Source organism: Rickettsia gravesii BWI-1 (assembly GCF_000485845.1).
Taxonomy (GTDB): domain Bacteria; phylum Pseudomonadota; class Alphaproteobacteria; order Rickettsiales; family Rickettsiaceae; genus Rickettsia; species Rickettsia rickettsii.
In genome coordinates, this window is record NZ_AWXL01000021.1 from 1 (window position 1) to 55,756 (window position 55,756).

Here is a 55,756-nt window from a genome sequence, read left to right on the forward strand (position 1 = left end):
CCGTTTTACCGCCGGTAAAATTCGCTAATATGGATGCTACAAACAATCAAGAACGACGCAGTTATATATCTAGGACTCTTTATGATATCATGGCTAACATGATGTTTGAGAGTTCAGACTATAAAAATACTGTATTCTCATCTCTTATAGAAGCTGCTAAAATTCATGGATTTAAGAAAAAAATAGTTGATGATTTTGAAAATAATGCGGTTACTTATCGAGATTTAATATTAAAATCTTTTATCCTAGGTGATTTAATCAAAAAGAATAATATCTTTGGCAGAAATTTAGGCTTAATGTTGCCTAATACCACGAATACGTTAATTACTTTTTACGCTATGCAATCTAACGGTTATGTTCCTGCCATAATTAACTGGAGCAGAGGCATAAGTACTATTATTAACTCCTGTAAACTTGCACAAATTAAAGTAGTTTACACTTCAAAACAATTTATTGAGAAAGCAAATTTATATGAGTTAATAACTAACTTATTAGATTTCGGTATTAAAATAATATATTTAGAAGATTTTAAAAATCAGATTGGTACAGCTCTAAAACTAAAAGCAAAAATAGGAAGTTATTGTGCCCAAACTTATTACAATTATTTTTGTCGTAATCGTGATGAAGAAAAACCGGCAGTGATAATTTTTACTTCGGGTACTGAAGGTGAACCTAAAGCCGTATTATTATCTCACAGAAACTTACAAACTAATAGATATCAAATAACTGCTAAAGTACCTTTTAGCCCTGACGATATAGTATTTAATGCGCTACCGCTATTTCATTGTTTTAGTCTTAGTGGTGCAATTATTACAACTTTAAACGGTATTAAGCTGTTTCTATATCCTTCTCCACTAAATTATCGTAGCATTCCTGAAGTTATATACGATATTGGAGCAACTATATTAATTTCTACCGATACTTTTTTAAACGGTTATGCTAATTACGCTCACCCATATGATTTTTACTCATTACGCTATATATTTGCCGGTAGCGAGAAATTAAAAGAATCTACAAGACAATTTTGGCTTAATAAGTACGGCATACGTATTTTTGAAGGATATGGGATTACAGAAGCCTCACCTATTATAGCTTGCAATACCCCTATGCATAATAAAGCAGGCACGGTAGGAAAATTATTACCGAAAATTGATTATAAGCTTGAGAAAGTAGAGGGAATAAATGAAGGGGGACGTTTATTCATCAAGGGTCCTAACATCATGCTTGGTTACTTGGACTTAGAAGGTTACCGTACTTATAAAGAATGGTACGACACAGGCGATATAGTCAAAATCGATTCTGAAGGATATATAACAATTTTAGGACGTTTAAAACGCTTTGCTAAAATAGCAGGGGAAATGATATCTCTTACAAAAATTGAAGAACTTGCAAGCGAAATTGATCCTGATTCCTTGTACGCTGCTATTTCTATTCCCGATAAAACGCACGGAGAAAAGATTATTTTACTTACTACCGGTTCCGATATAAATAGAGAGAACTTTGCAGATACTGTATCTAAAGCTCAAATTTCTTTACTACATTTACCGAAAGTAATTATTACCGATTCAGAAATACCTCTACTTACAAGCGGCAAAATTGATTATCTTGAGATTATGAAAAATGTGGATAGATTCTAACGTCATTGCGAGCGACTGCAAGGAGCGTGACAATCTCAGGAATTGTGCCTGAAATTGCTTCGTCGACGCCTATGGCGTCTTCTCGCAATGACGGAAAAAAACGCCACACACAACAACACTGGTCAAGCCACGGGGCAACATTTATTTTTTCTTTTGACTATTAATAGCAACATTCAAAACTATTTAAACCACTTACCTAATAACTCTTGATTCTCCATAATTTCAGGTAACACCTTCCAATATGATAGAGTTACAAGTTTACCTTTACTTTGATATACAAATGACTCAGAACCGAAAGATTAAAAATATTCATAAGTGCTTAGGTCTGACTTAAAATATAATTCATTGCTCTTAATAATTCCTATCGTAACACCACACTTATATATACCATATCCACCAAACATTGCACGAACGGCTACTGAACCATATGGTTCTAACAATTCTTTGACATATTCAGTAAATTCATTTTTGTTCATAATAATCGCTTTAAATACAACAAACCATAAATAAACGTACCTAATATAATAAACAATGGAGTTAAAGGTAAATCAAAGTAGAAAGAGCTAAATGCGGCACAAAAATTAATAAATAAAGATATAAGAATTGATATTATAATCATCTGGGAGGGGCTATATGCTACAAACCGTGCAATCATTGCAGGAATAAGTAAAATAGCAGTTACCATAAGTACTCCGACAATCTTTATAGCAGAAAATACCGATAATGAGAGAAGAAGTAAAAATATTAGCTCAATAATATTAACCTTTAAGCCTTTTATGACGGCAATATCTCTATTGATAATGATAAGAAGAATTTGATTATAAAAATATACTATAAAGCCTATAATAGTTATTAGCACTATTGCAAGTATCATCAAATCATTAAAAGATATGGATAAAATATCCCCAAACAACAAATTCACTATATTATTCTGCAAAGAAGTAAAATAATTAATAACTAAAGCAACAGCTAGCATAAAGCTAGAAATCAAATTAATAACTGCGTTTTTTTCAGAATTATTTTTAAAAATAAACACAAAAAACGAAAAAAGAATTGCAACTATTATGCCTGAATATATTAATGGAACATGTGCTATAATACTTATGCTAGCCACTAAAAAACTACTATGAGCAAGCCCGTCACCGAAATAAATATATCTCTTCCATAGGGCAATGCAGCCAAGCGGGGCAAATATGCAGCTAATTAAAATTAAGGCTAGTATTATTAAAGTCATCTGAGTATATTATATATGTTTGTTGTATGGCCTCTTGTTATCCCGTGGCTTAACCACGGGATCCACTAAAGTTCTTAGGCTGTACTTATGGAGCCCGTGGTCAAGCCACGGTATGACATTGGAAAGAATCATAGACTATGTCTTCAATCGATAAAAAAGAATTAGAAAAATTTGAGAAAATTTCTCATAATTGGTGGAATAAGGACGGAGAATTCGGTATCTTACACCGAATAAACCCTATTCGCCTTGAATATATAATAGAGAAAATAACTACGCATTACAATAGACACCTTTCCAAACTCGCTTATAGAGAGGAATTTGTAGGAAACAGCACCGCAGCGTACATAGAAGTACGTGAGGATGCGAGCAGCGGATTGACTCATAAATTACCTCTAGAAGTAGAGTTTGAGAAGATGTCTAACGATATTTCTAAATTAGAAATATTAGACATCGGTTGCGGTGGAGGGTTAATTGCAACGCCTTTAGCGGCTCAAGGTTTTAACGTTACAGCCATTGATGCACTGCAAAGTAATATTGAAACGGCAACTGCTTATGCTACGGAAAACGGCGTAAAGATAAATTATTTACAATCTACTATAGAAGAATTAGAAAGTGACAAGCTATATGATGTGGTAATTTGTCTTGAGGTTATTGAACATGTAGAAAACGTACAGCAATTTATACTAAATTTGGTGAAGCATATTAAGCCAAACGGTATGGCAATAATTTCTACGATTAACCGTACTAAAAAAGCTTATATACTTGGAATAATAGTTGCCGAATATATTTTAGGTTGGGTACCAAAAAACACTCATGATTATAGCAAATTCCTAAAACCGTTGGAAATTTATGAAATGCTTACGGATACCGAAATTGAAATTAAAGAACTGAAAGGCTTGGTATATGATCTGGCTAAAAATGAGTGGAAATTAAGCGATGATATAGACGTAAATTATTTTATGTGTTTGGGGAGAAAGAGTATGTGTTATCCTAGCTAACTTGATCAGCCTTGTTGCATGAATACCGAATCGTCATTGAGCGCGACTGTAAGGAGCGTGACAATCCAGAAAAATAATAAAAAAATGCTAATTTTTAGCATTTTTTACTGGATTGCTTCGTCGATTGCTATGCGATTTCCTCGCAATGACGCAAAAACTGATCCATGCAACAAAGCCGACTTGATCGCGGGATCTAGTTAAACATACTAATAATATTAGTATGTTTAGTTGTTTTCTGGATACCGTGGTCAAGCCACGGTATGACACAGTGCTTAGTATATATTTAAAAAAGATAATAAATGACTAATAACGTAATTACTAGATTTGCTCCGTCACCGACGGGGTTTTTACATATAGGTTCGGCAAGAACCGCCCTTTTTAATTATTTGTTCGCAAGGCATCATAACGGTAAGTTCTTGCTTCGCATTGAAGACACTGATAAAGAAAGGTCAACTAAAGAAGCAGTAGAAGCTATATTCTCAGGTCTAAAATGGCTAGGGCTTGATTGGAACGGTGAGGTTATATTCCAGTCTAAACGTAATAATCTTTACAAAGAAGCTGCACTAAAATTACTGCAAAACGGTAAAGCATATTATTGTTTTACTAGCCAAGAAGAAATAGAAAGACAGCGGCAACAAGCTTTAGAAAATAAACAGCATTTTATTTTTAATAGCGAGTGGCGTGACAAAGATCCATCTATCTATCCTACTGATATTAAGCCGGTAATACGTCTAAAAACTCCAAGAGAGGGTAGCATAACAATTCATGACACCTTACAAGGTGAGGTAGTAATTGAAAACTCTCATATAGACGATATGGTACTATTAAGAGCAGACGGCACTGCTACTTACATGCTAGCCGTTGTAGTAGACGATCATGATATGGGTATAACTCATATTATTAGAGGTAATGATCATTTAACCAATGCAGCAAGGCAACTCGCTATTTATCAGGCTTTCGGATATGAAGTACCGAGCATGACTCATATACCGTTAATTCATGGAGCAGATGGAGCAAAATTATCCAAAAGGCATGGAGCATTAGGCGTTGAAGCTTATAAGGATATGGGGTATTTACCGGAAAGTTTGTGTAATTATTTACTGCGTCTTGGATGGAGTCACGGCGATGATGAAATTATCTCAATGACTCAGGCTATAGACTGGTTTAATCTTGATTCACTCGGTAAATCACCTTCTAAGCTTGATTTTGCTAAGATGAATAGCCTTAACGCTCATTACTTAAGAATGCTTGACAATGATAGCTTAACTTCAAAGACTGTAGAGATATTGGAACAAAATTATAATAAACTTCTTCGGAAGCGCGCTTATAGGAAGGAATTTGAAGGAAACACGGAACGCAGCACCGCAGCGTATATAGACATACGTGAGGATGCGAGTACCGGATTGACGTACAAATTACCCCTAGCAGTAGAGTTGCCGAAGAAGTTTAAGGTTAGTGAGCAGGAAATAGGCTATATCAAACAAGCAATGCCAAGCTTGTTAGTTAGAAGCGAAACATTACTAGAACTAACACGCCTTGCTCAAATTTATCTAGTAGATTCGCCTATCATCTACAATCAAGATTCAAAAGAAATTATAGAAAATTGCGATAAGAATTTAATCAAACAAATTATAGAAAACTTAAGCGAACTTGAGCAGTTTGATAAGGAATCCGTACAGAATAAATTTAAAGAAATAGCAGCAGCAAACGACTTAAAGCTGAATGACATTATGAAACCGGTAAGAGCTTTAATAACAGGTATGACTGCATCACCTAGCGTATTTGAGATTGCAGAAATTTTAGGAAAAGAAAATATTTTAAAAAGGTTAAAAATTATATGAAAGATTGTATAAAAAAAATTGCTTTTGTTTTTAGTGGATTATTTATAATAACCGGCACTTTTGTTTTGTATAGCATAGGAAACGTCAACGCATCAACAGCACCAAAAAAGTACGGAGCTTGGACTTTAAATTGTACTCTTAATAATGAGAAAAAACAACTTTGCTTCTTATCACAACAAATTAATAATCTAGAGAAAGATAAAGAAAAGGAAATATTAGCCATTTATCACATAGGTTATTTCAATGGGGAGCAAGAAGCACAGGAATTAAACATAATAGAAATAGTCCCGTCAAATGTTCAAATTCCGGCAGGTACAGTTATTAATAGCGGTGACAAACGAATAGCAGCCGGAAAATATGTAAATTGTACAGTAAACGGCTGTCAGGCTTTAGCTATTATTACAAAAGACGATCTAGACATGATTTTATCAAACGATAATTATATAGAACTAATTACCGCAGACGGCAAACAAGCTAAAATTTCATTTATAAAAGACGGCTTAAAGGAAGGCCTAAAAGCTTTGAGTAGATAGTAACGCAAGAATTTAAGCATTGTTGTGTGGATACTAAACCGTCATTGCGAGCAACTGAAAAGAGCGTGGCAATCTCAAGGTTTTGGTCCGAGATCGCTTTGTCAAAATTTTCAATTTTTCCTCGCAATGACTGACGACTACTTGGGTATCCGCACAACAAAGCTTTGAGTCGCTTAGCGTATAACCACTCGCTATTAAGTTGCTTTAAAGCTTAATTAAGCATCGTGATGATGGTGTCCATGTCCAGGCCCTTCACCGCCTAAACTTGCTTCATATTCAAAAACCCATGATTGATGAAATGCCATGCCGGTATCAGCGACTATCCATCTTTCTAAAAGAACGCGAAATCCTGCTTCTCTTTCCGGAAGAATTATTGAGTGATCCGTAGAAGCAGGTAATGGATGGCTCCAAAATGGTTTTTCTTGGCTTATATTTTCAAAAAATGTCTTAAGCTCATTAAAAGTTAGTCTTTGAGAAAAGTCAGTAGGATGATCAGTGATCGCATATGTATAACCACGTGTTTTATGTGCCATGGTATAATCCCAATGTATATCAAACTTGTCACCGACTTTTACTTTATGAACATGATGGTACTTGTTTCCATCTCTCCAATCAAATGTTTTATCAGATGAAAATTGTTGCATTTCTGCATTAGTATAATTAACAGAATCTCTCTCATCTTCTTTTCCACTGCTAAGAAGATGTCCCTCTTTAATTGTCGGTGCACTTAGAGTATCATCAGGAACATCAACATCACCAGGAAAGGATTTTTGCCTCCTTCCATCTCATTTTGCTGTGAGCTATCCTTTAACAACTTTAATTCTTCGCAAACTCAAGCCATTGTCTTCGGTAAAGTTACTGCCTCATGATATGGGGTAACACCTAAGATATGCGAAAATTTCTTATCGTACTCTGCTTTATTAGGAACTATTTTGTTATCAACTAGTTTTTTAGTCATAATTTACCTTTAATTTAAATCGTATTTCGATATATATAAAAATAGATTGAATAATAATCTATCTTTACAATTAACAATGCTTACTAAATTTTTAATATATTGTAAGAAGTTATAAAAAACTACTAAAGTGAAAAAATATTTGAGAATAAATAAAAAATGCTTTTCTTTTTATTAAGTTTTATTAACTATTTTTATATTTTTACTTAAGATACTAGCTATTATTATAGTAATATATTCAATTTATCATGTTAACAAAAATTAATATTAATGTAATGTAACTGTGTAAAAAAAAATCACAAAAATATAATCCTATTTAAAAATCAAGATATAGTTTAACTTGTGCTTAACCATTGATTATCGATAAATTTAAAAAATAAATATCATGTTTTTCTAAAATCTTATTAATTTTCTTATAAAAATATTTTATACTAATTGTATGCATATACTCTTTTTAAAAGGTTTATGGAAGATATTGATATTTGGCAGAAAAAATTTGAGGTTTGTGATTATAGTAAAAAATTAATTGATCGAATTAAATATTTGAATACTATAGTAGGCTCACCTATATATAACAGAAATTGAAAAAGATCTTTATTATACCCATAAATGTCATGCTTCTCAAATACGTCAATCAGGGGAGCCTTATTATTCTCATCCTATAGAAGTTGCAATCATGCTTGCAGATTTTACAACTCTTGAAGCTCCTAAACTTTACAAATCATATATGATAAATGTTGCCCTTCTTCATGATACTATAGAGGATACAATACTTACACATGCTGATATTAGCAAAATTTTTGATAAGAATATTGCCGATAGCGTAGAACGTTTAACAAGAATTAAGCCGTACGGTAAAATTAGCTCCGGTGAAACACTAAATTTACTAATCCAAGAACAAGGATATGATATCGCACTTATTAAAGTATTTGATCACCTACATAATTTACAAACTATAAATGCTAAATCTACGGACAAGGCTTTAGAAACAGTAAAAGACACTATAGAAAGCTTTTTACTCATAACAGCTTATTTAGAAATACGAACCGTAGAACCACAACTATTAAATGTTTGTACTAATTTTATCAAGCAACATTTCCCTTCAGAACAAAAAGAAATATTTCAAAAAGTCGGTTTACGCAATTTCTTTTTTAAACTTCAAAATAATACAAAATAAAAAAACAAATTAAATTTGTGTCCAAGATAGAAGCCGTCTTGCATCTTGGATATTCATTATTTCAAACTTCTTCCTAAAGGAGTAGGCATATACTTTAAAAAAAAAGAAGTGTATCTCAGCTAAAAACTATTTTTATATTTCCAGTGTGCAGCTTCACCGCTCTCTGCATGATAATGCATCTTATGATCATGTATTTGTATCTCTATTTTATAATTATCCTCAGTTGTGATAATAGTATGCAAAGATTGATAGCCGTTTGGTTTAGGATTAAGAATATAATTTTTAAATTTATCCTTTTCATACTCATAAAGATCATGAACTACTTTTAAAGCTTTATAACATTTCTCTTCATCTATTACCACTATGCTTATCACAAAAATATCTGTTAATTCTTCTAACTTTATACCCTTACGATATAATTTATATAAAATTGATATTGGATGTTTGATCCTACCTGTTATTTGAGCAGCAATATCATGTTTAGATAAATTATGACTTAAATGTTTAATAACCCTTTGAAGCAAAACTACCTCTTTAATTTATACTAATTCAGTTAATAGTTATACTTACGAATAACTAAACACCAATTAAAGCAATAAACTTGATTAAGTTCTATTAATATTTCTAATTAATTTGCTATTTTTAGTAAATATTAATAAAACCCAGCTTTAGTTGATATTAATAGGAAAAATTAAGATTGTGGCGAGCTTCGCACTACCCTACCCTATTATTTTATCTTTTATCCTAAATTCACATTATTTAGATTGCTTTTAGAACCTAATTTTTTAAGTTTTATATATAAAATTTAAATTATCTTATTTTAGTCTTTCTTAACTGTATAAATTATAAGATTTTTTTAAAATAAGAATAGTAATTTTTCTAAAACCTTACTAATTTTAGTTAGCATAGTTTAACCGACCAAAAGCTAGAAACTGTTATTACTAATTTTTTAAATTAAACGAATATATACATTATAGATTAACCTTGCCTATAGCTGCAACAAGAAATCTATTCTTAATAATTAAAAGCGTAAAACCGCTTTAAACCTTTTGATCATCCTATATAAGGCTGTTAACAAAATAACTTTAATTGATAATTAAAGAGATTTTTAAACGAAAATTAATAAGATTTTTACAGTAAAAAATATCCCTATTTCAAAAAAATCTTATAATTTGCAGTTAAAAAGAATTTAATTAGCTTTAAAATTATTTTGTTAACAGTTTCATAGGATAAATACCAAAGGTTGAGCTGTTATAATTAATTAAAAAATATTTACAATCATTTATTGAAATAATTACAAGAAATTCTATATTTTATTTTTTGAGGAAGAGTTTTATTAAAGAGTTTATTTTCAAATTAAGCAAAGAATCGCTTTAAAACCCATTTGTTGCATAAATCAGTTTTTCAGTGTCCTACTGCGACTTAATAATGTGTTGTACGACACGTTGTTAGAATCGTCATTGCGGAGCAGGCATTGCCTGCGTGGACCAGTTTCTTAATTGTCATCCTGCGAGCTTGTAGCTGGATACCGTGGCCAAGCCACGATATGACATTGAACAGGTTTTGCGGTCCACGCAACAATGCCTCCTTACAATAAAGGGAACGAGCAATACAACAAAACGGGTTTATTAGATCTATTGCATAACCTATCTTATAGAGATATAGACTTAGAAATCCATACCGCCCATACCTCCCATACCGCCACGCATTGGCATTGGCTCTTCCTTATCAGAAGGTTCGTCAACAATTAAAGTTTCCGTGGTAATAATTAACGAAGCAACGGAAGCAGCATCTTGAAGTGCAGTACGTACTACTTTAGCCGGATCAATAATTCCTGCTTTAATCATATCGACATATTGCATATCTTGAGCATTAAAGCCATAATTTTTATCCTTATGTTCTAGTAATTTACCAACTACTACGCCACCGTTTTCACCGGCATTTTCAACAATCTGTTTTAGCGGATCTTTTAAAGCTTCTATTACTATTTCAATACCTGCTTGTTGATCCTTATTCTCTACTTTAAGCTTTGTTAAAAGTTGTGATGCATGAAGTAATGTTACACCGCCACCGGCAACAACACCTTCCTCAACTGCCGCTCTTGTAGCAGCAAGTGCATCTTCAACACGATCTTTACGCTCTTTCACTTCAACTTCCGTAGCACCGCCAACCTTTAATACGGCAACACCGCCGGAAAGTTTAGCTAAACGCTCTTGTAGTTTTTCTTTATCATAATCAGAAGTAGTTTCAGCTATTTGAGATTTAATTTGTAATACTCTATCTTCAATATTTTTCTTATCACCGTTACCGTCAACAATTACGGTATTTTCTTTAGAAATTGTTACTCTTTTTGCCGTCCCTAGACTCTTAATACTCACATTTTCAAGCTTCATACCTAAATCTTCAGTAATAAGCTCACCTTTAGTGAGGATAGCAATATCTTCCATCATTGCTTTTCTTCTATCGCCAAAACCAGGAGCTTTTACTGCCGCAACTTTTAAACCACCACGTAATCTATTGACTACAAGCGTTGCAAGAGCTTCGCCCTCAACATCCTCAGCAATAATTAATAGCGGGCGTTGTGATTGTACTACAGCCTCAAGTATAGGTAACATCGGTTGTAAATTTGATAATTTTTTCTCAAATAGTAAGATGAAAGGATTTTCAAGCTCAGCAACCATTTTTTCGGAATTCGTTACAAAATACGGTGATAGATAACCTCTATCAAACATCATACCTTTAACTACTTCAACATCGAAGCTAAAATTCTTTGCTTCTTCAACGGTTATCACGCCTTCTTTACCGACTTCCTCCATTGCCTTAGCAATTTTCTCACCAATTTCCTTATCACCGTTTGAAGAGATAGTACCGACTTGTGCGATTTCCTCTTGGCTATTGATTTTTTTACTGGATTTTTTAATTTCTTCTACTACTGCGTTTACCGCTAAATCCATACCACGCTTTAAATCCATAGGATTATAACCGGCAGCTACTAGCTTATTACCCTCACGAGCCAAAGCTCTAGCAAGTACCGTAGCTGTAGTAGTACCATCACCGGCTACTTCTGCAGCTTTTGTAGCAGCTGATTTTAATAGCTGAGCTCCCGCATTTCTAATTTTATCTTTTAACTCGATCGATTTTGCAACCGTCACACCGTCTTTGGTAATTTTCGGTGAACCGAATGATTGCTCGATAAGTACATTTCTGCCTTTTGGACCTAAAGTAACTTTTACTGCATCTGCAAGTATATCAATGCCTTCTAGCATTTGCTCACGAGCTTTTGAGCCGTGTTTAATAAGTTTTGTTGCCATATTTAATTTCTCCTTAAAACAAATAATTAATTAATAATACCAAATACGTCGCTTTCTTTCATAACGATCAGTTTTGCGCCTTTAATTTCAATTTCGGTGCCTGCCCATTTACCGTATAAAACTTTATCGCCTACTTTTAGCTCTAAAGGATGAATTTCACCTTTTTTATTACGAATACCATTACCTACGGCTACTATTTCACCTTGCATCGGCTTTTCTTTTACAGTATCCGGAATAATAATTCCACCTTTAGTTTTTTCTTCTTGTTCGATAGGCTTTATTGCAATTCTATCATGTAATGGTTTAAAAGACATTTTAACCTCCAATTATTAAATTTTTATAATGTACATACTATATATGTTTTATTTTTGTTAGTTCAAGGGGCAAGAATAAAATTTTTTTTATTATGAGGTCTATTCTTTCTCAAAATCCTCTAAACTAGTGCCGTGTTTAGTTTTACTCCATTTCAAATTCAAAGGGCAGAAAATTATTTCAAATACTGCTTTATATGAAGCTACAGTATGTAATATAAAACAACTAGTCCATAAGATCAAAACTACTATATCCTGAAATTTTACTTTTCCGCTTTTTAAAGAATTTTTTAATAATATACAGAGCTATACCATATAGATATAAAAGCGAAAAAATACTATTAATAAGCCATAAATAATTAATTATAGAATTTTTATTTATAACAATAGAAATATTATAAAGGGTAAACTCCAAAAATTATAAGTAGATAAGCCGATGAAAATATAAATTGTTATTACTTGCAATAAAGTAAACTTTTGGCATTTATCTTTTTGTGCTTTAAATACCAAAAATGTTTGCAAAAAGCCTTGAATCCAACGTGATCTTTGATTTAGCCAATTACCTAAACTATTCGGAGCTTCTTCTAGAGTATAGGAATCACGAATAGCTACTTTATACTTTATAGTTCTGCGAGTAAATTCTTATACCAAGCTCGACATCTTCTGTTACATTATAAGCATCCCATCCGCCAAGCTTATTTAATATATCCGTTTTAAAATGATTACTAGTACCCCCAAGAGATATAGGAAGTTTTAGCAAACTTAATCCTTTCAAGATATATTCAAACCATAAACTATATTATATATTAAACATTTTGGTTAAAATATTCTCATTTTTATTATAAAAATTAAGCTTAGCTTGAAGACAAGCATATTCTAGAGGCAAGTTTTTAAACATTGCTAGAGCTTTAAGTAGCTGTTCAGGTTTATCTTCAGCATCATATACTACTAGATACTCGCCACGTGAATATTCTAGAGCATAATTAAGGGCTTTCGGCTTAGTTCTTGGTAGACTGTTCGGAACAGATATAACATGAAAATAAGACGGTAAATTATATAACACTATTTCTTTAATCATTAGATAATCGTCATCTTCGATGATAATTTTAACGCCTAGCTTATCTTTTGGATAATTAATTAATGAAATATTTTTAATTATTGACCTTAACTTACTTAATTCTTTATATAACGGTACTAAAACTGTATAAACCGGTAAAGCTTTCTCCTCATTTTGAAAAATTTGTGATTCCACCGAATGATTTTTAGTACTACTTGTTTTGTGAAGCGATTCCACCTCTGTCATCCCGCGACTTGATCGCGGTATCCAGTTAAAAATACTAATATTAGTATTTTTAACTGGATACCGTGGTCAAACCACGGTATGATACCGAATACACTTTTTTCAATCCATGCAACCCTACCGAAGGCGATTCTCTTACTGCCCTTATAAATAACAGAGATTTTAAAATATTTTACAAACAATAGCTTATATTATTAGCAACATGAAATAAAACCGGCAGATAAATCAATGTGGCTATAAACACAACGAAAAATATTATTATTTTATTGGTATAATTAATATCTTTAGCAATAATCGGTCCGACTTTAAATTCAAGAGCATATTTTTCTTTAATACTAGTTAAATGGGCGAAATTTTTTTCTAATAATTTATAAAAATAATATTTCTTGATTAGCATTATAGATCTAAAAATATTATTATTACTAAACAATATTTTTAGATCATTTATAGCAGTTATAGTTATTGTATTACCGTGAACATCTTCATATATACAATAACCATTCACTACATAGGCTTGTATATAAGAATAATTATAAATTTTAATATAAGAAATATTGCTTATTAGCGGCAATATTCTATTGTCATATAATATATCAATCATTATCTCATTATCGATAATTGCTTCTTCGATCATAGCTTTTAAACTAGTAGCTTGTTTTTACCTAATAAATTTTTATCTCTGATTATCTGTAATATTATATCTTCATTTACACATCTAACCATGCTGAAAAACTTATACCTGATATTTTATATTTCTTATTTGAAAGACTGCGATCCCAAAAATAACCGATTTGAGCAGTTAACAAGTTTCTATTCTCTTTACCAAAATTAATTATCTTTGCAATTCCTAACTGCTCATAAACTGAACTATCATATACATAGCCGTAATTTTGCCGAGTATGGTATTTTGTAAAACTTGTAAGCATTATGCCGTTTTTAAATTTAATCCCTTCACAAGTAGAAAAATTATAATACATCTTCTTAGAACCAATATTAATTGAATATCCAAAGCTAAATATATTTTGATTAAAAATAGTAACAGGGCGGATATTTTTAGACATTCCCATTAGTAAAGATATCTTGCCTAAAAAATCTTCCTTAAGTTTTTTACTCTTACTCATTAAAATTTTAGGCTGAGCCGCAATAACAAAATCTTTATCTTCAAATAGCTTCAATTTATAGTAAATAGAAGCATCCGTGCTTATGTTTTTTTCATTCAAAAATTTATCTTCTTTGTACAAAAAATGTACTCCAATATTTTGATTATCGGTAATACCGTATTCTACAGTACTAATTACAAATTGCTCATATTGATCAGAGGATAATTCTACTATCTTCTGCTCTAATCTTTTTATTTGTCGTAAGATTTTTGCATGAAGACTCGGCTGATCGCTTACTTTTTTGAGGTATTCCCATAGATAAGCTACTCTTTCTCTTATGTATAAAACGGCTTCTTCTCTTTGCTTTTTCTCGTTTTTTGATATCTTATTAACTTTATTACCCCCTACAATATATCTATATCTTCCCTGCTCTAACAACCATGCCGAAGCATATACCTTATTAATATCAAAAATAATTATAAGGCATACTAGACAATAATATAATCTCATAACCGCTTAAATTTAAAAAATACATTATAATAGTAATTATAAATTGGGTAAAGAGCTAGGTTAAAAAGTTTTTAATTGAAGTAGTATATGGAATATTGTAGTAATGATTTTATAACTTAAAATTCATTCAAAGAGGAAAATATGAACGATCCAAAATATAGAACTATTACTTTTACCGAAGAAAGTAGAACAGCAAATATTAATATATCCCCCGATAAAATAACAATTGGAGCTAATCAGCGTGTTACGTTTGTAGTAGTGTTAAAGTAACAGATCTTAATCATAAGGTATTTATAAATAATACCAATCGAGATAAGATAATTATATTATCAGGTGAACATATTGCTTTTGATGATAATCCATACGCTTAATAAATACGTTATTCTCGTGGAAGATTGGTTGCGTGGATACATGCACCGTCATTGCGAGGAGCAAAGCGATGCGGCAATCCAGAGGCGGCAATCCAGAGAAATAATAAAAAAATGCTATAAATTAGCATTTTTTGCAATGACGGGACAACTGATCCACTTAACAACTTTCTAAGACCCAAGCAGTACCTGATTTTGTAGTTTAAATAATTCCGCAGCTCCGCCTTTAGCAAGTTTTAACATTGCTAAAAACTGCTCTTCGGAAAAAGGATTTTTCTCTGCCGTGCCTTGTACTTCGATTAAATTACCGTTACCTGCAAACACAAAATTACTATCCACGTCCGCATCACTATCTTCTAAATAATCCAAATCTAGTATCGCCTCACCTTTATATATACCGCAAGAAATAGCTGCAATTTGACTAATTAACGGGTTCACCTTTAAAACTCTCTTTTTCATCAAGGACCTAATAGCTAGGTGCAATGCTACGTAGCTCCCTGTTATTGCTGCAGTTCTAGTACCGCCGTCAGCATTAATAACATCACAATCTATGATAATTTGCCTCTCGCCGAGTTTCTTCACGTCAATTACACATCGCATCGCCCTACCTATTAAACGCTGTATCTCTTGCGTTCTTCCGCCTTGTTTTCCGAGTGCCGCTTCTCTTTTAATACGCTGTGATGTAGAACCGGGAAGCATACCGTACTCGGCAGTAATCCAGCCTTGATTTTGTCCCCTTAAGAATGGCGGTACGGTAGTTTCACAAGTAGCACTACACATGACATGTGTATTACCGATTTTAATAAGACATGAACCTTCCACATTAATAAGCGGGGATAATTCTAATGAAATAGGACGTAATTGGTTGCTTTTTCTTCCTGACTGTCTCATAATACAATTTGTACTCCATAGGTAAAAATAAATAGTAGACGAAGTTTAATTTAGAAAAGAGTAAGGCGTTTCATATTTTTTGACTGCAGCATACATACTAGTACGTGAGGATAAAAAAATACGAAACAACGACGCCAATATTTCAAATTAAACGAGTATACCATTGAAAAAATTTTTATTATATCTATATATATCTCAAAAAAGAACATAAATATAAAGTAAATAATATGATAGACGATAATATAGAAAATAATGAACAAACAATAAATGATATTGCTGAAGAGATAGTTGAAACGGCAAATCCGGAGATAACAGCGTTAAAAGCCGAGATTGAAGAGCTAAAAGATAAGCTAATAAGAACCACTGCCGAAATAGACAATACAAGAAAGCGTTTAGAAAAAGCACGTGACGAAGCAAAAGATTATGCAATTGCTACATTTGCTAAAGAACTACTAAATGTTAGTGATAATCTTTCAAGAGCATTAGCACATAAACCGGCAAATTCTGATGTAGAAGTCACAAATATTATTGCAGGCGTTCAGATGACTAAAGACGAACTAGACAAAGTCTTTCATAAACATCATATTGAAGAAATAAAGCCGGAAATAGGATCAATGTTCGACTATAATTTACATAATGCAATTGCGCAGATAGAACATCCTGATCATGCACCGAATAGTATTATTACTTTAATGCAATCAGGATATAAAATTAGAGATAGACTACTTCGTCCTGCTACCGTACAAGTAGTTAAAAAATCTTAATACTCGATCAACTTCAAAAATTGGCGTCGTCGTTTTACAAGAGCTTCGGTTCTCACGTATTAATATAATACGCTGTGATCTTCGCCTTGTGAACTCCTAGCTCTTTTTGAAGTTGATCTTCGTATAGGAAATGGGGAAAAGAATATGAATAGAACCGTTATATTTTGGCTAGTTTTTTTAGGGCTTTTTATAAGCGGTTTTATGCTAATTTCAGACGCAATAAAACCATTTTTTATCGCATTTATAATATCTTACTTACTACAACCTGCTATAGGTTTTATCGCATCAAAATTTAAAATATCAAATAAATTTGCATCAAGCATAATTTATCTGATATTTTTGAGCATATTTTTCTTAAGCTTAACTATCTTAGTACCGATAATTTATGGACAAATTTTTACTTTTATAAATAATATTCCAAAATATAACAATTATTTACAGGCAGAAATATTACCGCCTATAATGGCAAAAATTTATTCGATAGAACCTGATATTGCCGATAAAATCAAGAATTCTTTAAGCAATTTTATAAATAGTATATTTACTATACTTGGCAGTATTGCTAATAATTTTTGGCATTATACTATTATAACTATTAACATATTTGTTTTATTTTTACTTATACCTATAATATTATTCTATTTCCTACGTGATTGGGCTAAAATTATTGCAAACATAAAATCATTATTACCTATAAAAACCCGACCAAAAATCCTTGGAATATTATCGGCAATTAATAATCTGTTATCTGCTTACATAAGAGGACAGCTAAATATTTGCTTATTATTATCTACTTATTATAGTATTGCATTTACCGTAATAGGTATTGATCTCGCTCTTTTACTTGGCATTTTAACAGGATTTTTAGTTATTATTCCTTTCCTTGGTACTTTTATATCGTTTCTTTTAACTCTAATTATCGGCTATTTAACTTTTGGTGTAACTACCAAATTACTATATATAATGATAATTTATCTAGTTGGAAATATTTGCGAGTCTTATATTTTCACCCCTAAAATTATCGGTGATAAAATAGGGTTGCATCCTCTTTGGATTATATTCTCAATTTTTGCCTGCGGCAGTTTATTTGGAATTATTGGAATATTTTTTGCTATACCGATTGCAGGGATTACAAAAATTTTACTTTTGAATCTAATTAAATTTTATAAATCTAGCAAATTCTATCGAATAGACGGCTAAAAAATTCTTATAACAGTGCAGCAATATATATTTCGTTTTACTACTTCTAATAAATATCATCCTGATGAATTTATTGTTTCTAGTTCTAACGATCAAGCTTATAATATTATAAAAAATTGGCAGTACGGCTTTGGCGTTAACCCTTATAAATTTACTTTATTAATTAAAGGACCTTCTTCGTCAGGCAAAACTTATTTAACCAAAATATGGCAAAATTTAAGCAATGCCTATATTATTAAAGATATTTTTTTTAATGAAGAAATTTCAGAAAAATATAATGCTTTCATCATTGAAGATATTGAAAACTGGCAAGAGCCGATATTACTTCATATATTTAATATTATTAACGAAAAACAAAAATATCTTTTACTTACCGCATCTGATAAAAGCAGAAATTTTACTTTACCCGATTTATCTTCACGTATTAAATCAGTACTTAGTATTCTATTAAACTCACCTGACGATGAATTAATCAAAATTCTAATATTTAAGCATTTTGCTATGTCTTCGGTAACAATATCCGGACAAATAATAGATTTTCTTTTAGTAAATTTGCCTAGGGAATATTCTAAAATTATAGCAATATTAGACAATATTAACTATTTTGCTTTAATTTCCAAAAGAAAAATAACAACTTCATTAGTCAAAGAAGTTTTAAATAAGTATAATCATAAAACATTGTAACTTTTTCCTTGACTTGAAAGCTTCTCAATATAACCTTTCTATAAATTAACTTTTTAGCAAAAATTGTGTTGGGATACAAAAAAAACAAAAAAGTTTAAACAGAGAACAAAAATGGACTATAGGCATAGACTTACTATCTATAGGTACTTTTTTAGAATATTTTGATCTTATGCTATATGTTCATATGGTAGTACTAATTAATGAGCGTTTCTTTCCGCAATATGATACTCACGTTAATCGACTTCGTGCAGTTTTTTCTTTTTGTTCTACTTTTATTTTTAGACCCTTAGGAGCTTTATTATTTGGCTGGATAGGAGATAATATAGGTCGGAAATCCACAGTCATTATTACCACTATTTTAATGTCATTTTCTTGCATCGTTATGGCTAATCTTCCTACTTATGCCCAAAGTAGATACTAGTGCCGCCTGGATAGTAACAATATGCCATATAGTGCAAGGTATGTCATCCATGGGAGCAAGAGTAGGAGCAGAATTATATTTAACGGAATCTGTTGGAGTTCCTAAACGCTTTCCTGCCTTAGCATTTGTAGGGGTGTGTGCTAGCTTAGGATTAACTGTGTGGCGTAGCAACCTTAGTTACATCCTATGGCTTTAATTAGCGTATCGCATTTTGGGTAGGTGCAGGAATTGAATTAATAGGTAGTGCTGCTAGGACTACTTTGCGAGAAACACCGGATTTTGTTGATGCTAAGCGTAGAATACAAGAAACGATAAAAGATAGTAATATAATTGATGTAGCAAAGATAAAAAATAATCCTGTATGGCAGGAAAAAGTTAATAAGAAGACTGCAATCTATTATTTTTTAATACAACTAGCACAACCAGTATGGTTTTATTTTGCTTATATTCATTGTAGTAATATACTTAAAGATTCGCTACACTATACCACTGAAGCAGTAATACATCAAAATTTCATTATTTCTATAGTAGAATTTTTTGTAGCACTAGCACTTACGTGTTTATGCTATAAATTTCATCCACTAAAAATTTTAAAAACGCAATTAGTAATATTTTTAACTTTTCTTCTATCTAGTCCATTAATATTAGATAATATAACGCAAGGTTGGCAAATTCTCTTAATTCCACTAATTGTAGTTACTTTTTCTCCAAGTGAATTCCCGGCAATTCCAATATTTTATAAAAGTTGTCCGGTTTTAAAACGATTTACCTATGCCAGCTTTATATATGCTTATTCAAGAGCCGCTATGTATGTAATTAGTTCTTTTGGGCTTGTTTATTTAACAGAACGTTTTAATAATTTAGGATTGTTGATGATAGTAATTCCTATTATTATATTGTATAGCCTCGGTATATCACATTTTAAAAAGCTAGAAGTTGAAGCAGGAAATTATTATTGAATATAAAAGGCGAAATGCGGCTTGCACCTTTTATATAAATTAAATTAGTTATATACTTTATCTTCTTTAGCTAATTCAGTTTTAATTCTTTCAAGCAGAGCAAAAACCTTACAATATTCTTCAAGCTTTTTGTTGATTTTTTGCAGCTCATCTAAAGTACTACTAAAATCTTCTTGTATTAAATAGGTTTCTACAGTTTTATTCTGCTCTAATGTTTTAAGCATAATATCTTGTAACAATTTATTATAGTGATTTTCTAATTTAGGTGTATTTGACATAATGATTAATAAATAACTTTGTATTTTAATTAATATATGAATTTTTTAATAATACAATCACTTTTAGTTAGTGTATGTTATTATTTATCTCTCTTTGCTCTATTAACACTAATTCATGATAAAGATTTACCTTAAATTTGCATTTTAAGTAATTTAATTATAGATAATTATTAACAAATTTTAATAATTATTTATCTATAATGCACCCTAAAACAGATTAAAGGCATACAAATAGAGCGAATAGAATTGCAAGACCTATAGAAGAAGAAAATAAATATGCACAATAACTAGAAAAAGATTTAGATATTGTAAAGGCATCATCCAATAATATAGACACAGTACCTAAAAAGCAGCCTCCAATATTTAGAAGTATGGATTGATATAGAAGTTATACAAAGGCGTAACTTGGAGCGTATAATTTCTCAAGAAATAGTAAAAAGTAAAGATGATTTATACATAATAGAGCAAGAACGGATATAACAATTAATGAGTAGAGGCACAAACGCCTTAACAAACCATGAACAACACCCCAATACTATTTATAAAAGTGAGTATAAAGCACAAAATAACTCAAGAACATCCAGTATTATAAATAGTATTAAGAACTCAAAACATGGGGTAATATAAAGAAAATAAGCAACGTAACAGGAAAGATTCTTTTTAATAAAACCACAGCTAGCGTACTCGGATTAATAGCAAATAGTATTATGCTGGCAACTATAGCACCTGCAACAGCTCCATTTATGTTGGTATCAGCTGCTGCCATGGCAACATCTATAGTAGGTAAAGCAATAATAGGTGTAGTACATACACGCAAGATACGTCTTCTTACACAAGAAAATAAATTATTAGAAAAACATCGTGATGATTTGAGTAAATAACAAGCTCTTCTAAAAATTGATACAAAGTTAAAAGATATTTTAAAAGATGATTTATATATACATAATGAGCAGCAACAAACGAAAGACAAAAGTAATAAAGGTACCAAATCATTATTTATAGCATCGGTTATAACAAATGGAATAAGTAATATAGTAAACGTGGCGGGGATATCAGCAGCTATTGTATTTAAACAACTATCATTTTACTTTATTAGCTGCTTTAACTTCCACTTCCTCGTGCAATTTATACTTTGCTATTTTTTTTTTGAAAATCTAGTAAAAATAATGGCAAAAGTAATAAATAATGCGGAAAAGAATTACAGTAGAATTCAGAAAGGTTTCGACAAGATAAATTTAAAGGCGAGCTAGGCATGTATATTAATATGTGAGCAAAGGCGATAGTACAAAATTCGCTTGTATCAAGCTTTATGAATTATGCTGTATATGAAAGATTCTAAAAACTCGTATGGATCAGGAAATTTATTCAGTGTCATACCATGACTTGTTGACCACGATATAGCATTATTACGCGGATCGATTCCGCCCATGTCATCCTAGTTCGCTTGACCGCAGGTTCCAAAAACAATAGCCAAGTAATGTAATATTAATACGTAACTATGGCTAAAGCGAGATAAAAAAGGTATAAACTGTCATACCGGGACTTGTTCCCGGTATCCAGAAAACCTTAAAAAGTTTTGGATCCCGTGGTCAAGCCACGGGATGACAAATTAATAGCATACCATTTTTATTTAACCCTAGCTATATCAATCTCTAAATGGACAATCTCTTCTAGTTTTCTTCTTGTAAACGAATTACGTAAATTTTATTAGACTTCTTCAGAAATAAGGATTTAGAGAGGAATTTAAAAGAGACACTTCACTTTGAACCGTAGCCGTACATACTAGTATGTGAGGATGAGTGGTAAGGATCGACGTACAAATTACCTCTAAAAGTAGAGTTTCCGAAGAGTTCTATTGTATGACACTGAACGTGTTTCCTGATTTACACAATAAAAAACTATAACTATAAAGAACCTGGGAATTTAGAAAAAGTACTAAAAAATGCTAAAATTTAGTATTTTTGTACTGGATTATTTCGTCAATTACTTTGTAATTTTCTAGCAATGGCATTAAATTATTAACTAATATATACTTAGTTAGAAATGCCATTTCACAAAGATACTGTTTTTCTTGATAGGTTTAACTATTGTAACATTTAAAACTGAAAAGCTTGAGTTTAAGCTTCATTCATTGTTTGATATTTTCGTTGAAATACTAAAAACTTTTGATTGGTGGGCGATGACGGACTCGAACCGCCGACACTCTCGGTGTAAACGAGATACTCTACCAACTGAGCTAATCGCCCATATTTTTTATTAATTAGTAAAATAACATCACTTATAATTAATAAGAAGTATATAACTAATTTAGCAAAATTTTATTAGTTTTTGCTTTTAAATTACTAAAAAGTGTTATTTACTTTCGTTCAAACTTTTTATTTGCCTTGATAATCTGCTGATTTTTCTTGAGGCGGTATTTAATTTAATTATATTTTTTTTCACACCTTGCATTATCTTAGACTGAGCAACAGATAAAGCTATGTTAGCATTTTCTTTATTACCAAGACTGATTTCATGTACAACTTTCTTTATAAAAGTTTTTATTGCACTAGATCGTTTTTTATTGATTAGAGTTCTTTTTACTGTTTGTCTAGTAGCTTTTTTTGCTGAAGAATGATTAGCCATCACTGAGTCTCTTATTTTTAATTTTTAATTTCTTCATTAGCATCTTGCTGTATATTTCCTTTAGCATCAATATCTCTATCTACAAATTCAATATATGCTATCGGTGCTAAATCACCATAACGGAATCCGGCTTTTATTATTCTAGTATAACCGCCAGGTCTATCTTTATATCTGGTACCTAAAATATTTATAAGCTTTTCTACTGCTTTTTTATCTTTTATTTTTGATAAAACGCTTCTTCTTACCGTTAAATCAGCTTTTTTAGCTTTAGTAATTAGAGTTTCAATGTAAGGTCTTAATTCCTTAGCTTTCGGTAAAGTAGTTTTAATTTGTTCATGGATTACAAGTGCTACAGCCATATTAGCGAGCATTGCTTGCCGGTGACTACTTGTTACATTTAACTTTCTGCCTTTAATTTTATGTCGCATTTTTTAGTCCTTAATTATAAGAATCTTCATAACGTTTAGATAATTCCTGAATATTTTCCGGTGGCCAATCCGGTACATCCATACCAAATCTTAAATTAAATTTTGCCAATATTTCTTTAATCTCATTTAAAGATTTTCTACCGAAATTTGGAGTTCTTAGCATATCGGATTCCGTTCTTTTTACTAGATCCCCTATATATATTATATTATCATTTTTCAAACAATTTGCCGATCTAACCGATAATTCCAATTCATCGACTCTCTTAAGTAAATAAGGTGAAAATGGTAAAGCATCAGTTTTAACTTGCTTATCTTCTTCCTGTTCTTCAAAAGAAATAAATAATTGTAATTGCTCCTGTAAAATACGTGCAGCTAAACCTACAGCCATTTCAGGTAATAAATCACCATTAGTTTCTACAAACATAATTAATTTATCATAATCGGTAGCCTGACCTACCCTAGTATTTTCTACCTTATAAGTAACACTCTTTACCGGATTAAATAAAGCATCTATAGCTATTTCACCAATAGGTAAATTATCCTCATAACTATTTGTGCTAAGTACATATCCTTTACCAACCTTGCAAGTTAATTCCATTTCAAGCTGCTTGTCCTTAACTAGATCACAAATTACATGATCCGGATTCAGTATTTCTACATCATGACCTGTTTCAATCATACCGGCCGTTACAACACAAGGTCCTGTTGCTTTTAATTTCATGATACGTTTTTCCGCAACATGCATTTTTACTTCAATACCTTTAATATTTAAAATCACTTCCGATACATCTTCTTTTACACCGGGTATAGAAGAAAATTCATGTTCTATAGCAGGGATCTTTATAGAAGTGATAGCTGCTCCTTGTAAAGAAGAAAGTAATACTCTTCTCATAGCATTACCGAGTGTTAAACCAAAACCTCTTTCTAAAGGTTCAACTACAATTTTAGCTTTATTATTGGTTTCTGGAAAATTTTCATAAGCGACTTTATTCGGCTTTATTAAAGTATTCCAATTTTTACTTAACAATAACATTTAATACCTATGATTCTCTTATACTCTTCTTCTTTTTGGCGGTCTTACTCCATTATGAGCAATTGACGATACATCTAAAATGGATGTAACCACAAAATTTTGTCCGAATAAAGCTCTCATTGCTGATTCACGCTGAGCCCCCGGTCCTCCAATCCTAATAGAAATAGTTTTTAGACCATATTCTTTTGCTTTTTCCGATGCTCTATCAATTGTTACTTGAGCTGCATAAGGTGTTGCTTTTCTTGCCCCTTTAAACCCATTACCTCCTGCCGATGCAGAAGAAATAGTATTACCTTGGATATCAGTAAATGTTACTATAGTATTATTAAATGATGCTCGGATATGCACAACACCAAGAGTGATAGTTTTTTTCTTTTTCTTAACTTTAACCGTCTGATTCATTATTTATACTCTATACTTAAACTATTATTTTACAGCTTTTTTCTTTCCGGCTATCGCAATAGCTTTACCTTTTCTAGTTCGAGCATTAGAATGCGTGTTCTGTCCTCTCACCGGCAATTTACGTATATGTCTAAGTCCTTGATAACATCTTATATCTTTTTTTTTCTTAATATTAAGCGTAACTTCTCGTCTTAAATCACCCTCAACTTTATACTCACTTTCAATAATATTACGTAAGCTTATTAACTCTTGATCTGTCAGTTCTTTCACTTTTTTATCTTTCAATATCTTTGCTTTATTACAGATCTCTGCTGCCATAGTAGGCCCAAGACCGTAAATGTAAGTTAAACTCACAACTAAACGTTTATTATCAGGAATATTAACACTTGCAATTCTTGCCACAAATAATCTCCAAAATTTTACTAGTAACTAGAAAATAATATAAAAATCTTTGATAAAGTCAATTTATTTTTAGTATTTTCTGTATATCAATTTCTATTTCTTGTTCATTTTTACTTCCATTAACTATATAAAAATTACCACTATTTTTATAGTAATCTATTAACGGATATGTTTCTGTTTTATATACTTCAATTCTTTTTTTTATTACTTCTTCATTATCGTCTTTTCTATAATCAAATGTACTTGAACCGCAAACATCACATACATTATCAGTTTTAGGCTGCAAGAAGTAACTATTATATATTTTACCGCAATTTTTACAACTATATCTTCCTAAAATTCTTTTAATTAATAATTCATCTGAAACATCAAAATATATTATTTTAATTTTTTCTTTAATAAATGATTCAAAAAATTTCGCTTGCTCTAAATTACGCGGATATCCATCTAATATGTAGCCGTTTTTATATTCAGAGGATAATAAAAAATTTTTGATTACTTGATTAACTATTTCATTAGGGATAAGCTCCCCTTGCTTAACATAATTATTAATTAACTCTGCTTCACTAATTGATGTTTTAATAATTGTTCTAAATATATCACCGATTGCTATATGTGGTAAATCAATTTTTTTAGCTATCTTTTTTCCTTGTGTTCCCTTGCCCGCTCCTGGAGGACCTAAAAAAATTACTATCACTATTTTAGCTCATTTTTAATTTTTTAATTTTACTTTCTTCATTAAACCTTCATACTTACTACTAAATAAGTAAGTTTGAATCTGAGTCATAGTATCAAGTACCACGTTCACTACAATTAAAAAACTCGTACCTCCTAAAGAAAGAGAGATTACATATTTATTCATTAATAGCTCCGGAATTACACATATTACACTTAAATATATCCCACCTATAACCGTAAGCCTTGTAAGTATATAATCAAAATAATCAGATGTATTTTTTCCTGGTCTTTTACCTGGAATATAAGCACCGTATTTTCTTAAATTATTAGCAGTTTCTTCAGAATTAAATACTATTGCAGTATAAAAAAAACTAAAAAACATAATTAATGCTACATATAATAAAATATATACAGGTTTTCCATGCCCTAAGTAATAAGTAAGCATGCCCATAGTTTCTGAATTACTATTAGAAAAATTAGCAAGCGTAGCAGGAAATAGTAAAATTGAACTAGCAAATATTGGAGGTATTACACCAGAAGTATTTAACTTGAGAGGCATATGGGTTGCTTCGCCTCCATAAATTTTATTTCCTACTTGTCTTTTAGGATACTGCACCAATAATTTTCTTTGGGCTTTTTCAAAAAATATAATTATAGCTATTAATACAACTACTCCAATACAAACAGCTATCGCTATTAACGGCGATAATGCTCCTTTTCTTGATAATTCAAACATACTAATAATAGCACTAGGTACTCCCGAAATTATACCTATAAATATAATTAAAGACGTACCATTACCTATTCCGCGTTGTGTAATTTGTTCTCCTAACCACATTAATAGCATCGTGCCTACAACTAAAGTAATTACGGTTGTAACTCTAAAGAAAAAACCCGCTAAAATTACTACAGGACCGGTATTTGTTACAATCGACTCTAAACTTATAGCAACTCCATAAGCCTGAAAAGAAGCAAGCAGAACCGTTAAATATCTCGATAGCTGATTTACTTTTCTTTTGCCGACTTCCCCTTCTTTTTTTAAATTTTCCAAAGGTTTATATGCAACTGACATTAATTGGATAATAATTGAGGCGGTAATATACGGCATAATTGCTAAAGCAAAAATGGACATTCTACCTAGCGATCCTCCGGATAGCATATTAAACATTCCGAGTATTCCGGATTGATTCTTTGCAGCCACACTACTTAAAGCAATTGAATCTATACCAGGTATAGGTATAAAAGACCCAAATCTACATACTATAAGAATGAGAATAGTAAAAACAATGCGACTAACTAAATCATTACCGGATTTTTTAGAAAAATTCTGCCCCATATACTATAATAATTTTCCACCTGCTTTCTCGATTAAATCCTTAGCTTCAGAAGAATAAGCATCTAATTTTAATGATAGAGGAGAAGCGAAATCATCACTACAAATAGATAATAATTTCACTAATTTCTTATTATTTTTATTATTAACTACTCCGGCTTCTACCAATTTTTCTTTCGTAATAGTATCATCAGCACTTAAACGCCCATCGGCTAATGCTTCTTCAATATAAGAAATATTTATTATATTGTATTTTTTAGTTGAAATACAATTAAACCCTCTTTTAGGTAGTCTTTTGATCATAGGTGTTTGACCACCTTCAAAACCTTTTATTGCAACGCCGGATCTAGATTTTTGACCTTTAATTCCTCTACCACCGGTTTTTCCTTTACCACTACCAATACCGCGTGCTATTCTTTTCTTATTTTTTTTAGCACCTATATTATTATATAATTCATTTAATTTCATTTAAAAACTCTAATTACATATTTTCTATTTTTAACAAATGCTTTACTTTTTCAACCATCCCTCTGATTGAATTAGTATTTGCAAGAATAACGCTCTTATTAATTTTGTTTAAACCAAGCCCAACTAATATCAATCTTTGATCATACTTACGACCTATAGCACTTTGAACTTGAGTAATTTTTATATTATTGATCTTATTATTCATAACTTCACCTTACTTACGCAACATATATTCATTAACTTGAATGTTAGAAGATTTTACAGATATTTCATTTACTTTTTTATCTCTTCTCATAGCAATAGATTTTGGTGATGCAAGTTTATTTAATGCATCAAATGTTGCAGAAATCATTGCGTAAACATTCGTTGAACCTATTGATTTAGCCACAATATCATGAACGCCTAAAGAGTCAAAAATTGCTCTCATAGATCCTCCGGCTATAACGCCTGTACCTGCTTTAGCTCTTCTTAAAATCACTTTAGCAGCTCCACTTTTACCAATAACGTCATGGTGAATAGTCCTATTTTGATATAACGGCACTTTCATCATTCTCTTTTTAGCGGCTTGTTTTGCCTTTCCTCGAGCTTCATTTACTTCTTTAGCTTTTCCGTGTCCCGCTCCGACTCTGCCGGCTTTATCACCGACAACTACATAAGCAGAAAAAGCAAAGCTTCTACCGCCTTTTACTACTTTTGTAACTCTATTTACATCAACTAAAACTTCACTTAAAGTCTCGTCATTTTTTTTAACTTTAGACATTACTACAACCTTATAACCTAAAATTTTATTTTCTCTCTAGCTGCATCAGCTAGAGCTTTTACAACACCGTGATACTTATATCCGCCTCTATCAAATACTACGTCTTTTATCCCTGCAGAATCAGCTTTTTTTGCTATTTCTTTACCTACTTTGATAGCATTTTCAATATTACAATGAGATTTTTTTAATTTTTTTATTTTCTCATCTAAAGTTGAAGCAGAAGCAATCGTTATAGACTTAGAATCATCAATAATTTGTGCATATATATGTCTACCTGACTTAAATATTGATAATCTAACTCTATTAGATGTTTTAGATATTTTATGTCTTATTCTACTTCTTCTTTTTTCAAATTTTAGCTTAGCACTATGCATATTTAACTCTTAAATTTAATTTTTCTTACCTTCTTTACGCGGTATAAATTGATTTTCAAATTTAATTCCTTTTCCTTTATAAGGCTCAGGTGGTCTCTGTTTTATAATAATTGAAGCAAATTGTCCTAATTTTTCTTTATCTGTTCCCTCAAGAATAATAATATTTTGCTTAGGCATCTCTATTTTAATATCTGACGGTATTTCAATTTTTGTATTATGGCTTTTAGCAAGCATTAAATTTAAATATTTACCTTTTACCATTGCCCTGTAACCGACTCCGTTAATTTCGAGTTTAAGCTTAAAACCTTCTTTTACGCCGGTAACCATATTTGATATTATGCTTCTTGCAGTACCCCACATAGCACGTGCATTTTTATTTGCGGCTAAAGGTTTTACTAAAAGCTTATTTTCTGCCAAGGAAATTGCTATATTACCTTTAAAAGTTTTTGATAATTCGCCTTTAGGTCCGGATATTTTTACTTCTAAATCATTTAAACCAATTTTTACACCTTCAGGTATAGTAATTGGCAATTTTCCAACACGTGACATTTTTTTACCTTAAAATACTTTACAAATTACTTCGCCGCCGACATTTTTAATATGAGCTTCTCTATCAGACATAACACCGTAAGGAGTAGAAAGAATATATATACCCATATTATTATAATATCCTTTCAAATCTTTAATAGCAGAATATACTCTTTTTCCAGGCTTTGATACTCTATGAATTTCGCATATAGAAGCATCGCCATTAACAGAGTACTTTAAAGCTACCTCAGTATAACTAATATTATTTTTTTGAGTAGTTATATAATCTTTTATATAACCTTCTTTTTGCAAAACATTTAAAATTGAAGTTTTAATTTTAGAACTAGGAAAAGAAACATTTATCAATTTGCTTTTATAAGCATTTCTAATTCTAGTTAACATATCTGCTACATTATCCGTCATTGACATATGATTTACCTATCGACTTTTACCAACTTGACTTAACTACACCGGGAACTAAGCCTCTGCCTATTAATTCTCTAAGCTTGTTCCTCGATATACCAAACTTTCTTGTAACACCTCTTGGTCTACCTGTAAGCTCACATCTATTTCTTATTCTAGTAGATGATGAATTTCTAGGTAATTGTGCAAGTAACATTACCAAAGAAAAACGTTCTTCCAATGAAATATTTTTATCATAAATTTTACTTTTTAGTGCTAAACGTTTATTATGTAAACTTTGTGATTTTTTTTTCCTACTTTCGTTCTTTTTTATAGAACTTACTTTTGCCATTATATATATCCTAAAAATTAATTATAAAAAGGTAAATTAAACCCTGATAACAAAAATTTACTTTCTTGATCTGTTTTAGCAGATGTAACGATTGTAATATCCATACCCCTTATTGTATCGATTTTATCGTAATTAATTTCAGGAAAAACTATCTGCTCTTTTAATCCAAAAGTAAAATTCCCTTTACCATCAAAACTTTTATAAGAAAAACCACGAAATTCCTTAACACGGGGTAATGCAACAATTACTAACCTCTCTAAAAAATCATACATTCTATCTTTACGTAATGTAACCTTGCAACCTATTTTCATATTTTCGCGTAACTTAAAAGTTGCAATAGATTTTCTTGCTAACGTTACAACCGGCTTCTGACCGGAAATCAAAGTAAGATCATTTACTGCATTATTAATTACTTTGGAATCGGCTGTTGCTTCCCCTACTCCCATATTTATAACAATTTTTTTAATTTGCGGTATTTCGTGTTTATTTTTATAAGAAAATTTTTTTTGTAAGTTTTCAATAATTTTTTGCTGATACAATTCTTTAAATCTTAACATTATTTACCTTCCTTACCGATAATTTCCCCTGATTTCTTTGCTACTCTAACCTTAGAACCGTCTTCTAAGAATTTAAAAGCTACCTTGGTAGGGTTACCGGTTTTTGGATCGATGTGTGCAATATTTGAGATATGTATAGGTAATTCTTTAGTTATTATCCCGCCTTCACTCATTTGATTAGATTTAGTATGCTTTTTTACTAAATTTACTCCAGAAACAATTACTTTACTGTCATCCGGGAAAACTTTTAATATTTTACCTTTTTTTCCTTTGTGCTTTCCGGTAATAACAACAACTTCATCACCTTTTTTTACTTTTAATTTAACCATTTATAACACTTCCTCTGCAAGCGACATTATTCTAACATATTTTTTCGCTCTAAGTTCTCTTGTAACAGGACCGAAAACTCTAGTACCGATAGGTTCATCTTGTTTATTCAAAAGCACTAATGCGTTTTTATCAAATTTTATTGTACTACCGTCAGGTCTTACTACTCCAGTCTTTGTACGAACAATCACACCTTTATAAACATCACCCTTTTTAACCTTACCGCCGGGTATAGCGTCTTTAACAGATACAACTATAACATCACCCAGCTTTGCCACCATATGGTGAGAGCCACCTAAAACTTTAATACACATAACTTTTTTAGCACCGGAATTATCTGCAACTTCCAAGGTGCTCTGCATTTGAATCATAAACTACTTCCAATTTTTTATACACGAGAAATAAAATAAACAATCTACCTTATAAAGTCAAAGATTAAAAAACTTTATTCCCCATTTACCACTACCCATGTTTTGGTTTTTGAGATAGGACGACTTTCAATTATACTAACTTTATCTCCTTCTTGATATTTATTTTCTGAATCATGAGCAGCATATTTTTTAGATACTTTCACGAATTTTTTATAAATAGGATGCTTAAACTTTCTTTCTACTTTTACTGTAACCGTCTTATCAGCTTTTGAACTTATAACCACGCCTTGTAACACTCTTTTCGGCATTTTAATATTCCTCACTATTAGCTCTTTTTGTTAATTCAGTTTTAATACGTGCTATAGACTTTTTGACTAACGAAAACCTACTAGTATTTTTTAACTCACCTAAAGCTTGTTGAAATCTTAAATTAAACAATTCTTTTTTTAAAAGATTAAGGTTTTTATAAAGCTCTTCTATTGTTTCAGTAGATAACTTACTTCTTAATAATTTTAAATCATTCATAACGTCTCACTATCCTTGTTCTAACAGGTAATTTTGCACTTGCAAGCTCCAAAGCTCTAAGTGCAACATTTTCTTCTACCCCTTCAATTTCAAACATAATTCTTCCAGGCGAAACTCTAACTGCAAAAAATTCAGGAGAACCTTTACCTTTACCCATTCTTACTTCGGCAGGCTTTTTAGAAACGGGAACATCCGGAAAAATGCGAATCCATAATCTTCCTTGCCTTTTCATACATCTAGTAGCAGCTTTTCTTCCTGCTTCTATTTGTCTTGCAGTAACACGCCAACCGTCTATAGATTTTAGACCAAATGATCCAAAAGCAAGCGTCGTACCTGCTTTTGCTTTTGAAGCAACTCTACCCTTATGAGCTTTTCTAAATTTTTGTTTTTTCGGAGCTAACATTTTAATACTTAAAATTAATTATATCTTTTATTTTCTGTATATTCACCTTTATAAATCCACACTTTAACCCCTATAACTCCATAAGTAGTTATAGCCTCAGCTGTTGAATAATCAATATCAGCTCTTAAAGTATGTAACGGCATTCTTCCTTCTATATACCATTCGGTTCTAGCAATTTCAGCACCTCCAAGTCGTCCTGAACAACTAACCCTGATACCTTGTCCACCTTGTTTAAATGAAGCCTGAATTGCTGTTTTCATGGCTTTTCTAAAAGAAAACCTTTTTTCAAGCTGTAGTGCTATAGTTTGAGCTACTATAGCAGCATCTATATTAAATTTTCTAACTTCGTGAATATTTATATAAACTTCTTTTAAAGAAGTCATTTTCTCGATAGCTTTTTTTAGCTTATCAATTTCACTACCGTTTCTACCGATAATGATATTTGGTTTTTTGGCATTAATATTAATTATAATACTTTTATTAGAAGGGCGTTCAATTAAAACTCTGCTAACTTGAGCTTGATTAAAATCCTTATTTATTAAATCCCTAATTTTTAAATCTTGTATAAAAAGAGTTTTATAATGTTTTTCTGCATATAATACGGAATCCCAACCTTTAATTAAAGTCGGTCCAACTCTAAAACCATGTGCACAAACTTTCTGCCCCATTTTAATTATCCTCTTTTTCTGTAACAGTTATATAAAGATTACTAAAAAACTTATTTATTCTAGTTGCTTTTCCTTTTGCTCTTGGCATAACTCTTTTCATTACTAAAGCCTTACCTACAGTCGCTTTAGTAATAACCAATCTATCTATATCTAAACCTAAATTATTTTCAGCATTTGCAACAGCAGATCGTAAACAATCTTTTACAACTTTTGCAATTCTTTTAGGAGAAAAAGTTAATTGTACCAATGCTTCAGATACTTTCATATTTCTAATAAAGGCTGCAACTAAATTGAGCTTCCTTGAACTTACTCTAATAGATTTAGCTTGTGCCGTAGCAAAATTTTTATTTTCTTGTACCATATAAATCTTTACTTTCTTTTGACTTTTTTATCTGCTCCATGACCGTGAAATGTTCTAGTAGGAGCAAACTCACCTAATTTTCTTCCAACCATTTCTTCATTTACAGAAACCGGAATAAATTTATTTCCATTATGAACAGAAAAGGTAAACCCTACAAAGATAGGTAAAATCGTTGATCTTCTAGACCAAGTTTTAATCATTTCAGATTTACCTGATTCCATTAATTTTTGAACTTTCTTTATTAAATAACCGTCTACAAAAGGCCCTTTCCATATTGAACGTGCCATACTAATACCTAATTAATTTAAAATCTATTTTCTTTTCTTTACAATAAATTTTGAAGTACGTTTATTTTTACGTGTCTTCTTACCCTTTGTTGGGAATCCCCAAGGAGTAACAGGATGGCGACCGCCTGAAGTTTTACCCTCACCACCGCCATGAGGGTGATCTACAGGATTCATTGCTACACCTCTAACATGCGGTCTCCAACCTAGCCATCTATTTCTACCTGCTTTGCCTAAATTAATATTTTTTTGATCCGGGTTAGATATACTACCTATAGTAGCTTTACAATCTAAAGGTACTAACCTAAATTCACCTGATCTTAATTTAATCTGAGCATATCCTGAATCTTTACCCACTAAATCTACTGAAGTACCTGCAGACCTTGCAATTTGACCGCCCTTACCGACTTTCATTTCAACATTATGTAAAGTAGTACCGATAGGAATGAATTTTAAAGGTAAACAATTTCCTATTTTTATATCAGCATCTTGACTTGATATTACTCTATCACCTACAGATAATTTTTGCGGTGCTAGAATATAAGAATATTCCCCATCTTCATATTTTATTAAAGCAATAAAAGCAGTTCTATTAGGGTCATACTCTATTCTTTCAACAATAGCAGAAATATCGATTTTATTTCTTTTAAAATCAATAATACGATATAATTTTTTGTGTCCTCCACCTCTATGCCAAGAAGTAATTCTACCTTGATTATTTCGCCCACCGGTTTTAGATATACCTTTGGTCAAAGATTTTAAAGGTCTGCCTTTCCATAAACTAGTTTTATCAACTTGAACTAACTCTCTAAGAGAAGGAGTAATTGGATTAAAGTTTTTTAAAGCCATTTATTTAATTCCTCCGGCAAAATCGATATTATGGTCTTTTTCTAATGTAACAATAGCTTTCTTTCTATTGATTTGAGTCCCTATAATTCCTTTAAATCTTTTCTTCTTACCTTTAACGTTTAAAATATTCACTTTTTTTACTTTTACTTTAAATATTTCTTCTATAGCTTTTTTAACGGTAAGTTTTTCAGCAAATTTATCTACATAAAAAGCGTATTTATTTTGTTCCGAAAGGGTTGTAGTTTTTTCTGTAATAATAGGTTTTCTAATTAAATCGTAGTATTTATAAGAACTCATCTTAACCTCTCTTCTAAAACACTCACTGCTTCTTGTGATAATAGGACATATTCATGTCGTATTATATCATAAACATTTGCTCCTATTTGTGGAACAATCACAGTATTATAAATATTTTTTGCAGCTAAAGAAAAATTAATATCTACTTCATTTCCGTCTATTACAAAGAAACTTTTCCCTTGAAATTTGTTTAATATATTTACAAGAGCAGAAGTTTTAGGCTTATCTAGCTTTAAAGAATCTATTACTAATAATTTTCCTTCAGCGTATTTCTCGGATAAAGCATGAATTAAACCAAGTTTTCGTACTTTTTTAGGTAATTTTGTTGCATGACTACGTACTCTAGGTCCATGAGCTACACCACCACCACGCATCTGTACCGATCTAAGGGAGCCTTGTCTTGCATTACCTGTACCTTTTTGCTTAAAAGGTTTTTTTGTGGTTCCTAATACTTCTGATATTGTTTTAGTTTTGTGGTTACCAGACATTGCCTTAGCTCTCTGCCAATCAATAACCTGCTTTATTATATCATCTCTGATAAATTCAACAGCAAATATATCTTCATTTAAGCTAATCTCACCAACTTCTTCATTAGCAAGACTTAATATTTTAGTTTTCATCTTTATTTAACCTTATACAGTCTTATATAAAACTTTTATATAAATAATATTGCATGGCGTTTTGTTAATTTGATAATCTTTAACCTCAACAAACATGTCTAAATATCTATTATACAGTTATTGAAATCTTTTTTATTGCATCTTTTACTGAAAGATACGAATTTTTGTGACCGGGTATACTACCCTGAATCATAATAAGCTTACGCTCCTTATCAACGGCAAATATTTTCAAATTTTGAATAGTAACTTGGTTACATCCCATACGACCGGCCATTTTTTTGCCTTTGAAAACCTTTCCTGGATCTTGTCTTTGTCCTGTAGAACCATGCGAACGATGGGATATCGAAACACCGTGAGAAGCTTCAAGACCTCTAAAATTATGTCTTTTCATACTACCAGCAAATCCTTTACCTATAGTAGTTGCCGTTATATCCACAAATTGCCCTGCCGTAAAATGGTCTACTTCTAGACTTGCTGCTATATCAATAAAATTCTCTTCAGAAATTCTAAATTCTTTTAATTTAGTTTTAGGAGATATTTTGGCATTAGCAAAAACTTGTTTCATAGGTTTGGTTACTCTAGATATTTTTTTATCTTTTACACCTATAACCAAAGCATTATATCCATGTTTTTCTAGAGTTTTATGTCCTACTACTTGACAATCATCAACTTTTACTAATGTTAAAGAAATTCTTTCGCCTTTATCATTAAAAACACTAGTCATCCCAATTTTTTGAGCAATTATACCGGTTCTCATTTATTCCCCACTCTCTAATTCAATCACTACATCAACACCTGCTGCTAAATCAACTTTACTTAAAGCATCGACAACCGCCGGATTCGGATCACCTATAACTAATAATCTTTTATGCTTTCTAATTTCAAATTGCTCTCTTGACTTCTTATGTACATGCGGAGACCTATTTACGGTAAATCTTCCAATTTTTCTAGGTAAAGGAATAGGACCATTAATGTTAGCAAACGTTCTTTTAACAGCACTAACTATCTCTTTTGTAGCTTGATCAAGACTACGGTGATCAAATGATTTTAAACGAATTTTAATTTTATTTTTCATTCAGTAAACCTAATATTTAAACAGCAAGATATTTTTTTAGACATCTTTCCAAACTTTACTTCTAGAGGTAATTTGTACGTCGACCTGGTACTCGAATCCTCACGTACGTTATATATGCTGCGGTTCTGCGTTCCGTACCTCCTTCAAATTCTTCTCTATAAGCAAGCCGATTCGGAAAAATGTCTATTACATCTTAAAATATAAATACCTATTATTTTTTAATAATAGGTATTTATAAAATCAATTAATTATTTATTTTAGTTACTACGCCGGCACCCACTGTTCTACCACCTTCACGTATAGAGAATTTCAACCCTTCCTGCATCGCAATCGGTTTAATTAATTCCACTGTAAAAGTAGCATTATCTCCAGGCATAACCATCTGCTTATCAGCAGGCAATTTTATTGTACCGGTAACGTCTGTTGTTCTAAAATAGAACTGCGGACGATAGTCATTAGTAAATGGGGTATGACGTCCACCTTCTTCTTTACTAAGCACATATACTTCAGCTTCAAACTTATCATGCGGTTTTATGCTACCAGGTTTTGCGAGCACTTGTCCTCTTTCAACTTCTTCTCTTTTTGTACCGCGTAGTAATATACCAACATTATCTCCGGCTTGTCCTTCATCAAGTAATTTTCTGAACATTTCTACACCGGTACAGGTAGTTTTTTGCGTATCTTTTAGACCGACTATTTCAATTTCCTCACCTACCTTAATTATTCCTGACTCTACTCTACCAGTTACAACAGTACCTCGTCCTGAAATAGAGAATACATCTTCTATCGGCATTAAGAAAGGTTTATCCGTAGCTCTTACAGGCTGCGGTATATAGCTATCTACTGCATCCATTAGCTCATTAATAGCTTTTTCACCTTCAGGCTTTCCTTCTAAAGCTTGAAGTGCAGAACCTTTAATAATAGGTATTTCATCACCCGGAAAACCATATTTTGATAATAATTCCCTTACTTCCATCTCTACTAGTTCTAATAGATCAGGATCATCCACCATATCTACTTTATTTAAGAATACTACCATAGCAGGCACACCTACCTGTTTTGCTAGTAATATATGCTCTCTAGTTTGCGGCATAGGACCATCAGCAGCAGAAACTACTAATATTGCACCGTCCATCTGAGCAGCACCGGTTATCATGTTCTTTACATAGTCAGCGTGTCCCGGACAATCTACGTGTGCATAGTGTCTATTTTTAGTCTCATATTCTACGTGTGCAGTAGAAATAGTTATACCTCTTTCTTTTTCTTCAGGAGCAGCATCAATTTGATCATACGCTGTAGCTTGTGCTCCACCTGTCTTAGCAAGTACTATAGTTATTGCTGCCGTTAAGGAAGTTTTACCGTGATCTACGTGACCGATCGTACCTATATTAACGTGCGGTTTAGTTCGTTCAAATTTTGCTTTTGCCATATTATTACTCTCTACAATTTTTTAGGTTTAATACAAGTTAATTTTTTATAAGTGCATTTTTTTGCTAAATTTATTTGTTACCACTATCTCTGGAGCGGGTGATGGGAATCGAACCCACACAGCCAGCTTGGAAGGCTGGAACTCTACCATTGAGCTACACCCGCATTGTGGCACTATTAATAAAATAATTTCAAAGTTATTTTGTTAACAGTGCTATATCAATTTTATTCAGATTTATAAATATACACAATTATGTTTTATTTTTAAATAAAATGATATGTTTCCCTGAACCATTTAAGTGGTGGAGGGAGAAGGATTCGAACCTTCGAACGCTTACGCGGGCAGATTTACAGTCTGCTGCCATTGACCACTCGGCCACCCCTCCTAAAGAACTTTACTGTATTAAATAGACTAATTCACTGTAAAATACAATATATTAATTAGTATTAGGACTTAATAAAACTTCTTGCCGAATCATCAAATAAACAAATAGCAGCTTGCACATTTATTTAGTTGTAACTTTCTATAATAAATAGTAGTTTCTGTCAAGAACAAATTACTGACGGTTTTTAATAAGATGCAAAATAAAAAACTTGATTCTAAACATTGTTATTATATGTATGGGAAACATCCTGTATTTTCTGCTCTAAATAATCCAAAACGTCAAATTGACAATATTTTATGCACTAGGGAAATTTTTGATACAAACAAAAAATTAATAGGTACTAGATCTTATGAAATTGTTAATAACGATATTTTATCTAAATTACTGGAAAACCAAACACATCAAGGAATAGCTGCAAAAATTAGACCAATTTTTTCTTACAATTTAGAGGACATAGATATAACAAATCCAAAATGTAAAATTGCGATTCTTGATCAAATAACAGACACACAAAATATTGGAGCAATTATTCGTAGTGCCGCTGCTTTTGATATAAATGCTATAATATTACCTCAAGATAATTCTCCGAATGAAAGCGGCGGCATTGCTAAAGCGGCTTGCGGTACTTTAGAATTAATACCTATAATTAAAGTTACTAACTTACGCTCATGTATGAATTATCTTAAAAAACACGGCTTTTGGATTATGGGTCTAACAGGTTCTGCAAATAACTACTTTACCGATCAATTAATTTCCGACAAAATAGTATTGGTATTTGGCTCAGAAGATAAAGGCATACGAAGATTAGTCGCAGAAACATGTGATTATTTAGCCAAAATCCCTATTTCTCAGAGAGTAGAAAGTCTTAATGTATCAAATGCCGCTTCTATAATTTTTCATTCATTACATAAATAATATTTTTAATAAATCAAATATTGTTTTTTATTTACTTCGATATAAATATTTAGTCTACTAAAATTAAAGTCATAAACTTTTATTATATCAATTAATTTGAGAGAAAAGTCATGAAAAGAGGACCAAATGAACAAATTATCGAGAGTTTTGAAAAACAATTAGACATATTTATAAATGCACTTACAGAAAAAGAGATAACAACAGCTATATTAAACAATTTTTTTGATAAAGTGATCAATAACCTCAAGAATGAAAGATTAATTAATGATACTATATTTGATATATATCAAGGTAAAGCAGTAATTACTAAACCTATATATTCCGATTATATAGCATCTTCCGAACCTAAATATAACGAACCTTGGCAAAAATTTTATAGTTTTAATCGTAATCTTATGATAGAAAGCACATTAATATTTATTGCTAAGAATCTAAAAAAAGCTTCTTTAACAGACAAATTATATTATAGCTTTGCTAAATTAGCCCAGCAATTAGACTTGAATGCAGTAAGTGATCATTTTATGAAAAAAATAGATAATTATATAACATTTAACAATTTATGAAAAATTACAGAACCGAAAGTGATTCTTTTGGAGAAATTCAAATAGAAGAAAAATTTTATTGGGGGGCTCAAACTCAAAGATCTTTAGAAAATTTTAAAATAGGCAAGCAAAAAATGCCTGAAATTTTAATTCGTGCTCTTGCTATTTTAAAAAAATGTGCAGCACAGGTTAATCATGAGTTTGGTGATTTAGAAGCTAAAATCGCTATAAGTATAGATAAAGCCACGGATAGAATCTTAGAAGGCGAATTTGAGGATAATTTTCCTTTAGTAGTTTGGCAAACAGGTTCAGGAACGCAAACAAACATGAATATGAACGAGGTTATTGCCTCTATTGCCAACGAAGAATTAACAGGCAAGAAAGGCAGCAAATCTCCGGTACATCCTAACGATCATGTTAATAAAGGACAATCATCCAACGACTCTTTTCCAACCGCCATGCATATAGCAACCGTACTTGCAACTAAACAGCAACTGATACCAGCTTTGAATAATATACTTACCTCTTTGCAGGATAAGTCAAAAGATTGGGATAAAATCATAAAAATAGGACGTACTCACTTGCAGGATGCAACTCCTTTAACTCTTAAACAGGAATTCTCCGGATATATTACACAAATAGAGTATGCTTTAGAACGCATAGAAAATGCACTACAAAAAGTTTATCTACTTGCCCAAGGAGGAACGGCAGTCGGTACAGGTATTAACTCAAAAATAGGCTTTGATATAAAATTTGCCGAGAAAGTGGCAGAGTTTACTAAACAACCCTTTAAGACGGCTCCTAATAAATTTGAAAGTCTAGCTGCTCACGACGCACTAGTAGAATTTTCAGGAACTCTTAATACTATAGCAGTTAGCTTAATGAAAATAGCAAATGATATAAGACTGCTCGGCTCCGGTCCAAGATGCGGTCTTGGTGAGCTACATTTACCTGAAAATGAACCTGGTTCTTCTATTATGCCCGGTAAAGTAAACCCTACACAAGTCGAAGCTTTAACAATGGTGTGCAGTCAGGTGATGGGAAATCATGTTACGGTTACTATTGCCGGCTCAAACGGACATCTTGAACTTAATGTATTTAAACCTGTAATAATATACAATATCCTACAATCTATAGAGCTGTTATCCGATAGCGTAAATAGCTTTGTTACTCACTGTGTTAAAGGATTAGAACCCAATATAGCATGCATTAATGATTTACGTGATAAATCTCTAATGCTTGTTACAGCTCTTAATCCGCATATAGGCTATGATAATGCCGCAAAAATTGCTAAAGAAGCACATAAGCACGGGATCACTTTAAAAGAAGCAGCTAAAAAACTCAATCTTCTATCGGAAGCAGAATTTGATAAAATAGTAGTACCTGAAAAAATGGTTGGTCAATCTTAGATTTTATATAAAGATATTAATTTAAACTATTAATATCACTGTACAAAATCTTATAAATAGGATAATATTAAATTAGTCTATTTATTATATTATCTATGTGAAACAAAATTTATCTAATCAAATTAACCTACTCAAAGCAAAAACTCATTTTTCCGATCTAATACAGCTTGTACAAGACGGAGAACAAATTACCATTTGTAAGCATAATACGCCGGTTGCAAAAACTATAACTCAAAAACCTAAAATGGATAATATAGTAGAGCAAATAAGAGAATTCCGCAAAGGCAAAACATTAGCTCCTTATACTATTAAAGCGCTTAGAGATGAAGGTAGAAAATGGTGAATTCTAAACCGTTTATAGCCGATTGCTCCATAACTGTCTCATGGTTCTTTTATGATGAACGTGATAAATATTCAGATTTTACATTATATTATTGTTATAAGTTTAGAATGATAGTACCGCCTCTTTGGAGACTTGAAGTAACTAATGTAATATTAATAGCAGAAAAACGTACTAAAATAAAATCAGTAGAGATTATTAAAATTATAGATTTTTTAAACTCTCTCCCCCTTAATATATCAAATTTAAATTTTTCCATACATGAAATCATACAAACTGCAAGAGCCAACAATCTTACTGTATATGATACAACTTATTTATTAACTGCCATGCATGAAGGACTTCCTATGGCCACTAACGATAAATCATCCCTAATTCAAACTAATTTACTATAAAAGAAAACAATCCACATTTTTCATAAAAAGTTTATGGAAATTTCTAAATCTTTTATTATACTTAAACATTAATTATATAAAATATAAAGAGTATCATGGTTTTAAATATCAAAGCTCCTGAAAATATAGTATTAAAGCCGACCATTACAGTTTTCGGCGTTGGGGGTGCAGGTAGTAATGCAGTAAATAATATGATTAGTGCTAATCTGCAAGGTGCTAATTTTGTAGTAGCTAATACTGATGCACAATCGCTTGAACATTCTTTATGCACTAACAAAATACAACTCGGTGTTTCTACGACTAGAGGTCTTGGGGCAGGAGCTTCTCCTGAGGTTGGAGCACTTGCTGCTCAAGAATCAGAAAGCGAAATTCATAGTTACCTAGAAAATAGCAATATGGTATTTATTACGGCAGGTATGGGCGGTGGTACAGGTACCGGTTCTGCACCGGTTATTGCACGCATTGCTAAAGAACTAGGCATCCTTACAATTGGGGTAGTAACTAAACCTTTCCATTTTGAAGGCGGTCATCGTATGAAAACTGCCGATAAAGGACTTATTGAATTACAGCAATTCGTTGATACTTTAATTGTAATACCGAACCAAAATCTATTCCGTATTGCTAATGAACAAACGACGTTTGCCGATGCTTTCAAAATGGCAGATGACGTATTACATGCAGGCGTTAGAGGAGTAACGGATTTAATGATTATGCCGGGACTTATTAATCTTGATTTTGCTGATATTAAAGCAGTAATGAGCGAAATGGGTAAAGCAATGATGGGTACAGGTGAAGCTAGTGGCGAAGATAGAGCTATTAAAGCGGCAGAATCTGCAATTTCAAATCCACTGCTAGATCATAGCTCAATGTGCGGTGCAAGAGGTGTATTAATCAATATTACTAGCGGTTCCGACATGACCTTATTTGAAGTTGACAACGCTGCTAATAGAATTAGAGAAGAAGTAGATAACCTTGATGCTAATATTATTTTCGGTTCAACATTTAATCCGGAATTAAAAGGAATTATCAGAGTATCAGTTGTTGCTACCGGTATTGATGCCGATAAAGTACCGACATATAAACCCGCAATAGCTGAAACTACCAATATAGTTCCTGAGGAAACTTATAATAAAGCTATAGCACAACCTACACAAATAGAAGAAATTCCTGATTTTAACAGCTACAGTACCGAAAATATTGAAATTACCGACTCTCCAATAAATCAAAATTTTATCGGAAATGAAAAAGAGCTAGGGTTACATGCCAATACTTTCAACAAATCTAAAGATGACTCACCCAAACCATCATTTTTAGGAAAAATATGGGGTTCTCTGCGTGCTTCAAATAATCAAACTTTAGAACGCAAAAACGTTGTTGTTGGTACTCTAGATCAAGATAATAAAGAGTCTGATATTCATGACATACCGGCTTTTTTAAGAAAGAAACGGGATTAGATTAGAAAATGAATATAATTTTAGAACAGCATAAAAAAGAATTATTAGAAATAACTAAAAATTTTCCTGCAGATACTGCATCACTAATAAATTATGTAGATAAAACATTTAAATGTCACATTCATGATTTATCTTGATCGGATCAAAAAGATTTAAAGTTTTTTATAGCAAAAAGCTTTGCAAATCAAATTGATGTTTGTAAAACTAAAGAACATGCTCAAAATTTTTTACAAGAGTTACACAAGCTATGGGAAGATTTATTTGAAGAGATATTGGAAGATAAGCCTGTATATAGTTTAGACATTGACGGAGCAACATACTATGCCGCATTAGATTTTACCGAACTAAATCAAAATAATATGCTGAATACAAGATTTAGCGAAACCTCCCTTGATTTTCATTTAATAAAAACGCTACCTAACTTTTCTAGTGACAAACAAAAATATATTTGGAAAAACAGCAATATAACTCTCAAAGTATTCTTATTTCAAATATACAAAATAATCACAATAATTACATATTATTTCCTAAGACTATAAACCTTGAAGAACAAGTTACCATAGATATATTAAATAATTTATTATTATTAGGTGCTTATAATAAATGTAATTTTTTTGAATCCACTAATGGATCAGAAATATATTTTAGATTACCTAATAATGAAAGGCTTCCCATGAAAGTTTTTAGTTTAAATAATCAGCCTATATTAAAAGAAAATAAATTTGAAAATTCTATATTATTTTTAAGTACAAAAATAAACGAAAATGGTGATGTTGACTATAGTGAAGGCTTTAGTGCTGATTGATATAGCCGATGGTAAAATAAATTCTTCTTATATAACTCCTCTAGGCGAGATAATGGATTCTAATTAAAAAAATAATCATATGCCAAATAAAATTATACTATTTCTTATATCATGTTTTTTAAATACTGATTTATTAGCCGATACCGATAAGCAGTAAAAAGATATTGTACCCTATCCTACGCCACTTGAAAATCAAAAGCGTTATGTAATTCATTTACCTACAGAGTCCAATAAAGAAAAGCTAAAAGTAGAATTGCAAGCAACAAAAAATGCAATGCACGATTGTAATCATGTTTGGTTTGGTAGTAAGCTGGAAACAAAAACTTTAGAAGGATGGGGATATAATTATTATATAATCGATCAAGTTAGCGATCACCCTGCTAGTACAATGATGGCAGGCCCAAACGTAAAAGCAACCATACAACCGGTTAGTGTATTTTTAGGCGATGAAACATTTTTAAGATATAATAGCAAACTACCTATCGTAGTATATGCTCCAAAAGATGTTGAACTACATTATGTTATTTGACATCAAAATGATACAATCAATTCTGCAAAGGAAGAATAGGACCATACTATTTTTCAAAAAAATTTAATATACTATATGACATTTAACGTCATCGCGAGCAGTCGCGTAGACTGCGTGGCAATCCAGAAAAAATAATCAAAAATTCTGATTTACAGAATTTTTTACTAGATTGCTTCGTCGAAACTTGCAGTTTCTTCTCGCAATGACGAAGACTAACCTATACAACAAGGTCCGTAGTCGCTCGCAGTTAGATACTAAATTACTCAAAATCTTCCTCTACAGCTTCAACTTCTTGCACTTCCGGTACAAAATGTTTAAGCATAGACTCAATTCCGTTTTTTAAGGTGATGGTGGAACTAGGACATCCAAGGCATGCACCACGAAGTGCTAATTTAACTACACCGTTTTCAAAGCCTTTATATATTATGTCGCCGCCGTCTTGTGCAACAGATGGACGCACCCTAGTTTCAATAATCTCTACGATTTGCTTCTCTATTTCCGAAAGCCCATCAAGGTTATGATTTACATTATCTGCTTTGGTGTTTTCTTCAAATACAGGAAAGCCTGAAACAAAATGATCCATAATAACCATTAAAATTTCAGGCTTTATAACTTGCCAATTACCTTCAGCTTGTTTAGTTACTGTTATAAAATCACTACCAAAAAACACTGATTTTACATTATTAATATGAAATAATGATTCTGCAAGTTTGCTTCTTCCTTTTACTTCAGCAAGCTCACTAAAAAATACCGGCTGATCACTACTTATTTCCTGCCCCGGGCAAAATGTTATTGCATCCGGATTTGGAGTATCTTCAGTTTGAATAAACATATTAAAGCACACTAATAAATTTGTTGATTATTATAAATTGATAGTACTACTTTTACAATATATTTGTATTTAGGCATTTTTGCATGGCTCTCAAAAGCCGTATATGTCATTCCTGCGGCAGCAGGAATCCAGTACTACCTATCCACGTCATTGCGAGAAGGCATTTATGCTGACGACGCAATCTCATGAAATTTAAGAGAGATTGCCACGTCGCTACGCTCTTCACAAGGCATTGTTGCAAGGACTGGTAAAGCACTCGGTGTCATCCCGTGGTTTGACCACGGGATGACAGAGGTGAAATTGATCCACACAACAACGCCTCCTCGCAATGACAATTATAAATATTTTGCTAGATTCCCGCTTTTAGCTAGGAATAACATAAGGCGGTAAATATCTAATTAGTATATAAGCCGGTATAAAACAAAATCCTGCTACAATAAAGAAATAAGTCCAGCCTAAATAAGTAGCTGCATAGCCTGAAATACTACCAAACAATATGTTACTAATATAAGCAATAGAAGTAATTAAAGCAATTTGGGTTATACAATATTTAGAACTACAGCATCTTAATTGGTAAGAAAAAAACGGCGACATAGTTAAGCCCTTGGTAAATTCTTGAAAAAAGACCGCTATATACAAACTTATAATATCTCGATTATAAAAATAGAGAAATAAAAAAGATAGACTAGATAAAGCATGATATATTAATGCTCTTTTAAGCAAATAAGGATATTCATATTTTCGGCACAAAAACCCACCTATAAAACCTCCAAGGATTGCAGCACAAATACCGAAAGCTTTATATCCAAGAGCTAAATCTTTCTTCGTATACCCAATATCGAGATAAAACATATTCGGCATAATTGACAGAAAATTATCTTGAAGACGATATAGAAGCATAAAACTAACAATTATTAGCCATTTAGGTTTCTTAACAAAATCATAAAAAGCATGCCAAAATCTATCAAAATCATTAATAATTATCTTATCTTTAAATTTAAGCGGATAGATTATAATTAATAGTAATGACGGTATACATAAAATTGCCATAGCACGATAAACATCTTGCCAGGATATGATAGTAGATAAATATAACGCTCCTGAACCTGCTATAAGTATACCTATTCTAAAGCCTGTAGTACAAGCTGCCTCACTTATGCCCCAATTTTTATTTGTAATCAGTAACATCTGTGATGATTGAAGTAACATATCATAAATGGACAAAAAAAATGCCACAGCTACTAAGCATAAAGCAAATGGTATAAAATGAGTGTTAGGGTTAAAATTTGTTAGAACATATACACAAAAAATACAACTAACCAAAGCAATAATTAAACAATATTTATATCCCCGCTTACTTAAAGGAGCAAAACTTACTTTTTCAAGCAAAGGACCCCATAAAAATTTAAATATATGAATAAACTTCACTAAACTAAAAAGCCCGATAGTGATTTTATCAAAACCGGATTCTCGAAGCCAAAAAGAAAGAGTTGAACCGATAAGTAAATAAATTAAACCTCCGGGAAAAGAAATTATTAATATAAAGAAAATATTAGATATATATTGAAATCGTGAAAAATTTAAACTTATGAATTTATCCTCCTTTAAAATATACGGATGTCATTCCTGCGAAGGCATTGCCCGCATGGATATCTAATCGTCATTGTGAGCAGTCATAAGGCTGCGTAGCAACCTCATGAGATAATACTAAACTCTTGAGATTGCTTTGTCAATTACTTACGTAATTTCCTCGCAATGATATAAACGACGTAAATCTAAACTACGATACTTTCTTTCTTTATATTACCGTAGCTGTTACCATCAAAGGTTCTTTTACGGCTACTATCAAAAGAATTAAACTTTTTACCGTCACCACCGGCTCTTTTACCGAATGATCTTTTACGATTATTTTTATCACTGCTAAACTCACTACGTGGCGTAGATTCTCCTTTATTTACTAGACGATCGATTGCACGCCATCTAATAACATCATCAGGAGAAATAAAAGACAACGCATGTCCGGTAGCTCCTGCTCTACCCGTTCTACCTATCCTATGTAAATAATCTTCAGGACACATAGGTAAATCATAATTAATAACATGCTGTGTATGAGGAATATCAAGCCCACGAGCCGCTAAATCAGTTGCTACCATTATTCTATGGCTTGACTTACGAAATGATAAAATTACTCTTTCACGTTGACACTGACTTAAATCACCGTGTATAGCTTCTGCTGTATGATTTTCATATTTCAACATTTTAGCTAATTGATCGGCAGAGCGTTTAGTCTTCACAAAAACAATGACTGATCCTTCCCTAGTACCAAGTTGTTTAGTTAATTCACTAAATTTTTCTTTATCAGAAACATGCATTGATTCCTGTTTTATTTCTGCAGCTGCTTTATTAGTAGCACCTACCATAATACGTACCGGATTGTTTAGATATTTTTGAGAAACAGCAATAATATGTTTTGGCATAGTAGCGGAAAACATTAAAACTTGTCTTTTTTCCGGTAAAAATTTATTTATTTCTTCTAATTGTTCTTTCATCCCCATATTAAGCATTCTATCCATTTCGTCAAGTACGGTTATGCCTATACGATCAATTTTTAGACTTCCCCTATTTAAGTGATCGATAATACGCCCCGGCGTACCGATAATCACTTTTTGATTCTTTTTTAATTGCATAAATTGTTTAGGCATCGGTTCACCGCCTATCAAAACTGCACTATTAATTTTATAGGATGTAGTTACTTTATTTAAAGTACTGTGTATTTGCGTTGCTAATTCTCTAGTCGGAACAAGAATTAAAGCAGTAGTTTTATTTTTAATAAATGAATCAATTAACGGCAATAAATAAGCAAGAGTTTTGCCTGAACCTGTTTGGCTAGAAGCGAGTATGTCCGATCCCGCCATTGCAACCGGAATCGATTGCTTTTGTATTTCAGTCGGCTCAGTTATATTCATTGTCTCGAGAGCAATAATTAATTCTTCAGATAAATTAAAATTTTTCATTATATAATCCAATATAGTTTTAAATCAAAATATGCACATTATTGATTAGACCTCTTAACATAACTCATTTCTTAAAGATATATGAGACGTCGACACTGCTCTCTCATCCTTACATACTTAACTATGCACGCTGCGTAGAGTAGCAGTTCTTATTCCCTTTATAAGATAAGTTATGCAAGAGGTCTATTGTATAAAAAATAAGTTATAGTAAATTAAAATAACGACTTATATAATTATCCTGAATCAAAAAATATGCTTAAGCTAGATTACAAAACACCAACTAAATATATAAAACGATAATGAATAATGAAACTATTTTAGAATCTTATTCAAGCCAGAATAATATTATTAGATTTAGGGCATGCTCATACCCTTTAGTAAAAATAATTTATTATACTTAAATTATATAGGTTATTATAAGACAAAAACAAAATATTTACTATTTTGATAAAGATGACTAGGCTACCCTAAATTATAAACAATTTTGGATAGCTGCTTTTGGTATTATAAATATATTTATTTAATTCTGAGGTTAACAGCATAGGCTTTTCCTTGCTTTTCTTCAAGATCAAAAATTACATCTTGTCCTTCTTCAAGGCTATGTAAACCTGCTGCGTCTACGGCTGATTTGTGTACAAACACATCTTTGCCGCCATTTTCCTGTTCAATAAATCCAAAATTCTTCGTAGAATTATACCACTTAACTTTACCTACTATATTTGTAGCCATAAAAACCTTTATTAGATAGAAATTACTTATTTGAACTTAACACATGCTTATAATAACTAAAACTTAAATTTTACTTTAAGCCTTACTTAAATATAAGAGCCGATAAAAATTCATTATGCAAAACTACCTTACCTTGCGGCATTTGTCAATAAACATGTCAATAACATGCAAGAGAAAGTATTACTTTCTGAAACTAATCTATCATATTATTACTATTTTGTCACTATTTAAGTTAATTATCTAATAAATTAATGAGTAAACTAACTATTTTAAAGGTGTTTAATAACTTTTTCATATCAGACTAATATATTAACGATAAAAGTACTTGCTTTTTTGTATTTTTTTTATTAACCTGTCCACTTAGCAAATGCAACCTTAATATCCACAACTGCCCGCGTGATGGAATGGTAGACATAACGGACTTAAAATCCGTGGGGCGTAAGCTCTTGCCGGTTCAAGTCCGGCCGCGGGTACCATTCACCATTTTTAGGCAAATACACCAATGTATCAAACGGCAAACGCAGCATAAAATCAAGCTTTTCAGATTTCAATATTAAGTTCCCAAATATTAAATTTACTAAAAGTCTTTTTTCGCTCACGCTGGAACTTTTAAATATCTTATAGGCACTTGAGGCTGTTGATATCAAGGAAACCTGCAGCAATAACCGAAATTAATGCGTAGCTGTGACCCTAATGTATTAATTCGCACCGCAACTAGATATTATGAGCGAAACTGATTTAGAGATTGCCGCAAAAAACTAATCACCAAGCCAATGCTATTTAATATGTTTGCTTTAGCTGAACATTTGCATAAGACAATTGTCGAAATCAAGCAAATTACAATAGACGAATAGCATCACTGCCTCGCTTATTTTAGACTAAAGAAATCTAGCAAACAGAATAGATTGAAAAGGCAATAAGTAAAAGCTTTTCAGCGTTTTTTACTTAATAATACATACGCTTTAATAAATGCTGTTTATTATATTGTGCTTCAGAATTTGTAGGATCAAGTTCAATTGCTTTATTATAAGACTCAAGAACTAAATTGTATTTACCTAGTAAATAGAAAAAGCCGTATTTTTGAGTAAGATAGATTTATTAAATATATAATTATGCCCCCCTATAAATTACTTCTCTCACATGATAATTAAACTCTATCATTAATATATAAGCTAATTTTAAAGAGTTAACATATAAAGAAGAAGAAATTTTAACCTCTTGAGTCTTATATTGATGAAGAGGAAGAAAAGAAATTAAAAGCTCAAAATGCAAGGAAAGAGCTTAAGTTAATACTAATAACTCTTGGAATAGTCTTGACTAGTTTTTTAACTTTCTGTTATTTCTTTTTTAACTATATAGAAGAAAAAGCAGCAGAATATAAACTACAGCAAGAAGCAGAAGCAAAAAAGTTAGATAAAGCTGAATGATGCAAGCTATAATATTTCAGCAATTCTCAAATAATCTTGAGGGGCAAGATTTTCAGCACGATAATTATCATTGATTTTCAATTGAGTTAATACTTCATGTATATTAGGTACAAGATTTTTCAGTGATGATTTGATCATTTTCCGTCGTCCTGCAAAAGCAAGCTTTGTTATTTGCTCAACTTTATTTATCAGAGCAATAGACGGCGGATTTTCTAAAGGTATTAGTTTAACTATCGCAGAATATACTTTAGGAGGTGGATAGAAAGCAGTTGGCGCTACGTCAAAGCACTTTTCCACTTTAGCTATTAGCTGACATATTACCGATAATCTGCCATATGCTTTAGTTGAGGGCATAGCACAAATACGTTCTACTACTTCCTTTTGTAACATTAGCGTCATACTAGTAATTAGCCGTGCTTCTTTCAGCCATCTAATCACTAACTCAGTACCTATATGATACGGTAAATTAGAGATTATAGTTACTTTATAGTCAATTGATTTGGACTCGCCTATATCGTTACTTATCGCTCTCCTATTAATTATAGGCTTCGCTTCTAGCTTCTTGTATGCAAATCCAACTGAATTGACTATATCATAGCTTAAATCGGTTAAATTTATTTTAAGAGCATCTTGTTTAATAATATTTAGATTAGGATAATATTCTTTAATCTCATTAAGGAGCGGGAGGCATCTCTCATCTGTTTCTATAACAGTTAAGGATTCAGGATTTTTCTGCAATATTGACCTAGTTAACCCTCCTGTGCCGGGCCCTATTTCTAATACTCGGCTATTTTCTGCCAGGTTACTTACACGTACGATTTTATTACATAGATTACTGTCAAAAATAAAATTTTGTCCGTGCTTTTTAAGAGGATTAACTTGATGTAAAGCTGTGTGTTTTGCAATTGAAGGGAGCATAGGGTATGTTATTCCCGTGAAAGCGGGAATCCAGTAAAACATATAAAAACTTGTTTTTATATGTTTATTTTTATCAAATATAATTCTGTATTAATAATCAAGGTTATTTTTCTGGATTCCCGCCTACGCGGGAATGACATAGAATAACACACACTAAGACGGCAGCATTATTTTTATAGCTGCTTTCTTACGCATATTTTCAAACATTTTTTGTGCTTTTTGCGAAATCTTTTTATTGGTTAGGAAATTTACTACATAATTATTTTCATCTTCATTAACATTTAAGATTTTTTTGCTGCACACTAATGTTATTTCAAATTTGTTATTTACTTCAAAAACATTACTTGCTTTATCAGGAGTTAAGTCCTTTATAATAGTTTGTTTTACGCCTTCTATCTTGCTAAGCTTATCGGTAATAATTTGCATAGTAGCAAAATTATCATAAAGCGATTTTTTAACATCCGCACATTTTTTTAGTCGATTTTTCAAATTATTCATCTGCGTAAACGCTTTATTGTCACCATCTTTAGATGTAAATACTTGCATTGAAATTTCTACGTCTTTTTGATCGCTAGATAAAATTGCGACATCTATTTCTTTATTACTTACTTGTACCGATCTTGATAGACTTGATAAAATATTCATTTTAATCAACTCGGATTTAATTTGGGAAATAAAACTATCAGGATTAACCGATCTGCTTTTTAGATACTGAAGAAGAGAACCGTGAGGCATTTTATTACGATCTTCAATAGACTTAATAGCGTTATCTATCTCTTCTTGCGAAATTTCCCTATCTCCTGCATATTGAAAAAGCAAAGATTCGTCAATTAAGCTCTTGAGTGCTAAGTCACTTAGCTGCTTATCTTGAGCAGGCGTTAGACTTTCAACATTATTTAGTGCCATAATCATTTTTTTTCTAGCACGGAACTCATTAAGAGTAATAGGTTCATCATTTACGGATGCTACTATATTCGGTAATGATGCTTGTGCTACATTAAAAGTAAAAAAAACGGTAATGATTAATAATAATCTTCTCATGTGATACTCTGAATAAGTGACCAGTAAGTAGACGAAGTTTTATTTGGAAAAGAGCAAGGAGTCTATAAGTCAAGGAGCGGAGCGTACATTTAGTACGTGAGCACCGCAGAACTTATAAGACGACGTAGCCAATTTTTCAAATAAAACGAGTATACTCACATGTTTAAAACTTTTAAACCGATAGAAATAGTCGGCGAAGAGGTAGTCTTTTTGATTCCTCTACTTTCATCGGCTAGATAATCGGAATAAATCTTTGCAGTAATTCTAACACAATCTTTAGCATATGTCATCCTAATAGTTCGAGTAAGTAAATTTGGAGATCGTCTGGAGAGATCAATGCGTGCACCAAAGCCTATAGTCCAATTTTCCGCTAGCTGATAATTTATGTCTCCATAAAATTGTCGTACTCTATTATTTGAAACCTTTATACTTTCTACGGAATAATATTTGTTAAGATTGGTAAGCTGAATAAAACTACCTAGAAAGTTAATCTTATCATAGTTAAAATTTCCTCCCACTTCATCTCTAATAGGTCTGAAATATCTATCTTTCCGAAAGCTATAAAACACTTCTAAATTATTAGAAAGATTACCTAGTATCTGCCCTACATTTTCCGTATCATCAGCCGGCAAATCTATACTATATCTTGTATTACGGGAGTGTCCTAAAAATAATTTTAAATAATTTTCTTCTTTAGCAATACTAGTATTTAAGCCGTAACTTAATCTATTACCGAAATCATGGCAATCAATACCGCTATAACGGTTGGATAAAAAGATATTTTGTTCGGATAATTCATATTTAGCAGGATCAATTATAACAAATTTTTTATCTTTCTTAGATAGTTTACGTCCCATAGTAAAAGAAACTACCGGCTCAATAAGTAAATTTATCGTTTTTGTTATATTGCCTACTAACGGATAACGCCATAAAGTTTGCAATTCCGGTATATTCCTTTGAAATGATTTACTTTCTCTCGGCTTATCTACATAAGCCCGTTTAGCAAGATAAAAATCGCCCCTATCTTTAGCAGCAAAATCAAAAATTTGTCCTGAAGCAGTCAACACATTATGCATAAAGGATAGTTGCAAAGAGGTTCTAGCAACTTGTTTTCCTATTCTTTCTTTGTACATTAACGTATTATTTTCAACAACGATATGGCTGTTGTCATTATCATTCAAATTTATCACGTTTTTTGTATTGATTTTTGGTAATACTAGAGGATCGGTATATTTACGATCATTACTACCTAAGCCTTGAAAACTTAATCCTTCTGCCGAAAAATAATCAGCCTCATGAATTTTATTTAAGAATATTTTAGAAGTTAAATATGAAGCGTAGTTATTATAATAATTTCTTAAATAAGCTTTATCCGATGTACGCTCCACCCTGAAACCGTAATCATAAACTTTATCGGTACTAATAAAATTACCGCTTGCTATATAATGATAAGAAGAAACTTTTTTATTTTTCACTACACTTCCGTCTTTTTCTAGAAAATACGGTAATTTACCGTAACTAACTTGAAAATTCATATTATCGGTATCATTCAGGCGATAACGTGCTTCTAGCTCATAAGTTTGATATTTACTAAAAATTCTTGGAGTGAGAGTAAAATCCATATTAGGTTTTGCACGTAGATATAGGGGGATGCCAAATCCTTTATTTTTGACGTCAGGTACCAATAATCCGGAAGTTGCAGGGGCCGTAGGAGTCGGATGAAAAAAATACGGTAAGTAAAAAATCGGTACACCGTATACTTCAAAAAACACGTTTTTATAAACTACTCTATGCTCTGCGGAATGAATATAAGTATCCTTAGCAGCAATTTGCCAAATAGGGTTTCTATTACAAGTAACATCACAAGGGGTAAACTCGGCATGGTGCAGCTTAAGATTATTTTCATTTATTCTTTCGGCAAGTTTAGCAATTAAAAGATTATTATCACCGGAAAGCAAAATGAATTCCGATATGATACCTTTTTTAAATTCATCTTTTAAAACCGCTTTGTCTCCCTCTATTATCCGATTTTGTTTATCCTTAATTCGGATATTACCTTCTGCCCATAAAATATCGTTTTCTATATCATAAAGTAAATTATCTGCCGTTAATAAATACTCATCCGTGATAATTCTTATATTACCTTTAGCATATATCAAATCCTGATTTTCATTATACTCTACGAAGTCAGCTATAATATTGCTTATTTTAATATTTTGACCATTCTTAGAAAGAGCGGCAAAACTTACCAAAGAAAATATTATGATAATAAGCAAACATATTATTCGCAGTAGCATTTATATTAATAAATATATTTTAATAGTAAAAAATAATAGCAAGCTATTAGCAATATATCAAATAATAAAAAATTTTGCTTGCTCTTTTGTAGTGCAAGGTTATTCTATGGAGATGATACATTGCGAGGAGATGCATAGCATCGACGTGGCAATCTCATGAAGTAGGATAAACTCCTGAGATTGCTTCGTCAAAACTTATAGTTTCTCCTCGTAATGACGAATAATGTGCTACCCTCAGCGCAAAAAACCAAGTACTAATAAAATGCTAGACAATTTCATTGCGCATCAAGCAACCAAAGAGTTTTCAGTTAGTGAGATTTCTAATAAAATCAAAGAGCTATTAGAAAATAATTTTGGCTATATTAAGGTAAAAGGCGAAATTTCAGGCTTAAAAATAGCAAACTCAGGTCATGCTTATTTTAACTTAAAAGAAAATACCGCCATTTTAGCCTGTACTTGCTGGCGTCCTATTCTTGCTAAAATCAAATTTCCTTTAAATGACGGCATGGAAGTAGTAATTAGCGGTAAACTCTCAAGTTATGCAGGTAATTCACGTTATCAATTATCGGTAGATAATTTGCAACCCGCAGGACTTGGAGCTATGCTGCAAATTCTAAATGAGCGTAAAGCAAGGCTCGAGAAAGAAGGCTTATTTAATAAAATACGTATTCCTATACCCTTTTTACCTGATAAAATAGGCG

General features: G+C 31.7%; 75 protein-coding genes, 4 tRNA genes and 2 pseudogenes (1 of these 81 cut by a window edge). 26 read left to right on the forward strand and 55 right to left on the reverse strand.

Annotated elements, in window-relative coordinates; translation table 11 throughout:
• On the forward strand, positions 1-1,637 hold a 1,637-nt coding region (locus RGRA_RS0106200; RefSeq protein WP_024547370.1), incomplete at its 5' end, for an AMP-binding protein.
• 299 nt (positions 1,638-1,936) lie between these two features.
• On the opposite strand, the gene RGRA_RS12150 is transcribed toward RGRA_RS0106200, so the two are convergent.
• Together RGRA_RS12150 and RGRA_RS0106210 are read right to left on the reverse strand one after the other, a co-directional pair.
• On the reverse strand, positions 1,937-2,113 hold the full coding sequence (locus tag RGRA_RS12150; protein ID WP_017442443.1) for a TfoX/Sxy family protein: 177 nt from the start codon (positions 2,111-2,113) through the stop codon (positions 1,937-1,939).
• On the reverse strand, positions 2,110-2,871 hold the full coding sequence (locus RGRA_RS0106210; protein WP_017442444.1) for a metal ABC transporter permease: 762 nt from the start codon (positions 2,869-2,871) through the stop codon (positions 2,110-2,112). Before RGRA_RS0106210 ends, RGRA_RS12150 begins: the two co-directional genes overlap by 4 nt.
• A 137-nt stretch (positions 2,872-3,008) precedes the next feature.
• On the opposite strand from RGRA_RS0106210, the gene ubiG reads away from it, so the two are divergent.
• The 3 genes from ubiG to RGRA_RS0106225 all read left to right on the forward strand — a co-directional run bounded on the left by ubiG (position 3,009) and on the right by RGRA_RS0106225 (position 6,243).
• Positions 3,009-3,869, forward strand: a complete 861-nt coding sequence (gene ubiG, locus RGRA_RS0106215; RefSeq protein ID WP_017442445.1) for a bifunctional 2-polyprenyl-6-hydroxyphenol methylase/3-demethylubiquinol 3-O-methyltransferase UbiG — start codon at positions 3,009-3,011, stop codon at positions 3,867-3,869.
• 299 nt (positions 3,870-4,168) lie between these two features.
• The gene (gltX, locus tag RGRA_RS0106220; RefSeq protein ID WP_017442446.1) at positions 4,169-5,710 is read left to right on the forward strand and encodes a glutamate--tRNA ligase; all 1,542 of its coding nucleotides are present in this window, start codon (positions 4,169-4,171) and stop codon (positions 5,708-5,710) included.
• Positions 5,707-6,243: an invasion associated locus B family protein gene (locus tag RGRA_RS0106225; RefSeq protein ID WP_017442447.1), complete on the forward strand. Its 537-nt coding sequence runs from the start codon at positions 5,707-5,709 to the stop codon at positions 6,241-6,243. Before gltX ends, RGRA_RS0106225 begins: the two co-directional genes overlap by 4 nt.
• Before the next feature lie 215 nt (positions 6,244-6,458).
• Here RGRA_RS0106225 and RGRA_RS0106230 read toward each other — a convergent pair whose 3' ends face one another.
• Positions 6,459-6,959, reverse strand: a complete 501-nt coding sequence (locus RGRA_RS0106230; protein ID WP_330216869.1) for a lytic polysaccharide monooxygenase — start codon at positions 6,957-6,959, stop codon at positions 6,459-6,461.
• 116 nt (positions 6,960-7,075) lie between these two features.
• A complete protein-coding gene (locus RGRA_RS14160) occupies positions 7,076-7,201 on the reverse strand; it encodes a hypothetical protein (protein WP_017442450.1) in 126 nt (41 codons plus the stop codon).
• A 622-nt stretch (positions 7,202-7,823) separates the two neighbouring features.
• Here RGRA_RS14160 and RGRA_RS09300 point away from each other — a divergent pair.
• Positions 7,824-8,375 carry an HD domain-containing protein gene (locus RGRA_RS09300; protein ID WP_236609843.1) on the forward strand — a complete coding sequence of 184 codons (552 nt, stop codon included), beginning with the start codon at positions 7,824-7,826 and terminating at the stop codon, positions 8,373-8,375.
• A 119-nt stretch (positions 8,376-8,494) separates the two neighbouring features.
• On the opposite strand, the gene RGRA_RS0106245 is transcribed toward RGRA_RS09300, so the two are convergent.
• From RGRA_RS0106245 to RGRA_RS0106270, 8 genes are all read right to left on the reverse strand, one after another.
• On the reverse strand, positions 8,495-8,899 hold the full coding sequence (locus RGRA_RS0106245) for a bifunctional (p)ppGpp synthetase/guanosine-3',5'-bis(diphosphate) 3'-pyrophosphohydrolase (protein ID WP_017442453.1): 405 nt from the start codon (positions 8,897-8,899) through the stop codon (positions 8,495-8,497).
• Positions 8,900-10,042: 1,143 nt separating this feature from the next.
• Positions 10,043-11,686: a chaperonin GroEL gene (groL, locus tag RGRA_RS0106250; RefSeq protein WP_017442454.1), complete on the reverse strand. Its 1,644-nt coding sequence runs from the start codon at positions 11,684-11,686 to the stop codon at positions 10,043-10,045.
• Positions 11,687-11,712: 26 nt separating this feature from the next.
• Complete coding sequence (locus RGRA_RS0106255) at positions 11,713-12,000, reverse strand: co-chaperone GroES (protein ID WP_017442455.1); 288 nt, start codon at positions 11,998-12,000, stop codon at positions 11,713-11,715.
• 99 nt (positions 12,001-12,099) lie between these two features.
• Positions 12,100-12,240, reverse strand: a complete 141-nt coding sequence (locus RGRA_RS13780; protein ID WP_169720535.1) for a hypothetical protein — start codon at positions 12,238-12,240, stop codon at positions 12,100-12,102.
• A 370-nt stretch (positions 12,241-12,610) separates the two neighbouring features.
• Positions 12,611-12,757, reverse strand: a complete 147-nt coding sequence (locus RGRA_RS13785) for a hypothetical protein (protein WP_169720536.1) — start codon at positions 12,755-12,757, stop codon at positions 12,611-12,613.
• Positions 12,758-12,796: 39 nt separating this feature from the next.
• Positions 12,797-13,300 carry a glycosyltransferase gene (locus RGRA_RS13790; RefSeq protein WP_017442457.1) on the reverse strand — a complete coding sequence of 168 codons (504 nt, stop codon included), beginning with the start codon at positions 13,298-13,300 and terminating at the stop codon, positions 12,797-12,799.
• 169 nt (positions 13,301-13,469) lie between these two features.
• A complete protein-coding gene (locus tag RGRA_RS09310; RefSeq protein ID WP_236609840.1) occupies positions 13,470-13,931 on the reverse strand; it encodes a hypothetical protein in 462 nt (153 codons plus the stop codon).
• Positions 13,932-14,004: 73 nt separating this feature from the next.
• Positions 14,005-14,538, reverse strand: a complete 534-nt coding sequence (locus RGRA_RS0106270) for a hypothetical protein (protein WP_024547371.1) — start codon at positions 14,536-14,538, stop codon at positions 14,005-14,007.
• 510 nt (positions 14,539-15,048) lie between these two features.
• Here RGRA_RS0106270 and RGRA_RS14165 point away from each other — a divergent pair.
• The gene (locus RGRA_RS14165) at positions 15,049-15,177 is read left to right on the forward strand and encodes a hypothetical protein (RefSeq protein ID WP_017442462.1); all 129 of its coding nucleotides are present in this window, start codon (positions 15,049-15,051) and stop codon (positions 15,175-15,177) included.
• A gap of 269 nt (positions 15,178-15,446) precedes the next feature.
• On the opposite strand, the gene rph is transcribed toward RGRA_RS14165, so the two are convergent.
• A complete protein-coding gene (gene rph, locus RGRA_RS0106280) occupies positions 15,447-16,166 on the reverse strand; it encodes a ribonuclease PH (protein ID WP_017442463.1) in 720 nt (239 codons plus the stop codon).
• A gap of 227 nt (positions 16,167-16,393) precedes the next feature.
• Here rph and grpE point away from each other — a divergent pair, with 227 nt between their 5' ends.
• From grpE to RGRA_RS10960, 6 genes are all read left to right on the forward strand, one after another.
• On the forward strand, positions 16,394-16,930 hold the full coding sequence (gene grpE, locus RGRA_RS0106285) for a nucleotide exchange factor GrpE (protein WP_017442464.1): 537 nt from the start codon (positions 16,394-16,396) through the stop codon (positions 16,928-16,930).
• A gap of 144 nt (positions 16,931-17,074) precedes the next feature.
• Positions 17,075-18,130: an AI-2E family transporter gene (locus RGRA_RS0106290; protein ID WP_017442465.1), complete on the forward strand. Its 1,056-nt coding sequence runs from the start codon at positions 17,075-17,077 to the stop codon at positions 18,128-18,130.
• 15 nt (positions 18,131-18,145) lie between these two features.
• A complete protein-coding gene (locus RGRA_RS0106295) occupies positions 18,146-18,814 on the forward strand; it encodes an HdaA/DnaA family protein (RefSeq protein WP_017442466.1) in 669 nt (222 codons plus the stop codon).
• A gap of 184 nt (positions 18,815-18,998) precedes the next feature.
• A complete protein-coding gene (locus RGRA_RS13795; protein ID WP_236609844.1) occupies positions 18,999-19,235 on the forward strand; it encodes an MFS transporter in 237 nt (78 codons plus the stop codon).
• Positions 19,216-19,431, forward strand: a complete 216-nt coding sequence (locus RGRA_RS13800; protein WP_236609841.1) for a proline/betaine transporter — start codon at positions 19,216-19,218, stop codon at positions 19,429-19,431. Before RGRA_RS13795 ends, RGRA_RS13800 begins: the two co-directional genes overlap by 20 nt.
• 64 nt (positions 19,432-19,495) lie before the next feature.
• A complete protein-coding gene (locus RGRA_RS10960; protein ID WP_017442467.1) occupies positions 19,496-20,194 on the forward strand; it encodes a hypothetical protein in 699 nt (232 codons plus the stop codon).
• Positions 20,195-20,238: 44 nt separating this feature from the next.
• Here RGRA_RS10960 and RGRA_RS0106305 read toward each other — a convergent pair whose 3' ends face one another.
• Complete coding sequence (locus RGRA_RS0106305; protein WP_017442468.1) at positions 20,239-20,472, reverse strand: hypothetical protein; 234 nt, start codon at positions 20,470-20,472, stop codon at positions 20,239-20,241.
• 707 nt (positions 20,473-21,179) lie between these two features.
• Here RGRA_RS0106305 and RGRA_RS11960 point away from each other — a divergent pair.
• Complete coding sequence (locus RGRA_RS11960; RefSeq protein ID WP_017442469.1) at positions 21,180-21,353, forward strand: hypothetical protein; 174 nt, start codon at positions 21,180-21,182, stop codon at positions 21,351-21,353.
• Positions 21,354-22,642: 1,289 nt separating this feature from the next.
• Here RGRA_RS11960 and RGRA_RS0106315 read toward each other — a convergent pair.
• From RGRA_RS0106315 to RGRA_RS0106470, 33 genes and pseudogenes are all read right to left on the reverse strand, one after another.
• Positions 22,643-22,718 (reverse strand) — tRNA-Val (locus RGRA_RS0106315).
• Positions 22,719-22,824: 106 nt separating this feature from the next.
• Positions 22,825-23,097, reverse strand: coding sequence for a 30S ribosomal protein S20 (gene rpsT / locus RGRA_RS0106320; protein ID WP_024547372.1), 273 nt, complete (start codon positions 23,095-23,097; stop codon positions 22,825-22,827).
• A gap of 17 nt (positions 23,098-23,114) precedes the next feature.
• On the reverse strand, positions 23,115-23,525 hold the full coding sequence (gene rplQ / locus RGRA_RS0106325) for a 50S ribosomal protein L17 (RefSeq protein ID WP_017442471.1): 411 nt from the start codon (positions 23,523-23,525) through the stop codon (positions 23,115-23,117).
• A 10-nt stretch (positions 23,526-23,535) separates the two neighbouring features.
• Positions 23,536-24,558, reverse strand: coding sequence for a DNA-directed RNA polymerase subunit alpha (locus RGRA_RS0106330; RefSeq protein ID WP_017442472.1), 1,023 nt, complete (start codon positions 24,556-24,558; stop codon positions 23,536-23,538).
• Positions 24,559-24,576: 18 nt separating this feature from the next.
• Positions 24,577-24,960, reverse strand: coding sequence for a 30S ribosomal protein S11 (rpsK, locus tag RGRA_RS0106335; RefSeq protein WP_008580920.1), 384 nt, complete (start codon positions 24,958-24,960; stop codon positions 24,577-24,579).
• A gap of 24 nt (positions 24,961-24,984) precedes the next feature.
• Positions 24,985-25,362: a 30S ribosomal protein S13 gene (rpsM, locus tag RGRA_RS0106340; RefSeq protein ID WP_024547374.1), complete on the reverse strand. Its 378-nt coding sequence runs from the start codon at positions 25,360-25,362 to the stop codon at positions 24,985-24,987.
• 58 nt (positions 25,363-25,420) lie between these two features.
• A complete protein-coding gene (locus RGRA_RS0106345) occupies positions 25,421-26,059 on the reverse strand; it encodes an adenylate kinase (RefSeq protein WP_024547375.1) in 639 nt (212 codons plus the stop codon).
• A 15-nt stretch (positions 26,060-26,074) separates the two neighbouring features.
• The gene (secY, locus tag RGRA_RS0106350; protein WP_017442474.1) at positions 26,075-27,376 is read right to left on the reverse strand and encodes a preprotein translocase subunit SecY; all 1,302 of its coding nucleotides are present in this window, start codon (positions 27,374-27,376) and stop codon (positions 26,075-26,077) included.
• A gap of 3 nt (positions 27,377-27,379) precedes the next feature.
• Positions 27,380-27,841, reverse strand: coding sequence for a 50S ribosomal protein L15 (gene rplO / locus RGRA_RS0106355; protein WP_017442475.1), 462 nt, complete (start codon positions 27,839-27,841; stop codon positions 27,380-27,382).
• A 13-nt stretch (positions 27,842-27,854) separates the two neighbouring features.
• Complete coding sequence (gene rpmD, locus RGRA_RS0106360) at positions 27,855-28,046, reverse strand: 50S ribosomal protein L30 (RefSeq protein ID WP_017442476.1); 192 nt, start codon at positions 28,044-28,046, stop codon at positions 27,855-27,857.
• A 9-nt stretch (positions 28,047-28,055) separates the two neighbouring features.
• Positions 28,056-28,601, reverse strand: coding sequence for a 30S ribosomal protein S5 (gene rpsE, locus RGRA_RS0106365; protein ID WP_017442477.1), 546 nt, complete (start codon positions 28,599-28,601; stop codon positions 28,056-28,058).
• A 17-nt stretch (positions 28,602-28,618) separates the two neighbouring features.
• Complete coding sequence (rplR, locus tag RGRA_RS0106370; RefSeq protein ID WP_017442478.1) at positions 28,619-28,975, reverse strand: 50S ribosomal protein L18; 357 nt, start codon at positions 28,973-28,975, stop codon at positions 28,619-28,621.
• Positions 28,976-28,990: 15 nt separating this feature from the next.
• Positions 28,991-29,524, reverse strand: a complete 534-nt coding sequence (gene rplF, locus RGRA_RS0106375; protein ID WP_014273686.1) for a 50S ribosomal protein L6 — start codon at positions 29,522-29,524, stop codon at positions 28,991-28,993.
• Between the two features lie 9 nt (positions 29,525-29,533).
• A complete protein-coding gene (gene rpsH / locus RGRA_RS0106380) occupies positions 29,534-29,932 on the reverse strand; it encodes a 30S ribosomal protein S8 (RefSeq protein ID WP_017442479.1) in 399 nt (132 codons plus the stop codon).
• Positions 29,933-29,951: 19 nt separating this feature from the next.
• The gene (gene rpsN, locus RGRA_RS0106385) at positions 29,952-30,257 is read right to left on the reverse strand and encodes a 30S ribosomal protein S14 (protein ID WP_017442480.1); all 306 of its coding nucleotides are present in this window, start codon (positions 30,255-30,257) and stop codon (positions 29,952-29,954) included.
• 17 nt (positions 30,258-30,274) lie between these two features.
• The gene (gene rplE, locus RGRA_RS0106390; protein ID WP_010977582.1) at positions 30,275-30,814 is read right to left on the reverse strand and encodes a 50S ribosomal protein L5; all 540 of its coding nucleotides are present in this window, start codon (positions 30,812-30,814) and stop codon (positions 30,275-30,277) included.
• Complete coding sequence (gene rplX, locus RGRA_RS0106395) at positions 30,814-31,143, reverse strand: 50S ribosomal protein L24 (RefSeq protein WP_017442481.1); 330 nt, start codon at positions 31,141-31,143, stop codon at positions 30,814-30,816. The genes rplE and rplX overlap by 1 nt, the downstream gene beginning before the upstream one ends.
• A complete protein-coding gene (gene rplN, locus RGRA_RS0106400; RefSeq protein WP_017442482.1) occupies positions 31,144-31,512 on the reverse strand; it encodes a 50S ribosomal protein L14 in 369 nt (122 codons plus the stop codon). It abuts the gene before it with no gap.
• A 74-nt stretch (positions 31,513-31,586) separates the two neighbouring features.
• Positions 31,587-31,820, reverse strand: a complete 234-nt coding sequence (rpsQ, locus tag RGRA_RS0106405) for a 30S ribosomal protein S17 (protein ID WP_004997812.1) — start codon at positions 31,818-31,820, stop codon at positions 31,587-31,589.
• A gap of 1 nt (position 31,821) precedes the next feature.
• On the reverse strand, positions 31,822-32,037 hold the full coding sequence (gene rpmC / locus RGRA_RS0106410) for a 50S ribosomal protein L29 (RefSeq protein ID WP_017442483.1): 216 nt from the start codon (positions 32,035-32,037) through the stop codon (positions 31,822-31,824).
• A complete protein-coding gene (gene rplP, locus RGRA_RS0106415; protein ID WP_011270636.1) occupies positions 32,030-32,440 on the reverse strand; it encodes a 50S ribosomal protein L16 in 411 nt (136 codons plus the stop codon). The genes rpmC and rplP overlap by 8 nt, the downstream gene beginning before the upstream one ends.
• A 14-nt stretch (positions 32,441-32,454) precedes the next feature.
• Positions 32,455-33,108: a 30S ribosomal protein S3 gene (gene rpsC / locus RGRA_RS0106420; protein ID WP_017442484.1), complete on the reverse strand. Its 654-nt coding sequence runs from the start codon at positions 33,106-33,108 to the stop codon at positions 32,455-32,457.
• A 1-nt stretch (position 33,109) separates the two neighbouring features.
• Complete coding sequence (gene rplV / locus RGRA_RS0106425) at positions 33,110-33,469, reverse strand: 50S ribosomal protein L22 (protein WP_017442485.1); 360 nt, start codon at positions 33,467-33,469, stop codon at positions 33,110-33,112.
• Between the two features lie 8 nt (positions 33,470-33,477).
• Positions 33,478-33,756 carry a 30S ribosomal protein S19 gene (rpsS, locus tag RGRA_RS0106430; protein ID WP_008580964.1) on the reverse strand — a complete coding sequence of 93 codons (279 nt, stop codon included), beginning with the start codon at positions 33,754-33,756 and terminating at the stop codon, positions 33,478-33,480.
• A 24-nt stretch (positions 33,757-33,780) separates the two neighbouring features.
• Entirely contained in the window at positions 33,781-34,602 is an 822-nt protein-coding gene (rplB, locus tag RGRA_RS0106435; protein WP_017442486.1) for a 50S ribosomal protein L2, read from the reverse strand.
• Entirely contained in the window at positions 34,603-34,899 is a 297-nt protein-coding gene (rplW, locus tag RGRA_RS0106440) for a 50S ribosomal protein L23 (RefSeq protein WP_011270632.1), read from the reverse strand.
• Complete coding sequence (gene rplD, locus RGRA_RS0106445) at positions 34,896-35,519, reverse strand: 50S ribosomal protein L4 (protein WP_017442487.1); 624 nt, start codon at positions 35,517-35,519, stop codon at positions 34,896-34,898. Before rplD ends, rplW begins: the two co-directional genes overlap by 4 nt.
• Positions 35,520-35,628: 109 nt before the next feature.
• Positions 35,629-36,276, reverse strand: coding sequence for a 50S ribosomal protein L3 (rplC, locus tag RGRA_RS0106450; RefSeq protein WP_017442488.1), 648 nt, complete (start codon positions 36,274-36,276; stop codon positions 35,629-35,631).
• On the reverse strand, positions 36,277-36,594 hold the full coding sequence (gene rpsJ, locus RGRA_RS0106455; protein ID WP_012153050.1) for a 30S ribosomal protein S10: 318 nt from the start codon (positions 36,592-36,594) through the stop codon (positions 36,277-36,279). It abuts the gene before it with no gap.
• A pseudogene (locus RGRA_RS14445) lies at positions 36,591-36,781 on the reverse strand (palindromic element RPE1 domain-containing protein). Before RGRA_RS14445 ends, rpsJ begins: the two are co-directional and overlap by 4 nt.
• 57 nt (positions 36,782-36,838) lie before the next feature.
• Positions 36,839-38,023 (reverse strand): elongation factor Tu, encoded by a 1,185-nt coding sequence (gene tuf, locus RGRA_RS0106460; RefSeq protein ID WP_017442489.1) that lies wholly within the window; start codon positions 38,021-38,023, stop codon positions 36,839-36,841.
• Positions 38,024-38,113: 90 nt separating this feature from the next.
• Positions 38,114-38,187: transfer RNA gene (locus RGRA_RS0106465), tRNA-Gly, on the reverse strand.
• Between the two features lie 135 nt (positions 38,188-38,322).
• Positions 38,323-38,408, reverse strand: a tRNA-Tyr gene (locus tag RGRA_RS0106470).
• A gap of 192 nt (positions 38,409-38,600) precedes the next feature.
• On the opposite strand from RGRA_RS0106470, the gene rlmB reads away from it, so the two are divergent.
• The 9 genes from rlmB (at position 38,601) to RGRA_RS09330 (ending at position 44,797) form a co-directional block, all read left to right on the forward strand.
• Entirely contained in the window at positions 38,601-39,323 is a 723-nt protein-coding gene (rlmB, locus tag RGRA_RS0106475) for a 23S rRNA (guanosine(2251)-2'-O)-methyltransferase RlmB (RefSeq protein WP_017442490.1), read from the forward strand.
• Positions 39,324-39,433: 110 nt separating this feature from the next.
• Positions 39,434-39,886, forward strand: a complete 453-nt coding sequence (locus RGRA_RS0106480; RefSeq protein ID WP_017442491.1) for a hypothetical protein — start codon at positions 39,434-39,436, stop codon at positions 39,884-39,886.
• Positions 39,883-41,274: a class II fumarate hydratase gene (fumC, locus tag RGRA_RS0106485; RefSeq protein ID WP_017442492.1), complete on the forward strand. Its 1,392-nt coding sequence runs from the start codon at positions 39,883-39,885 to the stop codon at positions 41,272-41,274. The genes RGRA_RS0106480 and fumC overlap by 4 nt, the downstream gene beginning before the upstream one ends.
• A 97-nt stretch (positions 41,275-41,371) precedes the next feature.
• Entirely contained in the window at positions 41,372-41,617 is a 246-nt protein-coding gene (locus RGRA_RS0106490) for a type II toxin-antitoxin system Phd/YefM family antitoxin (RefSeq protein ID WP_017442493.1), read from the forward strand.
• Positions 41,611-42,009, forward strand: a complete 399-nt coding sequence (locus tag RGRA_RS0106495; RefSeq protein WP_017442494.1) for a type II toxin-antitoxin system VapC family toxin — start codon at positions 41,611-41,613, stop codon at positions 42,007-42,009. The genes RGRA_RS0106490 and RGRA_RS0106495 overlap by 7 nt, the downstream gene beginning before the upstream one ends.
• Positions 42,010-42,104: 95 nt before the next feature.
• Positions 42,105-43,463 carry a cell division protein FtsZ gene (gene ftsZ / locus RGRA_RS0106500; protein ID WP_017442495.1) on the forward strand — a complete coding sequence of 453 codons (1,359 nt, stop codon included), beginning with the start codon at positions 42,105-42,107 and terminating at the stop codon, positions 43,461-43,463.
• 8 nt (positions 43,464-43,471) lie between these two features.
• On the forward strand, positions 43,472-43,600 hold the full coding sequence (locus tag RGRA_RS14170; protein ID WP_017442496.1) for a hypothetical protein: 129 nt from the start codon (positions 43,472-43,474) through the stop codon (positions 43,598-43,600).
• A 311-nt stretch (positions 43,601-43,911) separates the two neighbouring features.
• Positions 43,912-44,268 (forward strand): hypothetical protein, encoded by a 357-nt coding sequence (locus RGRA_RS0106510; RefSeq protein ID WP_017442497.1) that lies wholly within the window; start codon positions 43,912-43,914, stop codon positions 44,266-44,268.
• Positions 44,269-44,431: 163 nt separating this feature from the next.
• On the forward strand, positions 44,432-44,797 hold the full coding sequence (locus tag RGRA_RS09330; RefSeq protein ID WP_095531975.1) for an ecotin family protein: 366 nt from the start codon (positions 44,432-44,434) through the stop codon (positions 44,795-44,797).
• 259 nt (positions 44,798-45,056) lie between these two features.
• On the opposite strand, the gene RGRA_RS0106520 is transcribed toward RGRA_RS09330, so the two are convergent.
• The 4 genes from RGRA_RS0106520 to RGRA_RS0106540 all read right to left on the reverse strand — a co-directional run bounded on the left by RGRA_RS0106520 (position 45,057) and on the right by RGRA_RS0106540 (position 49,372).
• Positions 45,057-45,629 (reverse strand): NifU family protein, encoded by a 573-nt coding sequence (locus RGRA_RS0106520; protein WP_017442499.1) that lies wholly within the window; start codon positions 45,627-45,629, stop codon positions 45,057-45,059.
• Positions 45,630-45,992: 363 nt separating this feature from the next.
• Entirely contained in the window at positions 45,993-47,219 is a 1,227-nt protein-coding gene (locus RGRA_RS0106530; RefSeq protein ID WP_084520607.1) for an MFS transporter, read from the reverse strand.
• A gap of 185 nt (positions 47,220-47,404) precedes the next feature.
• Positions 47,405-48,643, reverse strand: a complete 1,239-nt coding sequence (locus RGRA_RS0106535) for a DEAD/DEAH box helicase (RefSeq protein WP_017442501.1) — start codon at positions 48,641-48,643, stop codon at positions 47,405-47,407.
• Positions 48,644-49,159: 516 nt separating this feature from the next.
• Positions 49,160-49,372, reverse strand: a complete 213-nt coding sequence (locus RGRA_RS0106540; RefSeq protein WP_008579233.1) for a cold-shock protein — start codon at positions 49,370-49,372, stop codon at positions 49,160-49,162.
• A 390-nt stretch (positions 49,373-49,762) separates the two neighbouring features.
• Here RGRA_RS0106540 and RGRA_RS0106545 point away from each other — a divergent pair.
• Positions 49,763-49,848, forward strand: a tRNA-Leu gene (locus tag RGRA_RS0106545).
• A gap of 469 nt (positions 49,849-50,317) precedes the next feature.
• Here the strand turns inward: RGRA_RS0106545 and RGRA_RS10995 are convergent.
• Positions 50,318-50,467, reverse strand: a complete 150-nt coding sequence (locus RGRA_RS10995) for a tetratricopeptide repeat protein (RefSeq protein WP_084520609.1) — start codon at positions 50,465-50,467, stop codon at positions 50,318-50,320.
• 134 nt (positions 50,468-50,601) lie between these two features.
• On the opposite strand from RGRA_RS10995, the gene RGRA_RS11000 reads away from it, so the two are divergent.
• Positions 50,602-50,799, forward strand: coding sequence for an RP671a family tick cell line-upregulated protein (locus RGRA_RS11000; protein ID WP_084520608.1), 198 nt, complete (start codon positions 50,602-50,604; stop codon positions 50,797-50,799).
• Positions 50,800-50,805: 6 nt separating this feature from the next.
• Here RGRA_RS11000 and rsmA read toward each other — a convergent pair whose 3' ends face one another.
• The 3 genes from rsmA to RGRA_RS0106565 all read right to left on the reverse strand — a co-directional run bounded on the left by rsmA (position 50,806) and on the right by RGRA_RS0106565 (position 55,055).
• Positions 50,806-51,717: a 16S rRNA (adenine(1518)-N(6)/adenine(1519)-N(6))-dimethyltransferase RsmA gene (gene rsmA, locus RGRA_RS0106555; RefSeq protein ID WP_017442502.1), complete on the reverse strand. Its 912-nt coding sequence runs from the start codon at positions 51,715-51,717 to the stop codon at positions 50,806-50,808.
• 153 nt (positions 51,718-51,870) lie between these two features.
• Positions 51,871-52,758, reverse strand: coding sequence for a SurA N-terminal domain-containing protein (locus RGRA_RS0106560; RefSeq protein WP_017442503.1), 888 nt, complete (start codon positions 52,756-52,758; stop codon positions 51,871-51,873).
• Between the two features lie 155 nt (positions 52,759-52,913).
• Positions 52,914-55,055: an LPS-assembly protein LptD gene (locus tag RGRA_RS0106565; protein ID WP_029662683.1), complete on the reverse strand. Its 2,142-nt coding sequence runs from the start codon at positions 55,053-55,055 to the stop codon at positions 52,914-52,916.
• Here RGRA_RS0106565 and RGRA_RS14450 point away from each other — a divergent pair.
• Together RGRA_RS14450 and xseA are read left to right on the forward strand one after the other, a co-directional pair.
• Positions 55,021-55,225 (forward strand): annotated as a pseudogene (locus RGRA_RS14450) (hypothetical protein). The gene RGRA_RS0106565 and the pseudogene RGRA_RS14450 sit on opposite strands and share 35 nt — an antisense overlap.
• A 92-nt stretch (positions 55,226-55,317) precedes the next feature.
• Positions 55,318-55,756 carry the 5' portion of an exodeoxyribonuclease VII large subunit gene (gene xseA / locus RGRA_RS0106575; protein ID WP_017442506.1) on the forward strand. Its footprint extends 896 nt past the window's final position, so only the first 439 of its 1,335 coding nucleotides appear in the window; the start codon lies at positions 55,318-55,320; the stop codon falls past the right edge of the window.

Bases quoted from the DNA above. Each gene is read 5' to 3' on its own strand.
- RGRA_RS12150 (WP_017442443.1), bottom strand. From the start codon at position 2,113: ATGAACAAAAATGAATTTACTGAATATGTCAAAGAATTGTTAGAACCA.
- RGRA_RS0106210 (WP_017442444.1), bottom strand. From the start codon at position 2,871: ATGACTTTAATAATACTAGCCTTAATTTTAATTAGCTGCATATTTGCC.
- ubiG (WP_017442445.1), top strand. From the start codon at position 3,009: ATGTCTTCAATCGATAAAAAAGAATTAGAAAAATTTGAGAAAATTTCT.
- gltX (WP_017442446.1), top strand. From the start codon at position 4,169: ATGACTAATAACGTAATTACTAGATTTGCTCCGTCACCGACGGGGTTT.
- RGRA_RS0106225 (WP_017442447.1), top strand. From the start codon at position 5,707: ATGAAAGATTGTATAAAAAAAATTGCTTTTGTTTTTAGTGGATTATTT.
- RGRA_RS14160 (WP_017442450.1), bottom strand. From the start codon at position 7,201: ATGACTAAAAAACTAGTTGATAACAAAATAGTTCCTAATAAAGCAGAG.
- groL (WP_017442454.1), bottom strand. From the start codon at position 11,686: ATGGCAACAAAACTTATTAAACACGGCTCAAAAGCTCGTGAGCAAATG.
- RGRA_RS0106255 (WP_017442455.1), bottom strand. From the start codon at position 12,000: ATGTCTTTTAAACCATTACATGATAGAATTGCAATAAAGCCTATCGAA.
- RGRA_RS13790 (WP_017442457.1), bottom strand. From the start codon at position 13,300: ATGACAGAGGTGGAATCGCTTCACAAAACAAGTAGTACTAAAAATCAT.
- RGRA_RS09310 (WP_236609840.1), bottom strand. From the start codon at position 13,931: ATGATCGAAGAAGCAATTATCGATAATGAGATAATGATTGATATATTA.
- RGRA_RS14165 (WP_017442462.1), top strand. From the start codon at position 15,049: ATGAACGATCCAAAATATAGAACTATTACTTTTACCGAAGAAAGTAGA.
- rph (WP_017442463.1), bottom strand. From the start codon at position 16,166: ATGAGACAGTCAGGAAGAAAAAGCAACCAATTACGTCCTATTTCATTA.
- grpE (WP_017442464.1), top strand. From the start codon at position 16,394: ATGATAGACGATAATATAGAAAATAATGAACAAACAATAAATGATATT.
- RGRA_RS0106290 (WP_017442465.1), top strand. From the start codon at position 17,075: ATGAATAGAACCGTTATATTTTGGCTAGTTTTTTTAGGGCTTTTTATA.
- RGRA_RS13795 (WP_236609844.1), top strand. From the start codon at position 18,999: ATGGTAGTACTAATTAATGAGCGTTTCTTTCCGCAATATGATACTCAC.
- RGRA_RS13800 (WP_236609841.1), top strand. From the start codon at position 19,216: ATGCCCAAAGTAGATACTAGTGCCGCCTGGATAGTAACAATATGCCAT.
- RGRA_RS0106305 (WP_017442468.1), bottom strand. From the start codon at position 20,472: ATGTCAAATACACCTAAATTAGAAAATCACTATAATAAATTGTTACAA.
- RGRA_RS11960 (WP_017442469.1), top strand. From the start codon at position 21,180: ATGCTGGCAACTATAGCACCTGCAACAGCTCCATTTATGTTGGTATCA.
- rpsT (WP_024547372.1), bottom strand. From the start codon at position 23,097: ATGGCTAATCATTCTTCAGCAAAAAAAGCTACTAGACAAACAGTAAAA.
- rplQ (WP_017442471.1), bottom strand. From the start codon at position 23,525: ATGCGACATAAAATTAAAGGCAGAAAGTTAAATGTAACAAGTAGTCAC.
- RGRA_RS0106330 (WP_017442472.1), bottom strand. From the start codon at position 24,558: ATGTTATTGTTAAGTAAAAATTGGAATACTTTAATAAAGCCGAATAAA.
- rpsK (WP_008580920.1), bottom strand. From the start codon at position 24,960: ATGAATCAGACGGTTAAAGTTAAGAAAAAGAAAAAAACTATCACTCTT.
- secY (WP_017442474.1), bottom strand. From the start codon at position 27,376: ATGGGGCAGAATTTTTCTAAAAAATCCGGTAATGATTTAGTTAGTCGC.
- rplO (WP_017442475.1), bottom strand. From the start codon at position 27,841: ATGAAATTAAATGAATTATATAATAATATAGGTGCTAAAAAAAATAAG.
- rpmD (WP_017442476.1), bottom strand. From the start codon at position 28,046: ATGAATAATAAGATCAATAATATAAAAATTACTCAAGTTCAAAGTGCT.
- rpsE (WP_017442477.1), bottom strand. From the start codon at position 28,601: ATGTCTAAAGTTAAAAAAAATGACGAGACTTTAAGTGAAGTTTTAGTT.
- rplR (WP_017442478.1), bottom strand. From the start codon at position 28,975: ATGCATAGTGCTAAGCTAAAATTTGAAAAAAGAAGAAGTAGAATAAGA.
- rplF (WP_014273686.1), bottom strand. From the start codon at position 29,524: ATGTCACGTGTTGGAAAATTGCCAATTACTATACCTGAAGGTGTAAAA.
- rpsH (WP_017442479.1), bottom strand. From the start codon at position 29,932: ATGTCAATGACGGATAATGTAGCAGATATGTTAACTAGAATTAGAAAT.
- rpsN (WP_017442480.1), bottom strand. From the start codon at position 30,257: ATGGCAAAAGTAAGTTCTATAAAAAAGAACGAAAGTAGGAAAAAAAAA.
- rplE (WP_010977582.1), bottom strand. From the start codon at position 30,814: ATGTTAAGATTTAAAGAATTGTATCAGCAAAAAATTATTGAAAACTTA.
- rplX (WP_017442481.1), bottom strand. From the start codon at position 31,143: ATGGTTAAATTAAAAGTAAAAAAAGGTGATGAAGTTGTTGTTATTACC.
- rplN (WP_017442482.1), bottom strand. From the start codon at position 31,512: ATGATTCAAATGCAGAGCACCTTGGAAGTTGCAGATAATTCCGGTGCT.
- rpsQ (WP_004997812.1), bottom strand. From the start codon at position 31,820: ATGCCGAAAAGAGTGTTACAAGGCGTGGTTATAAGTTCAAAAGCTGAT.
- rpmC (WP_017442483.1), bottom strand. From the start codon at position 32,037: ATGAATGATTTAAAATTATTAAGAAGTAAGTTATCTACTGAAACAATA.
- rplP (WP_011270636.1), bottom strand. From the start codon at position 32,440: ATGTTAGCTCCGAAAAAACAAAAATTTAGAAAAGCTCATAAGGGTAGA.
- rpsC (WP_017442484.1), bottom strand. From the start codon at position 33,108: ATGGGGCAGAAAGTTTGTGCACATGGTTTTAGAGTTGGACCGACTTTA.
- rplV (WP_017442485.1), bottom strand. From the start codon at position 33,469: ATGGTACAAGAAAATAAAAATTTTGCTACGGCACAAGCTAAATCTATT.
- rpsS (WP_008580964.1), bottom strand. From the start codon at position 33,756: ATGGCACGTTCAATATGGAAAGGGCCTTTTGTAGACGGTTATTTAATA.
- rplB (WP_017442486.1), bottom strand. From the start codon at position 34,602: ATGGCTTTAAAAAACTTTAATCCAATTACTCCTTCTCTTAGAGAGTTA.
- rplW (WP_011270632.1), bottom strand. From the start codon at position 34,899: ATGAGTTCTTATAAATACTACGATTTAATTAGAAAACCTATTATTACA.
- rplD (WP_017442487.1), bottom strand. From the start codon at position 35,519: ATGAAAACTAAAATATTAAGTCTTGCTAATGAAGAAGTTGGTGAGATT.
- rplC (WP_017442488.1), bottom strand. From the start codon at position 36,276: ATGAGAACCGGTATAATTGCTCAAAAAATTGGGATGACTAGTGTTTTT.
- rpsJ (WP_012153050.1), bottom strand. From the start codon at position 36,594: ATGAAAAATAAAATTAAAATTCGTTTAAAATCATTTGATCACCGTAGT.
- tuf (WP_017442489.1), bottom strand. From the start codon at position 38,023: ATGGCAAAAGCAAAATTTGAACGAACTAAACCGCACGTTAATATAGGT.
- rlmB (WP_017442490.1), top strand. From the start codon at position 38,601: ATGCAAAATAAAAAACTTGATTCTAAACATTGTTATTATATGTATGGG.
- RGRA_RS0106480 (WP_017442491.1), top strand. From the start codon at position 39,434: ATGAAAAGAGGACCAAATGAACAAATTATCGAGAGTTTTGAAAAACAA.
- fumC (WP_017442492.1), top strand. From the start codon at position 39,883: ATGAAAAATTACAGAACCGAAAGTGATTCTTTTGGAGAAATTCAAATA.
- RGRA_RS0106495 (WP_017442494.1), top strand. From the start codon at position 41,611: ATGGTGAATTCTAAACCGTTTATAGCCGATTGCTCCATAACTGTCTCA.
- ftsZ (WP_017442495.1), top strand. From the start codon at position 42,105: ATGGTTTTAAATATCAAAGCTCCTGAAAATATAGTATTAAAGCCGACC.
- RGRA_RS14170 (WP_017442496.1), top strand. From the start codon at position 43,472: ATGAATATAATTTTAGAACAGCATAAAAAAGAATTATTAGAAATAACT.
- RGRA_RS0106520 (WP_017442499.1), bottom strand. From the start codon at position 45,629: ATGTTTATTCAAACTGAAGATACTCCAAATCCGGATGCAATAACATTT.
- RGRA_RS0106535 (WP_017442501.1), bottom strand. From the start codon at position 48,643: ATGAAAAATTTTAATTTATCTGAAGAATTAATTATTGCTCTCGAGACA.
- RGRA_RS0106540 (WP_008579233.1), bottom strand. From the start codon at position 49,372: ATGGCTACAAATATAGTAGGTAAAGTTAAGTGGTATAATTCTACGAAG.
- rsmA (WP_017442502.1), bottom strand. From the start codon at position 51,717: ATGCTCCCTTCAATTGCAAAACACACAGCTTTACATCAAGTTAATCCT.
- RGRA_RS0106560 (WP_017442503.1), bottom strand. From the start codon at position 52,758: ATGAGAAGATTATTATTAATCATTACCGTTTTTTTTACTTTTAATGTA.
- RGRA_RS0106565 (WP_029662683.1), bottom strand. From the start codon at position 55,055: ATGCTACTGCGAATAATATGTTTGCTTATTATCATAATATTTTCTTTG.